This is a genomic window from Candidatus Desulfosporosinus nitrosoreducens, assembly GCF_030954495.1.
GTDB lineage: Bacteria > Bacillota > Desulfitobacteriia > Desulfitobacteriales > Desulfitobacteriaceae > Desulfosporosinus > Desulfosporosinus nitrosoreducens.
This window is the reverse complement of sequence record NZ_JAVHUW010000071.1, coordinates 1-56052: the sequence shown is the minus strand read 5'-3', so window position 1 is coordinate 56052 and position 56052 is coordinate 1. Positions and strand designations below refer to the sequence as shown.

At 44.6% G+C, this 56052-nt stretch carries 71 protein-coding genes and 1 pseudogene (1 of these 72 only partly in view); 63 read left to right on the top strand and 9 right to left on the bottom strand.

The window, feature by feature from the left end:
- Both REC12_RS20350 and splB read left to right on the top strand, forming a co-directional pair.
- Positions 1–929 carry the 3' portion of an ABC1 kinase family protein gene (locus REC12_RS20350; protein WP_308897623.1) on the top strand. 748 nt of this gene lie to the left of the window's left edge, so 929 of the gene's 1677 nt are visible here — the last part of the coding sequence; its start codon lies off the left edge, out of view; its stop codon occupies positions 927–929.
- 70 nt (positions 930–999) lie between these two features.
- Complete coding sequence (gene splB, locus REC12_RS20345) at positions 1000–2043, top strand: spore photoproduct lyase (protein WP_308897622.1); 1044 nt, start codon at positions 1000–1002, stop codon at positions 2041–2043.
- 70 nt (positions 2044–2113) lie between these two features.
- Here the strand turns inward: splB and REC12_RS20340 are convergent, their stop codons facing one another.
- From REC12_RS20340 to REC12_RS20325, 4 genes are all read right to left on the bottom strand, one after another.
- A complete protein-coding gene (locus tag REC12_RS20340) occupies positions 2114–2812 on the bottom strand; it encodes a LutC/YkgG family protein (RefSeq protein ID WP_308897621.1) in 699 nt (232 codons plus the stop codon).
- A gap of 15 nt (positions 2813–2827) precedes the next feature.
- Positions 2828–4270 carry a LutB/LldF family L-lactate oxidation iron-sulfur protein gene (locus tag REC12_RS20335; protein WP_308897620.1) on the bottom strand — a complete coding sequence of 481 codons (1443 nt, stop codon included), beginning with the start codon at positions 4268–4270 and terminating at the stop codon, positions 2828–2830.
- Positions 4270–4995, bottom strand: coding sequence for a (Fe-S)-binding protein (locus REC12_RS20330; RefSeq protein ID WP_308897619.1), 726 nt, complete (start codon positions 4993–4995; stop codon positions 4270–4272). Before REC12_RS20330 ends, REC12_RS20335 begins: the two co-directional genes overlap by 1 nt.
- A gap of 192 nt (positions 4996–5187) precedes the next feature.
- A complete protein-coding gene (locus REC12_RS20325; RefSeq protein ID WP_308897618.1) occupies positions 5188–5358 on the bottom strand; it encodes a hypothetical protein in 171 nt (56 codons plus the stop codon).
- Between the two features lie 281 nt (positions 5359–5639).
- Between REC12_RS20325 and fadR the strand changes: the two genes are divergently transcribed.
- The 8 genes from fadR to REC12_RS20285 all read left to right on the top strand — a co-directional run bounded on the left by fadR (position 5640) and on the right by REC12_RS20285 (position 14142).
- Positions 5640–6290 (top strand): fatty acid metabolism transcriptional regulator FadR, encoded by a 651-nt coding sequence (gene fadR / locus REC12_RS20320; RefSeq protein WP_308897627.1) that lies wholly within the window; start codon positions 5640–5642, stop codon positions 6288–6290.
- The gene (locus REC12_RS20315; RefSeq protein ID WP_308897617.1) at positions 6277–8664 is read left to right on the top strand and encodes a 3-hydroxyacyl-CoA dehydrogenase/enoyl-CoA hydratase family protein; all 2388 of its coding nucleotides are present in this window, start codon (positions 6277–6279) and stop codon (positions 8662–8664) included. Before fadR ends, REC12_RS20315 begins: the two co-directional genes overlap by 14 nt.
- A 12-nt stretch (positions 8665–8676) precedes the next feature.
- A complete protein-coding gene (locus tag REC12_RS20310; protein WP_308897616.1) occupies positions 8677–9837 on the top strand; it encodes a thiolase family protein in 1161 nt (386 codons plus the stop codon).
- Between the two features lie 7 nt (positions 9838–9844).
- Positions 9845–10012, top strand: coding sequence for a hypothetical protein (locus REC12_RS20305; protein WP_308897615.1), 168 nt, complete (start codon positions 9845–9847; stop codon positions 10010–10012).
- 51 nt (positions 10013–10063) lie between these two features.
- On the top strand, positions 10064–11839 hold the full coding sequence (locus REC12_RS20300; protein ID WP_308897614.1) for an acyl-CoA dehydrogenase FadE: 1776 nt from the start codon (positions 10064–10066) through the stop codon (positions 11837–11839).
- Positions 11840–12072: 233 nt separating this feature from the next.
- On the top strand, positions 12073–13368 hold the full coding sequence (locus REC12_RS20295) for a methyl-accepting chemotaxis protein (protein ID WP_308897613.1): 1296 nt from the start codon (positions 12073–12075) through the stop codon (positions 13366–13368).
- Between the two features lie 295 nt (positions 13369–13663).
- Positions 13664–13864: an SHOCT domain-containing protein gene (locus tag REC12_RS20290; protein ID WP_308897611.1), complete on the top strand. Its 201-nt coding sequence runs from the start codon at positions 13664–13666 to the stop codon at positions 13862–13864.
- On the top strand, positions 13861–14142 hold the full coding sequence (locus REC12_RS20285) for an SHOCT domain-containing protein (protein ID WP_308897610.1): 282 nt from the start codon (positions 13861–13863) through the stop codon (positions 14140–14142). The genes REC12_RS20290 and REC12_RS20285 overlap by 4 nt, the downstream gene beginning before the upstream one ends.
- A 189-nt stretch (positions 14143–14331) precedes the next feature.
- Here REC12_RS20285 and bcaP read toward each other — a convergent pair whose 3' ends face one another.
- On the bottom strand, positions 14332–15735 hold the full coding sequence (bcaP, locus tag REC12_RS20280; protein WP_308897626.1) for a branched-chain amino acid transporter BcaP: 1404 nt from the start codon (positions 15733–15735) through the stop codon (positions 14332–14334).
- A 363-nt stretch (positions 15736–16098) separates the two neighbouring features.
- Here bcaP and hutP point away from each other — a divergent pair, with 363 nt between their 5' ends.
- The 3 genes from hutP (at position 16099) to REC12_RS20265 (ending at position 18718) form a co-directional block, all read left to right on the top strand.
- Positions 16099–16539, top strand: a complete 441-nt coding sequence (gene hutP / locus REC12_RS20275; protein WP_510167181.1) for a histidine utilization transcription antiterminator HutP — start codon at positions 16099–16101, stop codon at positions 16537–16539.
- 152 nt (positions 16540–16691) lie between these two features.
- Positions 16692–18257: a histidine ammonia-lyase gene (gene hutH / locus REC12_RS20270; RefSeq protein ID WP_308897608.1), complete on the top strand. Its 1566-nt coding sequence runs from the start codon at positions 16692–16694 to the stop codon at positions 18255–18257.
- Between the two features lie 113 nt (positions 18258–18370).
- The gene (locus tag REC12_RS20265) at positions 18371–18718 is read left to right on the top strand and encodes a cupin domain-containing protein (protein ID WP_308897607.1); all 348 of its coding nucleotides are present in this window, start codon (positions 18371–18373) and stop codon (positions 18716–18718) included.
- 71 nt (positions 18719–18789) lie between these two features.
- Here REC12_RS20265 and REC12_RS20260 read toward each other — a convergent pair whose 3' ends face one another.
- Both REC12_RS20260 and REC12_RS20255 read right to left on the bottom strand, forming a co-directional pair.
- Positions 18790–20085, bottom strand: a complete 1296-nt coding sequence (locus REC12_RS20260) for a site-specific integrase (RefSeq protein ID WP_308897606.1) — start codon at positions 20083–20085, stop codon at positions 18790–18792.
- A gap of 21 nt (positions 20086–20106) precedes the next feature.
- Positions 20107–20451, bottom strand: a complete 345-nt coding sequence (locus REC12_RS20255) for a helix-turn-helix domain-containing protein (protein WP_308897605.1) — start codon at positions 20449–20451, stop codon at positions 20107–20109.
- A gap of 184 nt (positions 20452–20635) precedes the next feature.
- On the opposite strand from REC12_RS20255, the gene REC12_RS20250 reads away from it, so the two are divergent.
- From REC12_RS20250 to REC12_RS20130, 25 genes and pseudogenes are all read left to right on the top strand, one after another.
- On the top strand, positions 20636–20857 hold the full coding sequence (locus REC12_RS20250) for a helix-turn-helix domain-containing protein (protein ID WP_308897604.1): 222 nt from the start codon (positions 20636–20638) through the stop codon (positions 20855–20857).
- Positions 20858–20861: 4 nt separating this feature from the next.
- Positions 20862–21074, top strand: a complete 213-nt coding sequence (locus tag REC12_RS20245) for a helix-turn-helix domain-containing protein (RefSeq protein WP_308897603.1) — start codon at positions 20862–20864, stop codon at positions 21072–21074.
- Between the two features lie 132 nt (positions 21075–21206).
- Positions 21207–21365: a hypothetical protein gene (locus REC12_RS20240; protein ID WP_308897602.1), complete on the top strand. Its 159-nt coding sequence runs from the start codon at positions 21207–21209 to the stop codon at positions 21363–21365.
- A gap of 60 nt (positions 21366–21425) precedes the next feature.
- Complete coding sequence (locus REC12_RS20235) at positions 21426–21647, top strand: hypothetical protein (RefSeq protein WP_308897601.1); 222 nt, start codon at positions 21426–21428, stop codon at positions 21645–21647.
- A 7-nt stretch (positions 21648–21654) separates the two neighbouring features.
- Entirely contained in the window at positions 21655–21894 is a 240-nt protein-coding gene (locus REC12_RS20230; protein ID WP_308897600.1) for a hypothetical protein, read from the top strand.
- Entirely contained in the window at positions 21891–22094 is a 204-nt protein-coding gene (locus tag REC12_RS20225) for a hypothetical protein (RefSeq protein WP_308897599.1), read from the top strand. Before REC12_RS20230 ends, REC12_RS20225 begins: the two co-directional genes overlap by 4 nt.
- Positions 22087–22275 carry a hypothetical protein gene (locus REC12_RS20220; protein ID WP_308897598.1) on the top strand — a complete coding sequence of 63 codons (189 nt, stop codon included), beginning with the start codon at positions 22087–22089 and terminating at the stop codon, positions 22273–22275. The genes REC12_RS20225 and REC12_RS20220 overlap by 8 nt, the downstream gene beginning before the upstream one ends.
- Positions 22276–22286: 11 nt before the next feature.
- On the top strand, positions 22287–22514 hold the full coding sequence (locus REC12_RS20215; RefSeq protein ID WP_308897597.1) for a hypothetical protein: 228 nt from the start codon (positions 22287–22289) through the stop codon (positions 22512–22514).
- Positions 22511–22744 carry a hypothetical protein gene (locus REC12_RS20210; protein ID WP_308897596.1) on the top strand — a complete coding sequence of 78 codons (234 nt, stop codon included), beginning with the start codon at positions 22511–22513 and terminating at the stop codon, positions 22742–22744. Before REC12_RS20215 ends, REC12_RS20210 begins: the two co-directional genes overlap by 4 nt.
- Entirely contained in the window at positions 22741–23421 is a 681-nt protein-coding gene (locus tag REC12_RS20205) for a phiTE_072 family protein (protein ID WP_308897595.1), read from the top strand. Before REC12_RS20210 ends, REC12_RS20205 begins: the two co-directional genes overlap by 4 nt.
- On the top strand, positions 23418–25379 hold the full coding sequence (locus REC12_RS20200) for a hypothetical protein (protein ID WP_308897594.1): 1962 nt from the start codon (positions 23418–23420) through the stop codon (positions 25377–25379). Before REC12_RS20205 ends, REC12_RS20200 begins: the two co-directional genes overlap by 4 nt.
- Entirely contained in the window at positions 25379–25633 is a 255-nt protein-coding gene (locus REC12_RS20195) for a hypothetical protein (protein ID WP_308897592.1), read from the top strand. Before REC12_RS20200 ends, REC12_RS20195 begins: the two co-directional genes overlap by 1 nt.
- Before the next feature lie 3 nt (positions 25634–25636).
- Positions 25637–26362: a hypothetical protein gene (locus REC12_RS20190; RefSeq protein ID WP_308897591.1), complete on the top strand. Its 726-nt coding sequence runs from the start codon at positions 25637–25639 to the stop codon at positions 26360–26362.
- Positions 26363–26365: 3 nt separating this feature from the next.
- Complete coding sequence (locus REC12_RS20185) at positions 26366–27121, top strand: MBL fold metallo-hydrolase (protein ID WP_308897590.1); 756 nt, start codon at positions 26366–26368, stop codon at positions 27119–27121.
- 11 nt (positions 27122–27132) lie between these two features.
- Positions 27133–27645, top strand: a complete 513-nt coding sequence (locus REC12_RS20180) for a J domain-containing protein (protein ID WP_308897589.1) — start codon at positions 27133–27135, stop codon at positions 27643–27645.
- Complete coding sequence (locus REC12_RS20175; protein ID WP_308897588.1) at positions 27638–27784, top strand: FmdB family zinc ribbon protein; 147 nt, start codon at positions 27638–27640, stop codon at positions 27782–27784. The genes REC12_RS20180 and REC12_RS20175 overlap by 8 nt, the downstream gene beginning before the upstream one ends.
- Positions 27781–29028 carry a phosphoadenosine phosphosulfate reductase domain-containing protein gene (locus REC12_RS20170; protein WP_308897587.1) on the top strand — a complete coding sequence of 416 codons (1248 nt, stop codon included), beginning with the start codon at positions 27781–27783 and terminating at the stop codon, positions 29026–29028. The genes REC12_RS20175 and REC12_RS20170 overlap by 4 nt, the downstream gene beginning before the upstream one ends.
- 21 nt (positions 29029–29049) lie before the next feature.
- Positions 29050–29238 (top strand): hypothetical protein, encoded by a 189-nt coding sequence (locus REC12_RS20165; protein WP_308897586.1) that lies wholly within the window; start codon positions 29050–29052, stop codon positions 29236–29238.
- Between the two features lie 14 nt (positions 29239–29252).
- Positions 29253–30035, top strand: coding sequence for a hypothetical protein (locus tag REC12_RS20160; RefSeq protein WP_308897584.1), 783 nt, complete (start codon positions 29253–29255; stop codon positions 30033–30035).
- A pseudogene (locus REC12_RS20155) lies at positions 30007–30815 on the top strand (DNA adenine methylase). Before REC12_RS20160 ends, REC12_RS20155 begins: the two are co-directional and overlap by 29 nt.
- 16 nt (positions 30816–30831) lie before the next feature.
- Positions 30832–31779 carry a DnaD domain-containing protein gene (locus REC12_RS20150; RefSeq protein WP_308897582.1) on the top strand — a complete coding sequence of 316 codons (948 nt, stop codon included), beginning with the start codon at positions 30832–30834 and terminating at the stop codon, positions 31777–31779.
- A gap of 281 nt (positions 31780–32060) precedes the next feature.
- Positions 32061–32492 (top strand): putative metallopeptidase, encoded by a 432-nt coding sequence (locus REC12_RS20145; RefSeq protein WP_308897581.1) that lies wholly within the window; start codon positions 32061–32063, stop codon positions 32490–32492.
- Positions 32489–32836: a putative PDDEXK endonuclease gene (locus REC12_RS20140; RefSeq protein WP_308897579.1), complete on the top strand. Its 348-nt coding sequence runs from the start codon at positions 32489–32491 to the stop codon at positions 32834–32836. Before REC12_RS20145 ends, REC12_RS20140 begins: the two co-directional genes overlap by 4 nt.
- The gene (locus REC12_RS20135; RefSeq protein ID WP_308897578.1) at positions 32826–33095 is read left to right on the top strand and encodes a hypothetical protein; all 270 of its coding nucleotides are present in this window, start codon (positions 32826–32828) and stop codon (positions 33093–33095) included. The genes REC12_RS20140 and REC12_RS20135 overlap by 11 nt, the downstream gene beginning before the upstream one ends.
- Positions 33096–33272: 177 nt before the next feature.
- On the top strand, positions 33273–33794 hold the full coding sequence (locus tag REC12_RS20130; protein ID WP_308897577.1) for a sigma factor-like helix-turn-helix DNA-binding protein: 522 nt from the start codon (positions 33273–33275) through the stop codon (positions 33792–33794).
- Between the two features lie 362 nt (positions 33795–34156).
- Here the strand turns inward: REC12_RS20130 and REC12_RS20125 are convergent, their stop codons facing one another.
- Together REC12_RS20125 and REC12_RS20120 are read right to left on the bottom strand one after the other, a co-directional pair.
- Positions 34157–34564, bottom strand: a complete 408-nt coding sequence (locus REC12_RS20125) for a type II toxin-antitoxin system HicB family antitoxin (protein WP_308897576.1) — start codon at positions 34562–34564, stop codon at positions 34157–34159.
- Positions 34565–34620: 56 nt separating this feature from the next.
- Positions 34621–34806 carry a type II toxin-antitoxin system HicA family toxin gene (locus REC12_RS20120; protein WP_308897575.1) on the bottom strand — a complete coding sequence of 62 codons (186 nt, stop codon included), beginning with the start codon at positions 34804–34806 and terminating at the stop codon, positions 34621–34623.
- 354 nt (positions 34807–35160) lie between these two features.
- Between REC12_RS20120 and REC12_RS20115 the strand changes: the two genes are divergently transcribed.
- The 25 genes from REC12_RS20115 to REC12_RS19995 form a co-directional block, all read left to right on the top strand.
- Entirely contained in the window at positions 35161–35838 is a 678-nt protein-coding gene (locus REC12_RS20115) for a putative metallopeptidase (protein WP_308897574.1), read from the top strand.
- Positions 35741–36073 carry a phBC6A51 family helix-turn-helix protein gene (locus tag REC12_RS20110; RefSeq protein ID WP_308897572.1) on the top strand — a complete coding sequence of 111 codons (333 nt, stop codon included), beginning with the start codon at positions 35741–35743 and terminating at the stop codon, positions 36071–36073. Before REC12_RS20115 ends, REC12_RS20110 begins: the two co-directional genes overlap by 98 nt.
- 137 nt (positions 36074–36210) lie before the next feature.
- A complete protein-coding gene (locus tag REC12_RS20105; RefSeq protein ID WP_308897571.1) occupies positions 36211–36894 on the top strand; it encodes an HNH endonuclease in 684 nt (227 codons plus the stop codon).
- A gap of 153 nt (positions 36895–37047) precedes the next feature.
- The gene (locus tag REC12_RS20100) at positions 37048–37380 is read left to right on the top strand and encodes a hypothetical protein (RefSeq protein WP_308897570.1); all 333 of its coding nucleotides are present in this window, start codon (positions 37048–37050) and stop codon (positions 37378–37380) included.
- Between the two features lie 15 nt (positions 37381–37395).
- The gene (locus tag REC12_RS20095) at positions 37396–37554 is read left to right on the top strand and encodes a hypothetical protein (protein ID WP_308897569.1); all 159 of its coding nucleotides are present in this window, start codon (positions 37396–37398) and stop codon (positions 37552–37554) included.
- 12 nt (positions 37555–37566) lie between these two features.
- Entirely contained in the window at positions 37567–39291 is a 1725-nt protein-coding gene (locus REC12_RS20090; RefSeq protein ID WP_308897568.1) for a terminase large subunit, read from the top strand.
- A gap of 4 nt (positions 39292–39295) precedes the next feature.
- A complete protein-coding gene (locus tag REC12_RS20085; protein WP_308897567.1) occupies positions 39296–39472 on the top strand; it encodes a hypothetical protein in 177 nt (58 codons plus the stop codon).
- Positions 39472–40749 (top strand): phage portal protein, encoded by a 1278-nt coding sequence (locus REC12_RS20080; RefSeq protein ID WP_308897566.1) that lies wholly within the window; start codon positions 39472–39474, stop codon positions 40747–40749. Before REC12_RS20085 ends, REC12_RS20080 begins: the two co-directional genes overlap by 1 nt.
- Positions 40733–41407 carry an HK97 family phage prohead protease gene (locus tag REC12_RS20075; RefSeq protein ID WP_308897564.1) on the top strand — a complete coding sequence of 225 codons (675 nt, stop codon included), beginning with the start codon at positions 40733–40735 and terminating at the stop codon, positions 41405–41407. The genes REC12_RS20080 and REC12_RS20075 overlap by 17 nt, the downstream gene beginning before the upstream one ends.
- Positions 41408–41427: 20 nt before the next feature.
- Positions 41428–42771, top strand: coding sequence for a phage major capsid protein (locus REC12_RS20070; RefSeq protein ID WP_308897563.1), 1344 nt, complete (start codon positions 41428–41430; stop codon positions 42769–42771).
- 64 nt (positions 42772–42835) lie between these two features.
- Positions 42836–43447 carry a hypothetical protein gene (locus REC12_RS20065; RefSeq protein WP_308897562.1) on the top strand — a complete coding sequence of 204 codons (612 nt, stop codon included), beginning with the start codon at positions 42836–42838 and terminating at the stop codon, positions 43445–43447.
- 13 nt (positions 43448–43460) lie between these two features.
- Positions 43461–43763: a hypothetical protein gene (locus tag REC12_RS20060; RefSeq protein WP_308897561.1), complete on the top strand. Its 303-nt coding sequence runs from the start codon at positions 43461–43463 to the stop codon at positions 43761–43763.
- Positions 43753–44103 carry a phage head closure protein gene (locus tag REC12_RS20055; RefSeq protein ID WP_308897560.1) on the top strand — a complete coding sequence of 117 codons (351 nt, stop codon included), beginning with the start codon at positions 43753–43755 and terminating at the stop codon, positions 44101–44103. The genes REC12_RS20060 and REC12_RS20055 overlap by 11 nt, the downstream gene beginning before the upstream one ends.
- On the top strand, positions 44093–44524 hold the full coding sequence (locus REC12_RS20050) for an HK97-gp10 family putative phage morphogenesis protein (RefSeq protein WP_308897558.1): 432 nt from the start codon (positions 44093–44095) through the stop codon (positions 44522–44524). Before REC12_RS20055 ends, REC12_RS20050 begins: the two co-directional genes overlap by 11 nt.
- Positions 44521–44844, top strand: coding sequence for a hypothetical protein (locus REC12_RS20045; RefSeq protein WP_308897557.1), 324 nt, complete (start codon positions 44521–44523; stop codon positions 44842–44844). Before REC12_RS20050 ends, REC12_RS20045 begins: the two co-directional genes overlap by 4 nt.
- Positions 44845–44862: 18 nt before the next feature.
- Positions 44863–45774, top strand: coding sequence for a major tail protein (locus REC12_RS20040; RefSeq protein WP_308897556.1), 912 nt, complete (start codon positions 44863–44865; stop codon positions 45772–45774).
- A 38-nt stretch (positions 45775–45812) separates the two neighbouring features.
- Positions 45813–46112 carry a phage tail assembly chaperone G gene (gpG, locus tag REC12_RS20035; RefSeq protein WP_308897555.1) on the top strand — a complete coding sequence of 100 codons (300 nt, stop codon included), beginning with the start codon at positions 45813–45815 and terminating at the stop codon, positions 46110–46112.
- Between the two features lie 188 nt (positions 46113–46300).
- Entirely contained in the window at positions 46301–49612 is a 3312-nt protein-coding gene (locus REC12_RS20030) for a hypothetical protein (RefSeq protein ID WP_308897554.1), read from the top strand.
- A gap of 10 nt (positions 49613–49622) precedes the next feature.
- Positions 49623–50489 carry a phage tail family protein gene (locus REC12_RS20025; RefSeq protein WP_308897553.1) on the top strand — a complete coding sequence of 289 codons (867 nt, stop codon included), beginning with the start codon at positions 49623–49625 and terminating at the stop codon, positions 50487–50489.
- Between the two features lie 2 nt (positions 50490–50491).
- On the top strand, positions 50492–51583 hold the full coding sequence (locus REC12_RS20020) for a siphovirus ReqiPepy6 Gp37-like family protein (protein ID WP_308897552.1): 1092 nt from the start codon (positions 50492–50494) through the stop codon (positions 51581–51583).
- Positions 51584–51589: 6 nt separating this feature from the next.
- On the top strand, positions 51590–52867 hold the full coding sequence (locus REC12_RS20015; protein ID WP_308897551.1) for a hypothetical protein: 1278 nt from the start codon (positions 51590–51592) through the stop codon (positions 52865–52867).
- 1 nt (position 52868) lies between these two features.
- Entirely contained in the window at positions 52869–53147 is a 279-nt protein-coding gene (locus REC12_RS20010; RefSeq protein ID WP_308897550.1) for a hypothetical protein, read from the top strand.
- Positions 53147–54580 (top strand): right-handed parallel beta-helix repeat-containing protein, encoded by a 1434-nt coding sequence (locus REC12_RS20005; protein ID WP_308897549.1) that lies wholly within the window; start codon positions 53147–53149, stop codon positions 54578–54580. Before REC12_RS20010 ends, REC12_RS20005 begins: the two co-directional genes overlap by 1 nt.
- A 266-nt stretch (positions 54581–54846) precedes the next feature.
- The gene (locus REC12_RS20000) at positions 54847–55254 is read left to right on the top strand and encodes a phage holin family protein (RefSeq protein ID WP_308897548.1); all 408 of its coding nucleotides are present in this window, start codon (positions 54847–54849) and stop codon (positions 55252–55254) included.
- On the top strand, positions 55251–56052 hold an 802-nt coding region (locus REC12_RS19995), incomplete at its 3' end, for an N-acetylmuramoyl-L-alanine amidase family protein (protein WP_308897547.1). The genes REC12_RS20000 and REC12_RS19995, both read left to right, overlap by 4 nt.

Here is a 56052-nt window from a genome sequence, read left to right as displayed (position 1 = left end):
AACTCAATCGATTTGAAGAGATCGATAGAAACGGCTATAATCGCAAGGATATTGCCGAACATTTAGTGAAAGCGCTTTTTCACCAAGTGTTAATTGAAGGGTTTTTCCATGGGGACCCGCATCCGGGGAACATTTTTCTCTTGCCAGATGGGGTGCTCTCTTTTATCGATTTTGGTATGGTCGGCAGACTGACTCAGGAAATGAAATACAATTTTGCCTCTATGGTCATTGCTATGATGCGCCAGAATACCGAGAGCATGATCCAAGCTGTTTTGAAAATCGGAATTATGCCCGAGGATGTCAATTTATCGCTCCTGTCTAAGGAAGTAGACGAGCTGCGGGAAAAGTATATGGATGTTCCTATGAGCCGGATTAGCCTGGGCGGCGCTGTCGGAGATCTATTGGCAATTGCCTTTCGTCATCAGATTCGGATTCCCGCGGATTTTACCTTATTAGCAAAATCATTATTGCTTTTAGAAGGAATCGTAGAAAAGCTTGACCCTCAACTGAGCATTATGGATATGGCCAAACCCTTTGGACTTCGCTTGCTTAAAGAACGTTATCAGCCAAGCACGATTGCCGGTCGGGTGTGGCATAATATCATGGATTATAGTGAACTGTTGGTTGATCTTCCCAAACAAATGAAAGTCTTAATGCGTGATGTCCTGTGCGGCAAGATTCATTTAGACGTGGGTGTCCCCGAACTGGATGTTTTTCTGCGCAAATTAGACCGTATAGCGAATCAGATTTCCTTCAGTATTGTGCTGCTATCCTTTAGCATCGTTATGATGGGTTTGATTATCGCTTCGGCTTTAGGTCGTCAGCCCATCATGCTTTGGCAAATCCCAGCGATTGAAATAGGATTTGGCGCGGCGATTTTAATGTTGATCTGGCTCTTTGTTTCAATTTTTAAATCCGGCAAATTTTAAGGCGATAAATATAAAGCTTTAGGAGTTGATTTTCTATTACAAGGGCAGTCTAAGCTTGAGGTGAAGAATTGTGACAAAAGGCTTTGTGCCAAGTCGTGTTTTCTTTGAGCCGAAGGCTCTCGATTACCCACTGGGCAAGATGCTGGTCGAAGGTTTTCAAACAATGGGAGTTCCCACAACTCCCACGCCTTCGCATAACCGGGTGACAGGAATTCCCGGAGCAAATCCTGCCCAGGCTTATCGAGAGGCCAAGAGGACCTTAGTGATAGGCGTGCGGCGCAGTGAAAAATTTCAATCCTGCAAACCTTCCGCCCATTATCAACTGCCGCTGGTTACAAGCTGCCCCGGAATGTGCGAATATTGTTATTTGGCGACAACCCTGGGCAAGAAACCCTATATTCGTATCTACGTTAACCTTGATGAGATCTTGGCTATAGCCGCCAAGCTGATCCAGGAGCGTTCTCCTGAATTAACTTACTTTGAAGGGGCGGCAACATCAGATCCCCTGCCGACAGAACAGTATACAGGGGCCTTAAAGCAGACTATTGAATTTTTTGGGCACGAAGAACACGGACGGTTTCGCTTTGTGACCAAGTTTACGGAAGTGGATTCCTTGCTTTCCGCTCGTCATGAGGGACATACTCGGTTTCGCTTTAGCTTGAATTGCGCTACCGTTGTGCAAAGGTTCGAACATTTAACCCCTGCCCCTGAAGATAGGATTGTTGCGGCCGGTAAGGTACTTAAGGCGGGCTATCCTTTGGGTTTTATTATTGCGCCTGTTTTTAGGTTTCCGGGATGGCAGGAGGAATATCGCCGCTTATTGGAGAGAACGGCGGAGGAATTAGAGAAATTAGCTCCCGGAGGTTGGTCTCCTGAGCAACTGACGTTGGAGTTCATCTCCCATCGCTATACTCTGAAAGCCAAAGCAAGGATTCTGGAGGTGTTTCCGGCCTCGTCGCTGCCCATGGCGGAGGAAGAGAGAAAATTTAAATACGGTCAGTTTGGCTATGGAAAATATATTTATCCGCCGGAGACCTTGGCGGAGTTAAGAGAATTTTTCCAGGACCAAGTTAAACTTTATTTTCCCGCGGCTAAAGTGGAGTATTTTATTTAACAACTTCTTTAATTCTCTTGTACTAAAAAGTCTACCTTGTCTGGATCGACGAGGTAGACTTTTTACTTACTCACATTTCCGCTTCGCCGGAATCGTCGACAAGGAGGACGTAGACTTCAATCGGTCCGTGTACTCCGATGGAGAGATCCATTTCTATGTCTGAGGTTCGACTGGGACCCGTAATAAATTCCAAGGCCGCAGGCGGTGTTCCCGTAGCGGCAATTTCACTCAAGACTTCACTGAGGTTATTGCGCAGTTTTGAGGTCTCCAGGATGGCCAGATGGCGGGGAGGAAGCAGGCTGACGGCGCGGCCGCGCTGCGGATTGCTGCAAGTAACAACCGTGCCGGAAAGAGCAATCCCCCAGTCCGCCCCGGTCACACCAAGCTCCGCTTGAGCCGCCAATTCATGACGTTGGCCTGGCGTAAGGGCTACCTGGGGATAGGGAACAAGGGGCCAGTTTAACTTGGAAAAGGCGGACTCCGCGATGGCAGGGAGCAAATTCCAGCTCACGATGGCCTGTTCTTGGGGCTGATCCGGGAAAAGCTCGCCGAACCATGCTTGGAGACAGTCTGCGGCTTCCTGGGGGGACTTAATGATTTGGCCTTTCCCCCCCAGGGCCTGCCAATTGTTGAGAAACGTTGCGGCCCGCTCCTGATCGGAGACTTGATAAACGGGAACGTCAAAGTCCACCGGGGTTGGGGCGGAAGTGGGAGTGGAACGTCCAAGCTTGGACGCTAGAAGGCTGATGAAATCGTTGGTATTGGTCATTGCTCTCACCTCATTTTACTCTTTGGAGTTGGGGGTGGGGATTGTTCCTTGGCGTTTGGCTTCCTCCCACAGGTACATAAAGGATTTAGAGGCAACCATCGGCAAAGTCTTGCTTTTAGTCCAATTGGAGAGAGGCGGCGGGCCGCTGACGATGCGGTCATGCTGCACGAAGGGGAATTGGAACCGTGCCCCGAGGCGCAATGCACGGCGCAAGGTTTTTTCATGGGTGAACATGAAGCGATAGGCTTGGAAAATCCGTTTTTCAATCTGCGGAGTATGTCCTGTAAGAGTTTTGCGTGCTCTGAGTTTGACGAGGAGGTCGTGAAGAGGAATGCGAACCGGGCAGGCTTCGGAGCAGGCCCCGCAAAGAGAGGAAAAGTAGGGAAGGTGCCCCCATTTTTCCCAGTCTTTTTCTAACAAGGGCGTGATCACGGAGCCAATCGGGCCGGAATAGACCGATCCGTAAGCATGTCCGCCAATCTGACGGTAAACTGGGCAGACATTAAAACAGGCGCCGCAGCGAATACATTTCAGGGATTGACGGAAGGTAGGGTCACCGAGGATTTCGGAGCGGTTGTGATCGAGAATAACGAGATGGAATTCTTCGGGTCCGTCGGCATCCGTGGCATGCTTGGGGGGAGTGAGGATGGTGGTGTAGCTGGAAAGCCGCTGTCCCGTGGCACTCCGGGCGAGGAGATTGAGCAGGACGCTTAGTTCACGGAAGGAAGGGACGATGCGCTCCATCCCCATCAGGGTAATTTGAATCCGGGGCAGTGTGCTCACCATTCGCCCGTTTCCTTCGTTTGTCACCATGACGATGCTTCCGGTATCCGCGACGGCAAAATTGCATCCAGTGATGCCAATGTCACCCTGCAAAAACTTCTGACGCATTTGCTGGCGCACGAAACGAGTAAGGGTGGGAGTATCCGAGCTTAAGGTGTGACCGGCCAGAGGCTCGAAAATATCGGCGACCTGCTGCCGGGTTTTATGCATAGCGGGAACGATGATATGAGAGGGAACTTCCCCGGCTACTTGGAGTATGTATTCTCCGAGGTCTGTCTCCACGACACTGATCCCATCTTTTTCTAAAGCAGGATTGAGGTGGATCTCTTCCGAGACCATGGATTTGGATTTAATAATAGTTTTGGCGCCATGGTCCCGGGCAATCTGACGCACGATTTCCACGGCCTCGGAGGGAGTTTGCGCCAGGTGAACATGACCGCCGTTTTTTTCAACTTGAGCAATGAGCTGTTTAAGGTAGTAGTCCAGGTTAGCAATGACGTGGGTGCGGATAGTGTCTCCGGCCAGACGCCATTGTTCCCAATCCCCTAACTCTTCAGCGGCTTGATATTTATTGTGGCGCAAACGATCTGTGGCCCGCCGTGTGGCCTTGCGCAAAAAATCGTTGGTTAAGGCTAAATCCACCCTTTTTTCCACAATGGGCTTATATGTAGACATTATTGCATTCCCTCCCCGAGCAACTGAATGATGTGCATGGTTTTAATAGGCTTATTGATTTTCTCCAGATAACCGGAAATGTTCATTAAACAACCCATGTCCAGACCCAGCAGCAGGTTTGCTCCTGAGGCCAAGACGTGCTCAGCTTTTTCGGCAACCATGGCTTCGGAGATCTTGGGCATTTTGACAGAGAAGGTGCCGCCAAAGCCGCAGCATAATTGAGCCTCAGGTAAGGGGAGAAGTTCAAGGCCTTGAACATGTTCAATAAGGGTCAGGGGGGCATCTTTTATTCCCATGAGGCGGGTGGCATGACAGGAAGGGTGATAGGTTGCTTTAGCCTTATATTTAGCGCCTAAATCGGGTTTTTGCAGCACATCGACAAGAAACTGTGTAAATTCATAGCTTTTATGAATCAGGTCATTGGCTTTGGCCAGATAAACAGGATCATTCTCAAAAAGAAAAGGGTAATAATGGTGAATCATGGCAATACAGGAGCCGCTTGGCCCTACGACGACTTCGCTTCGCTCAAAAGCATCAATCAGGGTGCGGGCGACTTCCCGGGCGTCTGAGAAATAACCGGAGTTGAAAGCAATTTGTCCGCAACAGGCTTGTCCTTCGGGTACGTCGACAGTATGTCCCAAGTATGTGAGGATTTTTGCCATCGTCAGATCTATGTCCGGATATAGAGCATTCGCCAGACAAGTGGCAAAGAGGGAAATTTTCATAAACGACCATCCCTTCGTAATGACGTTTCAGTGCATAAGTTATAATGATAGTATTTCCTGGTTGCATGGGTTTTGATGCGGAAGAATGCTTTGCCGATTCTTAATAAAAGGGATAAAATTACAAAGAGAAGCTCTAGGCAGTTCAGTTGGCCTAGAGCTTCTCTTTACAGGCAGAAATAAACAAGATTGAGATTAGCCGAGGATAGGAACATCAGGCTCATTGTACCAAAGAGAAATAACCGTCGTGGCTCCGGTACTCTGCGTGATATTAAGTATTTGAAGCCAACCGTTTTCTTCCAGCCATCGATTGATCTCTTGGTCTAAAATTCGGGAGTCGGGAGAGCTGAAAATTTTAACTTTCATAATGCGCGACCTTGTCCTTTCAATCTTCAGTCTTTAGCTTTGATGTTAAACTCTAAAGTCAATCATACGTGAGTTCGGCAGATTGTCAAGATCAGGTGCCGGCAAGCATTTGAGGAAAACAGCTTAAATAAAAGGTTTTGCAATAGTCTAAAAAAATCATAATAGTTCTGAAAAATCTATTTATTTTTAAAATAAGCTATGATATTATAAAACCTAATGAATGAGTATTCATTCAAAGAATTAACCACAAGGCAACAATGACTAAGGGGAGTGTTGATTCCATGAGCCTGCAGCGCGAGGGGAAATTCGATCGGATCCTTGATGCTGCCATAGAAGCTATTGCAGAGTCGGGATTCCACCAATGTCAAGTTTCTAAAATTGCCCGTTTGGCAGGGGTTGCCGACGGCACGATTTACTTATATTTCAAAAGTAAGGAAGATATTCTTATACGGCTTTTTCAATCGCGCATGGGAGAATTTATCGCCAGTATTCGGAATGAATTAGAGCATTGCCAGACAACAGAGGCGCGTTTAAGGACGATTGTTCGAACTCACTTTTCCTATATGGAACATAATCGTTCTTTGGCTATCGTCACACAATTAGAGCTTAGACAACCTAATCTAAGTGTGCGTTTGGCCATTAACGGTCCTTTGTTAGATTATTTCAGGCTCATTGAGGAGGTGATCCAACAAGGTATAGAACGGGAAGAAGTTCCAAAAATCGATGTTTGGGTGGCTCGTCAGATGATCTTTGGATCGTTGGATGAAGCCACGACCGATTGGGTTCTGGCTCGCAGCCCACGGACGTTAGAAAGTGGCATTGAACCTATGTTAGCGTTGTTTGAAGGAGCGCTTCGGTTGAGAAAAGAGTACGAATATAACCGATTCACCCCGGAGGAGAAACGAGAGGAGGATGGAAATGCAAATTCGTAAAGTAGCGGTATTGGGATCCGGTGTGATGGGGAGCACCATCGCCGCCCATTTAGCCAATGCTGGAATCCCAAGTCTGTTGTTGGATATCGTCCCATCCAAATTGTCGGCTAAAGATGAAGCAGCCGGTCTAACCTTGGAGGACAAAAAGGTCCGCAACAGTATTGCGGAAACCAATAAAGCCAATTTAAAAAAGTTAAATCCTGCCCCCCTATTCGTTCCTGAGTTTGCAGATCGAATAGAAGTTGGGAACTTAAGCGACGACTTGGGCCGTTTAAGCGAAGTAGATTGGGTCATTGAAGTCGTCGTCGAACGCCTCGATATTAAGGTGGACCTTTTTAAGAAAGTGGCAGCTCATGTCCGCCCCGGTACTATCGTTAGTTCCAATACCTCAGGGATATCCTTGAAAGCTATGGTCGAAGGTCTCCCGGAGAGCTTTACCCGGTACTTCTTAGGCACTCACTTCTTTAATCCCCCTCGTTACATGAAACTATTGGAGATAATCCCCGGACCCAATACGGACCCGGAAATTGTCTCATACTTAGCGGAATTCGGAGAGAGGGTTTTGGGTAAAGGGGTTATTCTGGCCAAAGACACCCCGAATTTTATAGCCAACCGTATCGGTGTTTATGGTTTGGCCGTTACCCTCCAGGAAATGCTGCGTTCCGGGTTATCCGTTGACGAAGTTGACGCTTTAACCGGACCGGTTATGGGACGTCCTAAAAGCGCCTCTTTCCGTACGGTTGACCTTGTTGGTTTAGATACGTTTATGCATACGGCGAACACTGTTGCCGTAGGGGTCCCTGAAGAAAAAGAAAACTTCCAGCTGCCTGAGTTTTTGCAGGTCATGCTGCAAAATGGTTGGCTGGGAGACAAAGCAAAGCAAGGCTTTTACAAGAAGGTCAAAGGTCCCCAGGGCAAAGTGGTTGAAGTCCTTGATCCGCAAACAATGACCTACGTTGCCAAAAAGAATGTGAAATTTGCTTCTCTGGAAAAAGCCAAAGCAGCCGGAAGCCTCAAGGACAAAATTCGCACGCTGGTCAGCGGCCAGGATGCCGGAGCGGAATTTTCATGGAATGTTCTTAAACCCGTGTTGATTTATGCGGCGAATCGCCTTGGGGATATTGCCGACGATATCACCGCCATTGACGAAGGCATGCGCTGGGGTTTCAACTGGGAGATGGGCCCTTTCGAAATTTGGGATGCCCTCGGAGTTAAAGCAACGGCTGAGCGCATTATCGCCGAAGGAGGCAGCTTGCCGCCTGTCGTCCAGGAACTGCTTGCTAAAGGGCATGAAAGCTTCTATCGGAAAAATGAAGTCGGACAGACAGCATTCTTCAACGCTGGGGAGTATCAGCAAAAACCTGTCAGTCCCCATGCTTTTTCTCTTAAACAAGCCCATAAAGCGGGAAAAGTTATTCTCAGCAACCCCGGCGCCAGCCTGATTGACTTAGGAGATGGAGTAGCCTGCCTGGAATTCCACTCTCCCAACAATTCCATCGGAGCCGATATTGTCACCATGATTCAAAAGTCTCTTGCTGAAGTAGAGGAAAACTACCTTGGAATGGTCATCGGCAACCAAGGCAAGAACTTCTGTGTCGGCGCCAATCTCATGCTGATTCTCCTGGAAGCGGAAGAAGAAAACTGGGATGAAATTGATCTGATGATCCGTGCGTTGCAGAATGAGACGATGGCTATGAAATATGCCAAGAAACCTATTGTAGCAGCTCCTTTTGGCATGACCCTTGGCGGCGGAGCGGAAATATGCCTGCATTCCCATGCTATACAAGCCTCTGCGGAAACTTATATGGGCCTTGTAGAAGTGGGAGTAGGGCTTATCCCGGGTGGCGGCGGAACTAAAGAAATGGCCGTCCGAGCGATGGACGGGGTCCTGCCGGGAATTCAGGTTGCTCCGGATTATTTCTTTGGCAAACGTTTCGAAATCGTTGCCATGGCTCAGGTCTCCACAAGTGCGGAAAAAGCCCGTCAGCTTGGCTTCCTGCGCGAGCACGACCGTTACAGTATGAACCCGGATCATGTCATTATGGACGCTAAAGCGCGAGTTCTGGATTTAGCCAATAACTTCAGGCCGAACTTGCCTGCTAAAGTTAAAATAGGCGGGCCGGGAGTAAGAGCCACCCTGGAATTAGCTCTTTATGGTATGAGGCAAGGCAACTATATCTCGGACTACGATCAGCATCTCGGCAGGAAACTTGCTTATGCGATGACGGGAGGAGACCGCCCGGCAGGCATGCTTGTCGATGAACAATATCTTTTGGACTTAGAACGAGAGGCCTTTTTGAGCTTACTTGGCGAACCCAAAACCCAAGATCGGATTCGCTATATGCTCGCTAAAGGCAAGCCATTACGGAATTAGGGGGGAAAAAGCATGCAAGAAGCCTTTATTATCGAAGCTAAGCGAACTGCCGTCGGTAAATCATCCCGAGGCTCCTTGGCCCAAGTTCGACCCGACGATCTCGGAGCCTACGTCATCCAAGATGTCCTTAAACGAGTGCCTGCCTTACATCTCGAAGACATTGACGACTGTGTCATCGGCTGCTCCTTTCCTGAAGCGGAACAAGGCATGAACATGGCTAGAATTATGGTTTTGCGCGCGGGGCTGCCTATAGATGTTCCGGGTGTTACCATTAATCGCTTTTGCTCCTCAGGACTTCAAGCCATTTCCATGGCCGCTGACCGAATTCGTTTAGGCGAAGCTGATGTCATGCTGGGCGGCGGAACAGAAAGTATGTCTATGGTCCCTATGGGCGGGGGAAAACCTGCTCCGAGTCCCTATATGATCGTCAATGCTCCGGAAGTTTATCTCTCTATGGGAATTACCGCGGAAAATGTCGCTAAGAAATACGAAATCACCCGCGACCAACAAGACGCTTTCGCAGCCCTCAGCCATCAAAAAGCTTATGCCGCGCAAACAAGCGGACGCTTTGACGCTGAAATCGTGCCTGTTCCTCTCCCCACTTGGGGAAAACCCGGGGAGAAATGGTTCACGAAAGATGAAGGAATTCGTTCGGAAACGACACAAGAATCCTTAGCCAAACTTAAACCGGCGTTTATGAACGGAGGGACGGTCACGGCGGGGAATTCGTCCCAGACCAGTGACGGAGCGGCTATCACCCTTCTTACCTCTGAGCGCAAAGCCTTGGAATTGGGCGTAAAACCTAAAGCCGTGTGGCGCGGATTTGCTATGGCGGGGGTAGAGCCGGAGCTGATGGGTATCGGTCCGATTAAAGCTATTCCTAAAGTTCTCAAACAAGTCGGTCTTACTCTGGACCAAATCGATCTTTTTGAATTAAACGAAGCCTTCGCGTCCCAATCGCTGGCGGTCATTAAGACGCTGGACATGGACATGGCTAAAGTGAATGTCAATGGCGGAGCGATTGCTTTCGGGCATCCGCTTGGCTGCACAGGCGCTAAATTAACCGCCACTTTATTGCATGAACTTGAAAAACGCAAACTGAAATACGGCATGGTTACCATGTGTATTGGCGGCGGGATGGGCGCGGCCGGGGTGTACGAGTTACTGGATTAGTTTCCCTATGATGCAAGGAAGAATCGCACCTTTTGGCGATCTGAAGATCGTGCGGCCCAAAGTGTCCGAGGTATGGTGCCCTGAGTTTGGAGAGCTGGAACTTAGAAAGCCTTCGTCAACTTCGGATATTCAACTGTATGATCTCACAGAGAGCAGAAGGGCGGTTCTTCTTTGAAAAGCTATGGAAATAGGGAACCCGTCCCCTTAACACACATTAGAGGAGGATATGGCAATGGAGTTAGAATTGCGCGGCGGAGGATTTTTATTAGCGGAAGTTAAACCGGAACAGGTTTATGTCCGTGAGGAATTGAACGAAGATCACCTGCAGCTAAAACGGATGACGCACAATTTTATGGTCAAAGAGGTTGCGCCTAAGATCGAGGACATTGAGGAACAGGTTGAAGGAGTCGTTCGGGAATATATGCGCCAAGCCGGTGAACTGGGCCTGCTTGGACTGGAAGTGCCTGAGGAATTTAGCGGCCTGAGTCTGGATAAGGCTTCGACAGTCGTAGTAGGCGAAGAAGTTCCTCGCGGCGGTTCCTTTGCCGTTTCCTATGCGGCCCATACAGGAATTGGCACTTTGCCTATTGTTTATTTCGGAACTCCTGAGCAGAAAGCCAAGTACCTTCCGGGTTTGGCGACAGGACAAACGATTGCCGCTTACTGCTTAACGGAACCAGGTTCAGGGTCCGATGCGTTAGGGGCTAAAACCACGGCTGTACTCAATGCGGAAGGCACACATTATATTCTTAATGGCACAAAACAGTTCATTACCAATGCGGGTTTTGCCGATGTATTTCTGGTCTATGCCAAAGTTGAAGGCAAATTAACCAATTTTATTGTCGAGCGTACTTATCCCGGATTGTCCTTAGGACCCGAAGAGAAAAAAATGGGAATCAAAGGGTCATCCACTCGCCAGGTTATCTTGGAAGATGTTTTAGTTCCGGTGGAAAATGTGGTTGGCGAAGTCGGGCGTGGTCATGTTGTGGCCTTTAACATTTTAAATGTCGGCCGCTTTAAATTGGCGGCGGGAGCTATCGGAAGCGCCGCTCTGGTTTTGGAGACAGCTTTGAAATATGCCTCCGAACGCAAGCAATTTGGTGTTTCCCTTAATTCCTTTGGGGCGATTCAAAATAAGATTGCTGAAATTGCCACTAAGACTTACATGGCAGAAAGTGTTGTTTATCGGACTGCAGGACTTATGGAGAACGGGTTCCACGGACTCGATTTAACGGGAGACTGTCGCAAGGAAGCAGGTAAAATTTTAGAAGAGTACGCCATTGAATGCTCTCTCAATAAAGTTCTGGCCTCCGAAGTATTGGATTATGCCGTAGACGAGGGACTTCAAATTCACGGCGGGTATGGTTTTATTCAGGAATATCCCATCGAGCGTATGTACCGCGATTCCCGGATCAACCGTCTTTTTGAAGGAACCAATGAAATAAACCGTTTACTGGTTCCCGGAACCTTGCTGAAACGGGCAATGACGGGAGAACTTCCTTTACTCCAAGCCGCCAAATCGGTGAGTAAAGACCTTATGACGAGTGGATTGGGTAATGAAGCTGAAGGGCTCGAAGGACTTAATCAGTTAGTTCAAAAAGCCAAAAAATTGTGCTTGATGGCGGCGGGACTGGCAGCCCAAAATTTAGGGGTTAGCTTAAAGGACAATCAGTTCGTCTTAATGGGAATGGCGGAAATGGTACTTCAGGTGTATTCCATGGAGAGCGCCGTTTTACGGGCTCTCAAAGTTCAGGATATGGATGTCCCCGCTGCGCATAAAACCTTTGTTGAGAAGGCCGCGACTTTAGGAACTTTTGCAGCCTTCAATGTTCTGGAACAACAGGCCAAAGAAGTGCTTTGCGCCGTTGAAAAAGGAGATTCTCTCAGTACGGTTATGGCCGGTATGCGTAAACTCCTCCGCCGCCCAACCGTAGATATGATTGGACTGCGTCAGGAAATCGCTCGTTATGTCATAGACAAGGAGAGTTACCCGACTCTCTAATTGCAAGGTTAACGATAAGGTTTCTTTTTACTTGCAAGAGAATAGGCCACTGTCGCGTATGACATGGCCTATTCTTATACCTTTTGTCAGTCAGAGTAGAGATTTAGTACATACTCACCCTCACTAAACGAGAAAACAGGAGGAACTGCTCGCTAAAATTTTTTGAATAATCAAAAATATCTCATGTATTTTTCCCAAGCCTTGTTATGAGTAAGAGAAGGGAGAAAGGTGATATGGAAGGCCGTAAAAACGGTTCGAAACAGGGGGAAAACAACATCAGTTTGGGTAAATACTTACTTAAAACACAAATGATGGTTGTCCCTTTAGACTCCCTCATGGGAGTTGGAATTATATATCTCATAGGTCTAAATGGGGTAAAAGCGGCCACAATGTTTTCCTGTTTTTTAATTGCCGGGATTTTTATTGGAATTTTGGCTTCATTTAAAAATTATTATCATTTTTTAAAGCCGATCTATGTCATGGAAGAAGGAATAATCCAGGTAGCTAATGGTGATTTAACCAAGAGAATAGAAATTTCCTCCAATAGTGATGTCGCGGAATTGGGAGAATCCTTTAATCTTATGATGAAAAACTTCTCGGGAATTATTTTTAAAATACGAGAAATGGCTAACTCCTGGGTTATTTCTTCGGAGGAATTGTCCGCTAGTTCTGAAGAAGTTACAGCGACTAACAGTAACGTTGCCGATCATATGAGCCAGATGGCTTTGAAAGCCAGAAATCAAGCCCAGACTATGCTGCAGATGAAAACAATGGTAACAGATCTGGCAAACGCCGCTCAAACCATTGTTGAGCGATCTAAATCGGTTTCGAAAGAGGCTGTAAGCTCTGATAAGAATTCCCAAGAAGGTCTGAACAGACTTCACGTTATTGTGACATCTATGGAAGAGACTAATGATTCCGTCAATAAGTCGATGAAAAGAATAGAAGACTTGGCCGAGCAATCAAATCGGATCGGATCTATTGCTGAAACCATAGCACAGGTCGCCAGACAGACGAATCTCTTAGCTTTAAACGCTGCGATTGAAGCGGCTCGGGCGGGTGAACACGGCAAAGGTTTTGCCGTCGTTGCTGACGAAATCCGTAAACTAGCGGAGAATGTGGCCACTTCCACTCGTCAAGTCGCGGAAATAACCGCTTTGATCCAGCACAGTATCCACGATTCTGTCGAAGGCATGCTGCAAACGGACTTGAAGGTTAAAGAAAGTGTGGCTTCGATTAAAGAGGCCCAAGAAACTTTGGCAGTTATAACTCAGGCGACGCAAGCGGTTTCGGCGAATATTTCGGACATTGCCGCGTCAAGTGCTCAAACCCTGGGAAATATGGAAGAAATGATTCATTATGTTAATAAAGTTATTCAAACCTCGGAAGAAACAGCCGCAACCGCGGAAACGATGGAAGGCTCAACTCAGGAAGTCTCTTCGACGATGCAGATTGTAGCGGTGGCCGCTCAATCTTTGGCTCAAAACGCCAACCAACTTCGGCAGGAAGTTGAACGATTTAATGTTTAAAGCGGGGATTTAAAACGATTGCTAAAGTTCCCTGAGAGGCTATTTAAAAACAAAGCCTGAAATTTTTCAGGGGTTACAATAATTTAAAAAGCATCCTCCTTTCACAATCAAAGTGAGTGGGGATGCTTGCGTTTTGCTGCCGCTTCTTGAGGGCGAAGAAAAACTTATAAATCTTTAACGTTAAATTCACAATTAATACACCAATTGTTTCAGGAGATTTTGTATACTTACACTTACATAAGCTCAAATTTTGAACTTAAGCTTTATTAAATAAATGAGGAAGAGAGGTAGTTATATGTTAGGGTTACTGTTGATAGTGTTCTGTGTTGGTGCCTTTTTTCATTATCATAGAAATGGCTGCTATTTTCAGCAAACAGTTAACAATCATCAAGATGCTCTCGGCATTGTACGAGAACGCTACGCCCGCGGTGAGATAAATTCTGAAGAATTCAACGAACGAAGAAGGGCATTAGAGGAAGGAGCTATTAAGAAATGATGCACGGCGGCAATTTAATACGTGGGTATGGTCAGGGCCAGGGGATGGTGATGAATGCACATGGCTGGTGGTTTGGTTTAATCCCCTTGGCAGCTCATCTCATTTTCTTTATTATTCTGATTATCGTTGGGATTATTCTCTTACGCCGTCATAGCGCTAGAGTACGTCTTTATCGCAAACAAAACGATCCGGCGCTGAGAATTTTACGTGAGCGCTATGCCTTGGGAGAAATCGATACTGAAGAGTTTCAACGTCGGAATCAAGACCTTAGAAGCTAATCTCTTTCAAGTTGCTTAAAGGCGTAAAGGAGATCACGAAAGGTGCTGGTCAACTTATTTAAGGTTGTGCCAGCACCTTTTTAATATTTTCAGAAAGCCTTAATTTATTGGGTGAGGGAAACTTCTTTGAGTAGTTTTAACGCAGAAGTGCGGTTTGGCGCTTCGATCACAGATGGCGAGAAGTTCCTATTATTTGGAAAGATTTTTTTTGCCAAGCACACTGTGGTGAATGCCATAAAGGAAATAAATAAATAAACCAATGACTAACCAAACAACGAAGCGAATCCAGGTTATCAGGGGAAGTTGAAACATCAGGAATAAGCAGAAGAGTGCGGCCAAAATCGGAATTAAGGGAACCCAGGGAACCCGGAAAGAACGAGGAAGATCAGGCTGAGTTTTCCGCAAAATGATAACCCCGATAGAAACGAGCACAAAAGCAGAAAGAGTACCAATGTTAACGAGCTCCGCAACAGTGTTAATAGGTGTGATCCCCGCAATAATGGCAACGACAATTCCTGTTAACCAAGTACTGACAATAGGAGTTTTGTGCTTAGGGTGTACGTTGGAGAAAATCTTTGGCAGCAAGCCGTCCCGGCTCATGGCGAAAAAGACGCGTGTCTGGCCATAAAGCATGACAAGCAGGACCGTGGTAATTCCTCCTATGGCCCCTAAGGAAATGATGCCGGCGGCCCAGTCCTGATGAATAAAAGAAAGGGCAAAAGCCACGGGGGCAGCAACGTCTAGGAGTTTATAAGGAACAATACCCGTCAAGATGAGGGAGACGATAATGTATAAAACAGTACAGACGATTAAGGAAGAGATAATCCCGATCGGCATATCTCGCTTGGGATCTTTAACCTCCTCCGCGGCGGTGGAGACTGCATCAAAACCAATGTACGCGAAAAATACAACCGCTGCTCCGCTTAAAACGCCTTTCATACCAAAAGGAAGAAAGGGACTCCAGTTAGCAGGCTTAACGTACCAGACAGCAACGAGAATAAAGAGGATAACGGCGCCAAGTTTAACAAAAACGATGATATTGTTGAAGCGGGCTGCCTCTTTCACGCCTATTGATAATAAGAAAGTAATAATTAAGGCGATGGCAACTGCCGGTAAATTGAAAACTGCACCTGGCGCGGTGCCCAAGGCTCCTGTAGCCCATACCGGCAGGTGAATCCCGAAACCGTTAAGCAGCATCTGAAAATAGCCTGACCAACCGATAGAGACGGTGCTGGCCGCAAGTAAATACTCCAGCATTAAATCCCAGCCGATGATCCAGGCCATAAACTCTCCGAGAGAAACATAGCTGTAAGTGTAAGCACTGCCCGCAACCGGCACGGTCGAGGCAAATTCGGCATAGACCAAGGCGGCAAAAGCACAAGCTATACCGGAAATGACAAAGGAAAGAATAAGGCCTGGGCCGGCGTATTGAGCGGCGGCTACTCCGGTAAGTACGAAAATACCGGTACCGATAATGGCGCCGATTCCTAACATTGTGAGATCTAAGGCACCAAGAGTCTTTTTAAGTCCATCTTTACCTTGTGATTCAGATAAAAGCTCTGAAATGGACTTTTTGCGAGAGAGACTGTTAATAACTGATCACTCCATTCTGTATTAGTATTATAGGCCTATTTGAACCAGTATTAAACTATAATTCGACATGGTTCGCACAAATCCTTTTGAATTTTGAGAAAAAAGTTGAGTAAATACGAAAAGGAGCCTAGTGCTATAGAGCACTATATAGTACCATGTCCGAAAATCGCTATTCTATACTTTGTCCGAAGAGGTTAAACTTCACGCTAAAATTATTCGGATTTGATATTGTAGGAGACCTGTTTCTCAGCTATGATAAGAGGAGGGTTAGCTGTTGTTAGAAGTTAATTCTGATGACCAAAGCTAATAGAGCTGAAAGAAAAATAGATTTTAAGCAAGTTTGGAGAGCGTGTTAAGGTTATGATGGAACAATGCTCATCCCTGGGGAAAATAGCCCTCTTAGTAGCTATGGCTGAAGGTGGCCTCATTGAGGGATACGTTGAGAGTGCTCGGGAAAAAGGTTTTCGTGTAGCCACCGGTAAGGTTGGTTCTATGGACATGCAAAAAATCATCGCGGCAGTAGAGACTGCCGCGAAGCGTGAAGGCCTCGTCGATGAACGATATCGTTCTCAACATGCCCTCTACCATGCTATTCTAGAAGCCCTCCAAGGCTTAGGGAGGGGCCCAATGCAATTGGGCGATGTTTTGCGAACGGCAGGTCTTCGTTTTGCAATAGTTATAGGTCCGCGTATTCTTTCCGATAAGGATGATCTCTGGATTGCCGTCGGGATGTATGGAATGATTGGTGCTCCCATTAAAGGGCATGAACACGAGGTCTGCGGGCTGGGAATCAATCATTTGTAAAACTATAATACAGTGAATGATCGTATGAAATCGTAGAAATTGCAATAGAATAGGGTATGCTCAGAGATATTAGATGATAGAGGGCTAAGCTATAGACGAAGGTTTACAGCTTAATCCTCTTTTTCGTTGCTCTTAATTTAGGGGGAATAAAGATGACTGAGATCTTAGCAAAAGAATTATTGACAGAACAATCAGAGGTTGAATTAGACGGGGAATCTCTCACTTTGGAGCAAGTGATAGCCGTAGCGAGATATGGAGCCAAAGCGGTTTTAAAATCCAGTGCCCAAGAAAAAGTTAGAAAATCCAGAGAATTTGTTGATCAATTGATTAGAGACAACAAATCGGTTTATGGGATCACTACCGGTTTTGGGATGTTCAGTAATGTTGTGATATCTACAGATGATGCTAAAAAGCTCCAGCGGAACCTGATTATGAGTCATTCCGCCGGAGTGGGGGAACCTCTTCCGGCGGAAGTTGTACGGGGAATTCTGCTGCTGCGCGCCAACGCTTTGGCCAAAGGATTTTCAGGTATTCGTCTTTCCACCTTGGAAACACTGCTTAACGTACTAAATGCCGGAGTTATTCCGGTCATCCCGGAGAAAGGATCTCTGGGAGCAAGCGGGGACTTAGCCCCCTTGTCTCACATGGTTTTAGTTCTCTTAGGTGAGGGTGAGGCCTTTTATCGAGGTAAGCGCCTGAAAGGAAGCGAGGCTCTGGCTCTCGCCGGGATTGAGCCGGTGGCTTTAGAGGGGAAGGAAGGTTTGGCTTTAATTAACGGGACCCAAATCATGACGTCTATCGCCGCTCTGGCAGTATGGGATGCAGAAATACTCTGGAAATCTGCCAATATTACGGCGGCTTTGTCCATAGAGGCTTTGGAGGGAATCCTTGACGCCTTTGATCCGAAGATCCATGCTGTGCGTCCTCATCGCGGACAAATGGAGACGGCACAAGAAATTCGTCAACTGACTTCAGGGAGTACGTTTGTAGCCGGAGAACGACGTCCCCGCGTTCAGGATGCTTACGCTCTGCGCTGTGTGGCCCAAGTTCACGGCCCATCCAAAGATGCTCTGGAGTATGTTAAGAAAATTGTCCAGACGGAAATGAATTCGGCGACAGACAACCCTTTAATCTTTCCCGAAGAAGGGGAAGTGTTTTCCGGGGGGAATTTTCACGGACAACCCATTGCCTTAGCCATGGATTTTCTCGGAATTGCCGTAGCAGAACTGGCGAATATCGCCGAACGACGTTTGGAGCGTTTAGTAAATCCAAATTTAAGCGGCCTGCCGGCCTTTCTTACTCCAGACGGTGGTCTGAATTCCGGGTTTATGATTGTACAATATTCCGCCGCTTCTTTAGTTTCCGAAAACAAGATTTTAGCCCATCCGGCAAGTGTGGATTCAATACCTTCTTCAGCCAATCAGGAAGATCATGTCAGCATGGGGACGATTGCCGCTCGCAAAGCCCGCACTATTATTGACAATGCGGCGAATGTTTTGGCCATGGAACTCCTGGCGGCCTGCCAAGGTATTGATTTAAGAGAGAAATCCGGAGACCTTCACTTGGGTAAGGGCAGCGGGGATGCCTATCGGCTGGTTCGCTCCAAGGTAAGCATGCTCCGGGAGGACCGCATTATGTACCCGGATATTCAAGCGGCCAAGGAATTGGTCTCCTCCGGAAACTTAGTGGCCTCTGTTGAGCACTGTCTCCGGAAATAATCAGTTCGCTCAAAGATATTGCAGAAAATCACTGTTATTTTCCCAAGAAAAGAGGACTTTGAATTCATAAGTAGAATTGGATGATAAATAAGTAAATAAGGAGGGAATGGACCATGATTGTTGCCCAGGAGAAGGATGCCCTAAGGATTAAGCTTGAAGGGGATACAGTAAAAAATGTCTTCAAAAAAGTTCTGGTATCCCCTAAGGAAGGCTGGGAAGGGTATGTTATGCGGGTTTTTGATCTGGAGTCCGAGGGTTATACCCCAAGACACAGTCATCCTTGGCCCCATATTAACTATATTGTCAGAGGAAAAGGAATACTTCATCTCGACGGGGTAGATCATGAAGTGGAAGCAGGCTCTTACGCTTATGTGCCGGGGAATGCTCTGCACCAGTTTTCTAACAGAGGTGAGGAACTGTTTTCGATGATCTGTATTGTTCCTGAAGAAGGAGATAAGTAGCCAGTAAAATAAGGCTATTCGGCCTAGTTAAACACTTTTACGCCAACGATTTGCCAACATTCAGAAGTTTTTTATAAGAGGCTACCCATTAGTTTACCGAAAGCATGGGAGGCCTCTTTTCTCTTTGGTTTTGTGACATGCAAATATATTCTACGCGTTGTTTTTTCGTCTTCATGGCCAACTCTATCCATTATGTCTTGTAGGCTTACTCCGGCCTCGGCTAATAAAGATACATGAGTATGCCTTAGAACGTGAGGACTTAAGCTCGGATCTAGCCCGGCTATCTTTAATAATCTCTTCATCCTATACTGTATTTTTTGGTGATAAAGAGGGAAACCAGGAGCATCTTCTTCGGTAATTACAAATAAAAAATATTTACCTCGATCTTTATGGTATGTTTTTCGGTGCTTCATTTTAAGTATATTATTTTTAACTATTAATTTATTTAAAAGTTCTTTTATGTCATCTTCAATTGTTATATCCCTGATGGATTTTTTGGTTTTTGGCGTTGTTATCTCATATTTGAAACGATTTTCTGTCGGATTGTATAACGTCTTCGTGATCCTTATTAGTCCTTCATCACTCTTTAAGTCTTCTTCATACAATGCGCAAAGTTCTCCCGTCCTTAGTCCAAGATATGCCAAAGCCATAAATATCTCGAAGTCTTTTTCAAGGCCAAATTTTTCTGCCGCCTTGAGAAACTTGGCAAGTTGTTCTTTTTCTAAATATTTTGGTACATCTTCCTGGGTCTCTATCTGCTCAACAGTCAATTTATCTGCTGGAATTTTGGCGCCTTTTGTAGGATCGATCTTAATATATTCCCACGTAATTGCCAGATTAAATATTAGGCGGGCGACCTGATGCGTGGACGCTATTGTTTCATGGGCATATCCCTTATTCTTAAGGTCATTAAGCATTTCTTGATAATCTTTTTTGCTTATATCCTTCATTGGCCTATAGCCGAAATATTTAATAAGCCTTTTAGTTGTGAACTTTCTTGCCCTCAAGGTTGAATTTTTGACTCCAGTTACCGTTATGTAATTCGCTTCCCATTTGGGGACGAAATCCCCAAATGAAATGTCCGATTCAATAATAAATGTCTTGTTTAATATATCGTTTTGTGCAATTATACCGGCGTCTTCCGCTTCTTTTTTAGTGGCAAATCCACCCTTAGATGGCTGCCAACGCTTTCCTGTTTTCGGATTGATCCCAGCCTCTAATATGTATTCCCATTTTGCACCACAGGTACATTTGTTTATTTTTGACTTACTTGCGCCGCATGTGCAATTAGTTTTCTTAGTTGCGCCACAGGTGCATTTTTTTTGCCAGCAAGTACATCCGCGCCGGCGAGTAAATGGTACGGCCATTTTATAACACCTTCTTAGATTTTAGTTTAGTTTTATTTCAATCATTCCCATAATTTTAAGGCGATCAGCTTCGGATAGTTTTCTCCAAGATTCAATAAGATTTTGCTCAATAGTCGTTAATTCCATTGTCTTAACGTCTTTTTCCGCACAATGGGGAAACATCTCTTTGACAGGAATGTCAAGAACGGCACAAAGCAGTTCTATTGCTTCAACATCAGGACTATTTATTCCCTTTTCCCATCCAGTAATTGTATTATTGCTTTTACCAATCATGTCTCCTAATTGCCTTTGCGTAAGACCAGACTTGTTCCTTGCATCCCTTATCACTTTTCCAACTCTCAATCTAGCTTCATTTGTATCTGACATTTTAAAACCTCCTACATTTTACCCCCTAATATTTGTATAATAAACATTTTGTCCTAAAATGTAAAGACAAAAGCTCAGTATTTCTGAAATGTTTTTCGATATAACTGAGTTTTTTATCTTTACATTTCGATTATATCGAGATATACTCTATTTAAACTCGATAATATCGAGAGGAGGGGCAGAAATGGATAAACCTAAGATACCAAAAAGGATTCAAGACTACATCAAAAGCAAGGGCCTTAAACAAGGATTTATTGCACAGCAAGCTGGATACAAAAAAAACGAATTTAGCGCCATGATGAACGGCTACAAAAAGATTACCGTGGAAGATATGGAGCGTATTTGCCTTGCGCTTGAAGTGTCTCCGTCATTGTTCATCAAGCCAGAATCTTTGAAAGTAGGGTGAAAATATGGAAGAGGTTAAATTTGCATCATTAGATGAAATTCTAACCGCACAAGATATCGCTAATTATTTAAAAATTTCTCGCGGTACTGTGTACGGGTTTTTAAAGCGTAGGCCAGAACACGGGGGGATACCCAATATAGCCATAGGAATTACCAAGCGGGTTGAAAAGAAAGATTTCGCGAAGTGGCTCGAAGCGCAAAAAGGAAAGGCCTCTTAATATGCCAGATATTGTTTTTTATAAACGCTTGGACAAGCTTTGTGAAAACCTTGGCTTGAAAGGCAGGTGATCCAATGACCAAACTCATGCTTCACCCGAATTCAATCCCTTGGTATGGAGGGAGGTGAGACAATGGCAACATTTTACGGCTATACGGTTGTTTGCGATTGCGATTGCGGTTCTGAGAATACCGAATTTATACCCGATAGTGATGAATACAGTTCCTACGGCAATTCGGAAAGGTTCAAATGCATGGAGTGTGGCAATGAATTCAAAATCTATACGCCTTGAGCGTGATGCCAGCGTGCTGGCGAGATGCCCTGAAAGCAATTATGAAAGCGAGGCGAACCTATGAACGATAACAATCCTGACTCAATCAATTGCCAATTCACGGTTAAAGAACTTCTAAGCATTACAGATGCTTTAGTTACCGCTGCCGCCGATGCGCGAGAGAGCGCAAAAATATTTCTCGCTTTTGATGTACGTAGCGAATCTGCAAAAATCCTCACAGAGAAAGGAGAGCAATACAAGGCTTTGTGGGAAAAAATCAATTCGATACTTAAGGCGAGGTGAGGAAAAGATGAATACCCCAATAAATCAAGTCACTGAGGCCATTAAGAATCAAGGCACAACTGAAATCTTGACAGAAATCAAATATAGGGACTTAGCCGATTTGATTTTCATCCTTATGGATGAAGCGAAGGATTATCAAGGTTTGGATGACTGCGAGGAGTTAACAGTTTATCAGTTTACCGAATGGCTTTGCGAAATGAAGGGTTCCGTTCGGCTTATGTCAACTTCTTTTCAGAAAGGCAGGTGAGAGAGACGAAAGACGGATTGGCCCTCTTCTATGTCAAGGATGACAATATTCTTCCAGTGGCGCTCACGGCAGAGCAACAACAAGCGTTTGAGATCTTGATGAATGCCATACCCGGGACGATTAGGATTGTCGATGCTCCGCAAGGTAAGGCGATAAACCTAAAAGATCAATCAATAAAGCGAGGTGATTTCCATGCTTAAGAAAATCCTCGAATCAACCCTCGGCTCATTAACAAGCTCTGAGCTCAAGGAAATCCTCGACCTGGCCACGGCGGACATAAAGGTAAACCGCGTTGACTTTGGCAAGTGGACAAGCCTGAAGCAGGCGATAAATATCGCGGCCAGCTGCCATTCGGCACTTAAAAGAGGGAGAGTAGCATAGGGGGTGTCCTTATGGTAATCAAGCAAGCATCTCAAACCTGCGATTGCGGACTATCCATGGAATTTCCTGAGGCAGAGATTAAAACCAAATGCCTCTGCGGAGCCGCCTGGATACTAGGACCGGAAGGCCATTGGTACACATCGGGACCATCGGCGAAACCGGTCAAGACCAAGAAAAACCATTATGAACGCTACATGGCCCGAAGAAAACTCAAGAAGAGAAAGAAGAGGCGGAGATGATTAAAACAATCACAAGGTTCATCCGAAATTACCGCTTAAGCATGAAAAAAGCACGTCATCACAAGCGCTGGGCGCAAATTTTGCACAGCGGCCTCACAGTAAGGGACCACAAAACGCTCATTACCATTGGCGATGACGATGTAGTTGTGGACTATCTCGATGGCCGGAAGATAGGGCAGAAGTATGTAAGCCCGAGGATTATTAGGCCTTTCGGATTGGGGAGGGAGTGAAAATCGAAGATTACACTTATAAAAAGTCTGTATGTGAGAGATACGATTTACGTTGGAAACACAATGGATGGGCAACCTTCACGATTGATGAAAATGGCGGATTGTTTAATGCCCAGTCGGATTTCGGTAATTATAGCTATGCTTGGCCTAACCACGGCAGGAAATCGTTTAAGCATTTTATCGTTCAAGATTTAGCGCGTGATCCTGAGTATGTTCTTGGAAAGATTTCCAAGGAAGATTACTTTAACCTCGAAAAAGCTGAGAACGGATGGAAAGCAAGGATTATTGATATCAGGAAACAAGATGCATGCACAAAAAAGCAAGCTCGGGACGCATGGGAATTCATCAACGAATTGGATTTGTCTGGTTCTGTGGATTACATTCAGAACGAAATTTACAGCAGCAGCGAAATATCAGCCATATCTGAAGAGCCCTGGTATGATTTTGAAATTGAATTGGATTATCCCTATATGGCAGTCAGATTTGCCAATGAGGTTATGCCAATGCTTGCCGACATACTCAGAAAAGAAATCGAGGAAAAAGAAAAAGCTTCCGCGCCAACGGAAGCTGAAAAGAAAAAATCTCACTTTGATTGTACCATGAATGTTTCCAAAATAGAACCGTTTGTCGACCGCGTGATGGCGGAAGAAATCTTAAGAAATGAGGCAGAGCGATGATTCAAATAAAACTCTCCAAAATGGAGCTAAGAAATTTTAAAGGGATTAAGGAGTTTGTCCTGGATATAAGGAGCTGGAATGCTTCAATCTTCGGTGAGAACGGCAAAGGGAAGACAACCCTGTACGATGCGTTTTTGTGGGTCCTCTTTGGCAAAGACAGTGCTAATCGGGCTGACTTTGCAGTTAAACCTCAGGACCAATTCGGTAACGATGTTCATTACCTTGAAACGGATGTCATTCTTGAGTTTTTGATCAATGGCCAACCTAAAACTCTCCGGAAAATGCTCAAGGAAAAATGGACCAGGAAGCGGGGTACCGCAACAGAAGAATTCACCGGCCATGAAACGAGCTATTGGGTTGATGCTGTGCCGGTTAAGGCCAAGGAATATGCGGATGTTATTAACTCAATTATCAACGAGACGGCCTTTAAGCTTCTGACCAATCCGTTTTACTTCTGCGCTCAGTTATCTTGGCAGGACCGCCGCAAAACCCTTATGGAGATTTGCGGAGACGTTTCGGATGAGGAGGTAATAGCTTCTGATAAAAGCCTTTCTGAACTTGCGAACATCCTAAACGGCAAATCGATCAATGATCAAAGGAAGATCATTGCTGAAAAGATCAAAATGCTTAATTCCCAAATCGAAGAGATACCTATTAAGATCAACGAGCTTTCCAGGACGGTACTTGGTGAAGAAATTAATTATTCGGTAGTTGAAGCCGGGCTTCTTGAACATAAGGCTTCTCTTAGAAAAATCGAGCAAAGTATGATGGATGCCAGCCAATTAACCTCCGAATATCTCCGCAAACAGCAGGAAGCTTTTAGATTAAGCATTGTTCTTGGTGATCGGAAGAAGGAACTAGATTCTGCAGCTTATGCCGGTATCAAACAACTCTTAGACGAAAAGACAATGCTCGAAAATGAGAAATACCGGCTCGAAAATTCAAAACTATCTTTAGGCGAAAAAATTAAAAGCTGCTCAGCTGAAGTGACTAAATTAGCTGATTTCATGGCAGATTTAAGGACTAATTGGGGCGCAATAAATGCAACTACCTTCATTACTCCTGATCCTGACAACTTTATTTGTCCGACCTGTAAAAGAAGTCTTCCGGAACATGATATTAAGCATCAAGTCCAAGAAATGAAAGAATCCTTTGATCAAAATAAACAAAATGAATTAGCCAAGATTAATGCTGACGGCAAAGCCTTAAAAGAACGTAAAGAAAAGCTTGAATCTGACGCGACTAAATTTAACGAAGAGCTCTTCCAGTGTGAAGCAAAGATTCAGGAGATAAACGAACGCTTGGTTGAACTTGGCAAGGATATCGGTGTCGAACCAAAGGATTCAGTAGCTCCTAATTACGAAGCAGATGAAAAATATCGACAGCTTAAGTCTCAATATGACGCCTTGATGGACGAACTTAACAAGCCAGTTGGGGACACAGCCTCTGAGCTACTTCAGCAGAAAGTAAAAGAAACTGTTGAAATTGAGAACCTAAACAAATTACTTAGCGTTCGTGAAGTCGCCCAAAAAGCCAAGGCCCGGATCGAGGAACTTAAAGATGAAGAACGAACACTGGCTAACCAGCTGAGCGAGTTTGAAAAGCAACGCTATCTCATTGAGCAGTTTATCAAGGCCAAGGTTAATCTCCTCGAAGAAACAATAAATAACCAGTTCAAAATCGTTAAGTGGAAGCTCTTTGATGTTCAGATTAACGGCGGTATATCGGAATGCTGCGAGGCCATGATTGACGGCGTGACCTGGCCGAACGTGAACCATGCCGGGAGGGTTAATGCTGGGTTAGACATCATTAATGTCCTGGCGGATCATTACAGCTGCACGGCTCCTATCTGGATTGACTTCAGGGAATCTGTTTCACGGATTATAGATACTTCAAGTCAGGTTATCAACCTGATTAAGAGTGAGCCGGATAAGGTTCTCAGAGTGGAGGTTGCTTGATGGGTAAAGCTTCCATTACCAAAACAACAACCAAGACCTTTAACATTCTTCAAGTTGAATTAGACATGCTCACCTTTGATGAGTCCTTTAGGAGAATACGACAAAACTTTCGATATACAGGTTTTGAGTGCTATAAGTGCGGAAGGCACTTCCTAGATAACGAAAAGATAAGCCTCATTATCACCGACAAGGGAAATAAGGTTGTATGTCATGATTGCGGCTCAGAAATTAAACAGGAATTGGAGGAGGAATAAATCATGTCAAATGAATTAGCAGTAAATAATCAGGAAGTCGAAATTATGCCAGGATTTATGAGCTTAAAAAGCTTTGAATTTACTCAGAGAGCAGCCACATTATTAGCTAATTCTTCACTGGTTCCTAAAGAATATCAGAACAACATTCCAAACTGCGTGATTGCCCTAAACATGGCAAGCAGAATGGGCGCTGATCCGTTGATGGTTATGCAAAACCTTTATATTGTCTATGGCCGTCCGGGTTGGTCCAGCCAATTCTTAATTTCAACCTTCAATACATCAGGAAGATTCTCCGCTCTTCGCTATGAATGGATTGGACAAAAGGGAACAGATCAATACGGTTGCAAGGCCTGGGCTATTGAAAAAGCAACGGGCGAAAAGTTAGAAGGCTCAACTGTAACAATTGATATTGCAAAAAAGGAAGGTTGGTACACTAAGAACGGCAGTAAGTGGCAGACCATGTCTGATCAAATGTTAATGTATCGTGCGGCGAGTTGGTTTATTCGAGCCTATGCTCCGGAAATGGCCATGGGAATGCACACGACCGAAGAAATTATTGATATTGGCGGGAATGATCCTGAATTTGAAATTTCCCGGAAAGCAAATAGGGGACCAGTTGTTGATGTTAAACCAGAATCAGAACCGGAAATAATGACATCGCAAAATATTGAATCATCGCGTGAACCGGAACCGGAAATTAACACATCGCCCGCGGGACCGGACTTTTAAGCCATGAAACTAAAAGTAATTGGTTCAAGCTCAAGGGGTAATAGTTATATCCTTGAAGCCGATACCGGCAATTTAATCCTGGACGCCGGTGTCCGGTTTAAGGAGATTCAAAAGGCCCTGGATTTTGACTTATCAAGCGTTCGTGGGTGTTTGGTCACCCACGAACACAAAGACCATTCCAAAGCAATTGTGGACGTTATGAGGGCAGGAATAACCACATGGACAGGTGTTAAAACGGTCGAAAAGTTAGGAATCGAGCATTATGCAATAAACACCTACAGACTTTCGTTTGCAGAGAATGGCGAGCAGTTCGATATTGACGATTTTACAATACTGCCGTTTGAGACCGAGCATGATGCGGCTGAACCTCTCGGGTACCTAATCCAATACCGTCCAACCGGCGAGAAGTTGCTCTTTGCCACTGACACTTATTACATTCAATACCGATTTAATGGCTTAAATTACATCCTGGTCGAGTGTAACTATTGTCGAGATATCCTTGAAGAAAACATTGAGGCGGGGAGAATCCCGGAGAGCTTAAAGAATCGGTTGCTTGAGAGTCATTTCAGCTTAGAACACGTTAAAGATTTCCTTAAGGCCAATGATCTTACTCAAGTTAGGAAAATCGTGCTCATCCATCTCTCGGATGGGAATTCCGATGCTGCAAGAATGGTCCGAGAAATCGCTGAGCTAACTGGGAAAGATACGGAGATTGCAGAGCCCGGGAAGGTCGTTGATTTAGAAATGTGTCCGTTTTAAGGAGGGAGATCATGGGGACTAAAAAACAGTATGGGAACGCCGACAACTACGAACAAAAACTATCTCGGGTCATGGATCGGCTTGGAATTAAGAATTTTAGCTATAATTTTGATCGCTTTGGCTGCTGGGTTGAATTTAGATACCGGAACGATCTTTATCGTTTTGAGCACAGCCTGGAAAAGGCAAAAGCTAAAGGTATTAATCTTAGGTATGGATCGGACGCTTTCGCTCAGGTTGTGTTAGCCCTTGAAGACTTGGCCCGCATGGTTGAGCGCGGAATCTATGAATTGGGTACCTGGGTGGCCGGGATGAAGTTTCTTCCGCCTCCGATTGAGATGCCAAATTTCATTAAATTCCTTGGTTTTGAAAAAATGCCCTCAAGTAAAGAAGATATTAAAGAACGTTTTAGGCAATTGGCCAAAACGTTGCATCCGGATGCGGGCGGCACTGAAGAGGATTTCATGAGGCTGAAAGATGCCTCTGAACAAGCTATGAAGTGGTTTGAGGAGAGAAAACATGAGTAAATATTTTGTCTATCATTGCGACGAATGCAACGTTAAGTTTGCTGTTGATCAGGAATTCGAGGATCAAAAATTCGTAAGCTGCCCGTTATGTAACTCAGAAGAATATCTGAGGGAGGCGGGCGAGGCGGTGGATGTGTGAGCAAGAAAAAACAAAGCAAATACGAATACGCCCAGCTCCAAAAAATGTGGGATCTGCCCCTTGAATTTAAACTTAACGTCGCAAGAAAAATAATCCGCGACACATTTAAGCAGGGCAAAAAGGTTGCGCTAGCTTTTTCTGGCGGTAAAGACTCCACCGCCCTATGGCATTTAATCCGCGAAACTTGCCCGGAGCAAGCCAAAAACATGGTTGTAATTTTCGGCAATACTGGTGTCGAGTACCCGGAAAGCCTAAGTTTTGCCCGAAAACTCGGTAAGGAGTGGGGCGGCGAGAACTTTCACGAAACCAAACTTGACCGATTGAAGGTTCCGCGACTGAAATATGAAGCGCAAAAAGAAGTTTGGTCACTGATCGAAGAGAGCGGAGAAGTCAAAAGATATCTGAACAAGAAAGGTCGATTGCTTTCGACTGACAAATTAAACGAAGCCGTGACACCTGAGATGTGGGAAGATTTTCGGAGTCGAAAGCTCGTTTGGGAAGCCGGGACACTGGTTAGCTTTTGGTTCATCGCGGAGCAGTACGGATTTCCAATCTTGGGCAAAGATGCGACAAAACTTGATGCTCCCAGGATTAACATTAATGTGTTTCTTAAATACAGCCCGGAGCAGTCGAAGGGGAACGAGAGGTATTACGGAATTCTCAGGAAATTTCCCGATCTGCGTATATCTCATTCCTGCTGCAATTTTATCAAGGAACAACCATCGCAAAAGCTTCAAAAGAAACTTGGATGCGACACACTCTTCCGGGGACTGTTAGCGAGCGAATCCAGGCGCCGTACCTTTACCTTTCTAGACTATGGTTTTTTATACAAAACAGCCAACGGCTATCTGTATTCCAACCCGTTGTCAATTCTTACGGACGAAGATATATGGGAATATATTAGGACCCGGAACTGCCCATATGCTCCCTTATATGACCTGACGGACGCTGACGGTAATAAGCTCTTTGAGCGCAACGGTTGTTATGTCTGCGGCACGGGGCTTGCTTACGAGAGAAATAATATCGAAATCCTACGTAAGCACTATCCCGGCAAATGGCAGGCACTCATGAGATACGGCATGGCCAGGGAGATGAAAACGTTTGCCTGCGCTATCAGCGATGACATAAAGTTGAACGTCCTAGAACATGACTGGTTGCTTGATATGAGGCCCTGCGCATTCGATAGGTTAACACCGAGGAAAAACCTGCTCGAAGATCTGCAGTATGGAACATTATTGTTTTAAAAAGAATTAGAAGGTGTTTTTGTGAAAATCAAAGTTAGTTATTCCGAACTCGTCAGCGGCCCCGGCTTTAACAACCGGCGCGCAGAGGCTGAATTGGAAGTTACCGTCGAGAATAACCACAATCTTGATGCAGTATATCAAAAGGCTTGGGATCGGGTTAAGGGTGAAGTTAAAAGGCAATTAGGTGCAAACGAAGATATACCGTTTTGAGAGGAGGAAATCAAATGTCTTTTTCAGATGTCGATTGTGAGGCATGCGCAAATTACAAAGACGAATCCGTTTGCCTTGAATGCAATAACAATCCTTATTTTGAAAATTATTTTACCCCTATGAGTCTGGCGGATAAAGCCAAGCGCGAAGCTGACGAACGCAGGGAGATACTCAGCAAGATTCCTAAAATTGAGGCTTCCATTGATCTAAAACCTGAATTCATGTCAGACCTAAAAAGAGCTTGGTCTATTACTCAGAATCTCAAAAACGGAGACTATCGCTTATTTCTTGTATATTGCAGCGAAGGATTTATCATGGGGACAGATTCCTTCCGTTTAGTTAAAATTAAAACTCAAGTTACGAAAGAACTTGTCGGGAAATATGTAATTTTAGATCAGGATACAAATAAATTGTATGTTTATCTTTGTGATAATTCCGGTAAATTATGGAATTATCATGAATCGGCCCAAGGAATTTTAGGCAGTATTAAGGGGATCGAGTCTAAATTTTTCAAATCCAATTTGCCGGTTAAGGATGTTGCATTAAATCCCGCTATTTCTGATGCCCTTAGAAAACTCTATCCGAAGCTTATCGTGTTTAACGAGAATATTTTCTTAAATAAATCATTGCTCGATGGCTTACTTGAGATTTTCCCCGACGAAGAGATAACTGTCACTTACAAAGGACCGCTTGATCCCGTCAGATTTGCTACCGGCGATATTGAGGCTGTTATTTTACCCGTGAGAACGGAAAAGTGGGAGATTGAGCATGAAAACAGTTCTGAAATACCCGGGTAGCAAATGGTCTACGGCAGAATGGATCATCTCCAATTTCCCTCGGAATTACGAAAAAATGACCTATCTTGAGCCATATTTCGGATCGGGGGGGTGTTTTTCCGAAAGAAAAGATCAGTCATCGAGACGATCAATGATTTGGACGGGAATGTCGTAAATCTTTTCCGTGTAATTCGAGAACATCCCGAGAAACTGGCAAGATTGATCGAGTTCACTCCATGGAGTCGTCAGGAATATCGCATGAGCTATGAGCTGACCGGAAATTCCCTCGAGGATGCCAGAAGATTTTTGGTTAGGATGTGGCAGGGAATAGGATCTAAAACCAGCGACAAAACAGGGTGGAGAAATAACATTCAAGATTTGAATGGCAATGTTAATCAATGGTCCGTGAAGCTTCCTGCACGTATACTCAATGTCTCAGAAAGATTTAGGCACACAAAAGATGGCCTGGTACAAATAGAAAATCAGCCGGCAGTGAGGCTGATTGAGCGGCACCGAAGGGAAAACGTGCTGATATATGCGGACCCACCCTATGTTCTGAGTACTCGACATGGTCGGATTTACAAATACGAGATGGGCGACGCGGACCATATCGAACTTCTTGAGACGCTTATACAACATCCAGGGCCAGTAATAATTTCCGGGTACCAAAATGAGCTTTACTCGAGGATGTTAAAGGGATGGAGAACGGATACCAAATTAGCCCGCTGCGAAGGCGGACAGAAGCGAGAAGAGGTTATTTGGATGAATTACCGGCAGGATAGAGAGGCATCGTTGTTTTAAAGGGGGAAGCGGCCTAATGGCGTGGATACAATCGAACGAAGAACTTGCAACACATCCGAAAACCAAACGGGCCGCCAGAGCCCTTGGGGTTTCATTACCAACCTTAACCGGCCACTTGCACTTCCTATGGTGGTGGTGTTTGAAGTATGCCCAAGACGGAAATTTATCTCAGTTTGATTCCCAGGATATTGCGGATGCGGCGAGTTGGGAGGGTGATCCTAATCAGTTTGTAACGGCATTAGTTGAATGTGGTCCTGGAGGCTCCTTTGGCTTCTTGGAAAAATCAGCAGATGGCAGCCTATCAGTTCATGATTGGCTTGATTATGCAGGCCGTTTGGTTGAGAAACGAGAGGCCAATGCCGAAAGAATGAGAAAAAGCAGATCCCAAAAAGCACGTGCAAAGAACGTGCGAAACACAAGTGATGCACGTACAGGGGCTAGAGTAGAGAAGAGTAGAGTAGATGAGAGTATAGAACCTATTAACAACAACGCGCGCGAGGAAAACAAGGCAAGCGTCACCGAAACCAAAGAAACCGTATCCGAAACATTGCAAGACGTATCCGATTTAGGTGAAACCGTATCTAAAACTGAGGAAAGCGGTCCTATGGACCTCGGTACTCGGGCCTTCAATTGGGCGGAAAAGAATTGGGGCAGAACGATTCCACCAGGTGAGGCCAATAACATTCTCGCATGGTGTGATGAATTCTCAAGTCGGGGAAGCCCAGACCCTGACGCTTTGGTCATTGAAGCCCTTAAGCGCTGCCTAGATGCTGATGCCAGGAATGCGAATTATCTTAATGCCGTACTTAGAGACTGGGATGAGCATGGGGTTCTCACAGTCGGCCAGATCGAATCGCGCGAGGCTGAACGGAAAAGCCAAAAAAGTCACAAGAGAAATAAAGATCCGGGGGACAAGCCTCCGGAACCGCCAAAGTCGGGAAAGTACGATAACTTTTATCTGTGAGGTATACCATGCCAAGAGGAATCTATTTTTGATAGTCAGATTGACCTTTTATACAGCCAAGGCTTGTCAGACCAAGAAATAGCCGACAGCGCCGGCGCCCACAAAAAGAGCATTGCCCGCTGGAGACGTGCTCGAAATTTACTGTCAAACATTAAGCAGGGCCGGCCAAAAACGATTAGGAGGAAATGAGATGGGTTACGAAAAATCCCCACGAATTCGAGAAATAGCGGAGAGACTGATTGATAGCCATCACCCGCATTTGAAGGATGCTAAGGAGCTCATTGAATATTACACCCGCGATGACGGGGGGGGTTGATTGGGCCGGAAAATGCAAGAAATGTTCAAGCTTTGAGCGCTTCTTAACCGGCATGATGTTTCACATTTTTATTATCGATACTGCTTTTGAGAATTGGTCCATGGACAAGCTTGAGGCGCTAATTGATCACGAACTTTGCCATATTCAGCGTAAAACCGGAATGGAAGTTATAAATCCGGAAACCGGAAAGGTCATCCGGAGGGAATGGGCGAAGAAAAGCGATCCCGACAGCTGGTATCTACGCGATCATGATGTTGAGGAGTTTTCGGACGTGATTCATCGACACGGCCTTTGGGAGCACGGGGTCGAGAAGTTTGCAGAGGCCGTCAGGAACGCGGATTACCAAATGACCATCTACGATGCCAAGCATGAAAGCGAAATGAGGAAAGCGCAATGACGAACAGTCGCGCCAAAGGAGCAGAAGGCGAGCGCGAGTTTGCCCGCCTTTGCCGAGATCAAGGATATAACTGCCGGCGCGGTCAGCAATTCAGTGGACTTGAAGGGGAAGATGTCGTTGGCCTCCCGGGAATCCATATCGAGTGCAAAAGAGTGGAAGCGCTCAATATCGAAAAGGCGATGAGCCAAAGCCGCCGAGATGCCAAAGAAGGTGAAATACCGATTGTGGCATTTAGGCGGAACCGGGAACGGTGGAAAATCTGCATGGATGCCGAAGATTGGTTTAAAGTTTTTCGTGAGTGGGAAGCTGGGAGAGATTTAGCGGGGAGGGAAAATGATGATTGATTCGAGAGAAGAAGTTAAGTGGTTTGCGGGTGAGATGGAAAAAACGCTTCGAGAAAATGACCACAAAGGTGGATGGAATACCTGTAGTCAATGGCACCTAATTGGACGGTTACGCGAAGAGACGATTGAGCTAGAAGAGGTCTTGCACAGAGCTAGGTTTGACAAAACAAGACTCACTGAAATAATCAAAGAAGCCACAGATGTCGCTAATTTTGCAATGATGATCGCAGATAATGCCTTGAAAGAATTGGGGGATTGAAGATGTGTCAATGTCGTAAGTGTAAAGGCCAAATATCGAATTGCCAATGTAAAGATTGCCAAGAAAAGGACAAATGCGGATACGCCAAGATTGATGATTGCCGGTGGGAGAGAATTGGAGGCAAACATGCAAAAGTACAGGGATAAGGAAGTGAGTTAATTCGAAAGGGGTGGCCTTATGGAACAATTAATTAAAGAGTATAAAATTGCTCTTAGACGAGTTAATAAAGCAAGATCAGAGGCCACCAATGAAGAGGATAAATCACTACTTTCCAGTTGCGCCGACAGCTTAGGATTTTCAATTAAATATATGGAATTAGGGAAACACCCTGATAATAGGCGAGCAATCACAAGGCGAAGCAGTATTCAAAGGGAAATTCCGATGAACCCCAAGAACTTAGATTTCATTCGTGCCTTAGCGATGCAAAATCAACCTTCTGAGATTAGTGATAAAATGAAGAAGGCAATTGATGATCTTGGCATTGTTCTGAGAGTTATGACCACGAAAGAGCAGGAAGCTTATTCGTTAGTTCGCGCAAATGGTTATTCTTTTAGTGATGCCGCCACGATAATGCATATCCAGAAGGCTACGGTTCAGACGCTTGTCAAAAGGGCTGAGGATAAAATATATTTGTTGATTGAGGACTTAACCGATCACGGAATAACTTTTAAGCAAGATATTCAACTTGAAATGTTCTAATTTTGTCATACGATTGCCACCTATATATAGGAGTGCTTCTTCAAATTGGAGTCTTCGGACTCCTCTTTTTATTTGCCTTAGAAGGTGATTGCGATTGAATAATCCAAAGTGCAAGAACTATAAGTCGATAGATGAGACAGCAAATGCTGATTGTACTAACTGTAGGCGATGGGCAGGGGCTAGGTGCGTGGGGCATGAGACGCTGATCCAAGACAATGATGAGATTAAGAAGGCTGACAATATTGATCATATGATGAGAACTAACAAAGGTGTAATAGTCAAATGAAAAAAGAACCCCCTGAGAGTTCTTTTTTCATTATAAATTATTTATATTTACGTTTAATGCAATTCATTATATCTAATTAGTTGTCGGCAATATTAAGTTGGTCTTTTAAAGCATTTTGTAGAACTTGCGAGAAGTTCACATTATTCTCTTCTGCGATAGTATTTAACCATGCCGGGATCGTAAGGGTTTTCTTAACTGCCTTATTTCCGTGCTTTTGTGAATACTCATCCAGGTCAATACCGATAAGGCTAACAAAGCCATTTTCATATTCATCAGGGATAATATTTTTGATATCCGACACTTTGGGTAATTGCTTATTTTCCTCAACTTCATCAAGTAGCCAGCCGGAAGCTGCGTCAATTGCCATTTCCATAGCTTCGGCTAAAGTATCACCTTCAGTTACACAACCTGGTAAGTCAGGGAATACAACCGTAAAACCGCCCTCTTCGGAAGGGTAAAAGCAAGCTGGGTAAATCAATTTCATGTCGTGACCACCTTTCAATATATTATTTATACTGCCAAAGCCCTTGGACAAGGGGGCTATTTAAGCCCCGCTTGCTTTAGGATACTGTTTACTGTTTTGATTTTTAAGTCCTTATTTTCGTGGAATGGTATTGTAACTTTTCCGGGCTTAGATGGATGCTTGTAATGTTTGTGCGAACCTTTGGTATCTTTGTATTTCCATCCATCAGCTTTGACTATGCCTTCAAGTTCCCGGGGTTTCATTCGTTGTCCTCCTTTCTATGAATTAATTATAACACGTATAGCACGTATTGTAAAGCTAAATATAAACTTCCAACAAATAATCTGTATTTTTTCAATAAAAAAAGACCTTCTTTTTGGCCTTCGTTTTTGAGATTTATTATATTTAATTGCTTCATCCTTTTTTTATTTTTTTTGGGGCATTTAGAAATCGCTATAAAGAGGTAAATAATTGCCGTAATCAATGAAGTGATCGCAGTAATTAATACAATTATCTTGTTAAGATCTATCTCATTATAATTCATTTAAAAAATCACCATCCTATTCTCTAATATTTCCAAGAATGATTTAAGTATACCCTAAAAAGCAGGTGGAATCTTGGATGAGCCATTAATATGTAAAAAATGCATCATAAAATGCGGAGATTCTTGCGCAGCCCTCAATGAACTCATGCGGACATATGAGACCCTTAAAACCAAAGAAAGAATTGAAATTATAGGGGATCTCAGAAAAGAATTAGATATCATAGATTGCGAAACCGCCGACGACTTAAAAGAACTCGGCGAAAAAGTAATACAAGCTATGCCAGAGCTAAATATCATTAAGGATTATGGAGTAAGAATCGGTTATGTCCGCAGCTATGAGGCTAAGCGAGATAAGGGTCGGCAAATAAATGCAGATTGCAAGAAGGTAAATGGCACATATACCGCTTACCTTCCTTTTGATTTTATCGTGACCTTTTATGAACCGAATGTTTATTACATGACCGAAAATCAAATAAAGATCTTGATGCTGCATGAATTGCGACATATCGGGATTGGTGAGAGAGGCCTTAGGCTTGAGCCTCATGATGTAGAAGATTTCCAAAATATTCTAAGTAGATTCGGCATTGACTGGAACGAATTTGATCATGAGGTGCCAGACATCCTTGCAGAAGCCGAAGTTAAAGTGGGTGGTGATGGTGGCAGGAAGAAGGGAACAAAAGGAAACAAAATGGAGGCCAAACACAAAGCAGATAGCAATGGCCGATCTCCTTTTGAATCCAGAGGACCGTAGGACAAAGACGGATAAAATGATTGAGGTTGGTGTTTCCAGGAAAACGTTTTATCGCTGGATGAAAGATAGGCGATATGTGGATTATATTAACTCGCAGCTTGACCAATATACTGATGGCGAATTGTCCGAAGTATGGAAGGCTTTAATCAATCAGTGTAAGCGCGGAAATATACAGGCCATCAAGCTGTTTTTTGAGATGAAAGAAATGCACCCAAGCGTAAAAGATAATTGGTAGAAACGAGGTTAAGTATGATATGCAGACATATGGTTGTCTAAATTGTAACCATGAATTCCAAGCCAATCCAAACAAGGCCGATGGAACTCGTTGTCCGAAATGTGATGGAGGACCAATAGTCCCGAAGATATCACAACATGGCTAAGTATAATATTCTCAAGTCGTTCTATGGATCTGAAAAGTGGCAGAACTTTAGGGCAATGATTATTGCGGAACGTGGGCCTGTATGCGAGACATGCGGTAAGGTTATTGCCAATCCCAAAGAATGCGAGATTGACCATTATCCCATTGAGCTTACTCCGGAAAATGTGAACGACGCGAATATCTCCCTGAATCCGGAGAATGTAAAGGTTCGTGATCATGATTGCCACAATAAAAGGCACAATCGCTTTAGCCGCAAATCCGGTCGGAATATTTATATTGTCTATGGTCCACCATTAGCCGGCAAGCATACCTTTGTCCATGAGAACATCCAGCGCGGTGATATCGTGGTTGACATGGACAGTCTTTATTCCGCGGTATCTTTATTGCCAGCATTCGATAAACCCGACAATCTTCTTAACAATGTCCGCGGCATCCATGATCTTCTTTTGGACAACATCAAGACTAGATATGGCAAGTGGAATGATGCCTGGGTGATCGGCGGCTATGCCGATAAGTATAAGCGCGAGAAACTTGCCGATGAGCTGGGGGCAGAGCTTGTCTTTTGCGATGTAAGCAAAGATGAGTGCCTAAATCGCTTAGAGATGGACATTGATCGCAGGTACCGAAAAGATGAATGGCGGAGTTTTATCAAAAAATGGTTTGAACAATACACATAGCCCCCCCATTACTCAAAGTCAGAGTATGTCAAATGACCGATATTACCCCATAGGTTTGATACATGCCATAAATTTTGAAATTCGGCCCAATTATTCGCTATTACCAAAAGATCAAGCGAATATGGAAAAGATTTACTCAAAAAGGTGAAGATAATGCCCCTAAATAAAGAAAATGTTTACAGAAAAGAACTTGCTAAATTAAGCGAGATTTTTAAGGACGTTGAGGAACCGAAGCGGCAGCTGGTGGAAGGATTAATCCAGGATGCTGCCTTTTTGTTAGCCGAAAATACAGCCTTGAAAGAGTTGTTGTCCCAGACCGGCATGGTCAAGATACATCCCAAGAACCCCGAAATGCAAAAGCCGGTCGAAGCATCGAAGCAATATCTTAAGAATGTTAACAGTTATGCCGTGATCATTAAAACATTGAATGGCGTGCTAATGAAGGGCGTCATCGAGGTTGATGACGATTTGGATGAGTTTGAATAAGGAGGTATCTAGGCAATGGATTACAAAGATATTTTGGAAAAACAGATAATATTGCTTGAAGGGGTTCAGGAGGGCTTAAATACACGCGGAGAGCCCCAGGAGGTTCTAATCATTGAAATATCAAGGCAAATACAATCCTTAACCGAAACGTTAATCAATAAGTATTTTCACTAAGATAATAAGGTTATGTTTAATGCCCTGAGCGATACATTTAATGGGGTTCATTCGTGGCTGCTTGAATACATTTGCAAATGCAAAAATGGTGAGATTATTGTCGGTCATGAGCTCATGCAGATGCTCGACATTCTCCTTTCTCACTTTAAGGATGAAAGCATCAAGGTCGATTTCGCGGATGCTCATAAGCGGATCAAATTTATTGAAACCAAATGCAAACACTCTGAGGCTCCTTCCGCTGGCAAGCCGTTCATTCTGGAATTATTCCAAAAGGCCTTTATTGAGGCCTTTTATAGTTTCAAGATTTATGATGACGAGCTAGGGCGATGGGTAAGGAAATATCAGGATTTTCTGCTTGTAATCGGACGCAAAAACGGTAAGACACCCCTTGTCTCGGCTATTGATCTGGCCGAGTTTTTTTGCGGCCCGATGGGCACCAAAATATTGTGCTCAAGCAATGACTACGACCAGGCGGATTTAATGTTCCAGGCCATTGACGCCATGCGAGAACAAAGCCCCTCTTTGAGCAAGGTCACTCGCAAAAATATTAAGGGCATCTTTTTTGGCAATCCTAAAAAACCCAAACATACCGGCAAATTCTCCTATAAAAATAAAGGCTGCATTAAAAAAATATCGGCCAAGACCGGCGCAAAGGAAGGCAAGAACATTGCGGTCGGCTCTGTCGATGAAACGCATGAACTTAAAGATAATAGCTCGATCATGCCTATTCGGCAGGCTCTTTCCACCCAGGATGAGCCGATCTACGGCGAGATGACTACTGAAGGGTTTACCAATGATGGCTACCTTGATCAAAGAATGATCGATGCGAGAAAGGTTTTGAATGGCCAGCTTGAGCGGCCGCGCTGGCTTATTTGGATTTACACGCAGGATAGCGAGGCCGAGATTTGGCAGGATGAAAAGACCTGGGTAAAATCGAACCCGGGGCTGGGCGTCATTAAAAAATGGAGTTACCTCAGGGGTATGGTCGAAGAAGCAAAAACTTCGAAATCAACCCGCGCCTATGTTTTGGCTAAGGACTTTAATATCAAGCAAAATAATGCGGCAGCTTGGCTGACAAAAAATGAGCTGGCTAATGAGGCGACATTTGATCCGGAAATTCTGCGCGGTTGCGTTGGAATTGGAGCCGTGGATCTGGCGGAAACAACCGACTTGGTATCAGCGAGGATGACCGTCATGCGGCCAGGAGACAGAACAAAATATACCATTCAGAAATATTTCATTCCAGAATCAAAACTGGAGAAATCTCCGGACGATGTGGATTATCTGGAATGGGCCAGGCAGGGCCTGATTGAGATCTCCCCGGGCAACGACAATGACTTTAGCTTAATTACTCAGTGGTTTGTGAAAACCGTCAAGCAATATGGTATTCGGCCTTATAAAATAGGCTACGATAATGCTCTGGCCAAATATTGGGTGAAGGACATGGAGACGACGGGCTTTGACATGGAGCGCATCCCACAGAAACGAGAGGTGATGTCTACGCCCATGAAACTGCTCGAAGCGGACTTACAAAGTAAGCTATTTAATTATAACTACAATCCGATTGATAAGTGGTGCCTGGAAAATACGGCCATGGATATCGATAAGCTGGGCCAGATTATGCCGGTCAAAGTTCAGGGCAACCAGATCAAGCGCATTGATGGAACGGTCACCATGATTATCACAAACGCCGTCTTGGTGCAATACCGGTCCGAATACATGAAATTGGTGGGGTGATTATTTGAAACGCCTAATTAACTTTGTGGATGATATTTTCTTCTTTCTGGGCATGATCTTCCTCACCATTGGAGGATTCAAGCTGTATCCTCCGGTAGGATTTTTCGTCTTAGGGGCATGCTGCCTGGCTTATTCCTTTGTCTTTGCCCGGTCGGCCATGACTAAGCGGGGTGGGGGATAATGCTCATCCAAAATCTAATCAACAACAGCAAGCAATCCTCTGGCTTGAAGTCCGCAAGGTTTCTCGACAGCACAACCCCCTTATTCAGCCAATTTGGCAGAAATATCTACGCATCCGATGTTGTGCAAACCTGTATTGACCGGATTGCGACGGAATGCAGCAAGCTGCAGCCCCGCCATATCCGCAAAGACAATGCGGGTAAGATCATCAATCTTTCCGGAGATAACTTGAACCGGATTTTCAAATTTGCCCCTAATGAATTAATGTCAACCCGTGATTTCATTGAGAAAGTTATCTGGCTGCTCTATCTAAACTATAACGCTTTTATTTATCCGACCTATGAGATTTACTATGACGCCAGAGGAAACCAGCAGACCAACTATACAGGCTTCTATCCCTTAAATCCAACGCAGGTAGAGTTCCTACAGGATCAAGCTAATAAATTGTTTGCGCGCATGACCTTCGGTTCCGGCCAGCAATACACGCTCGCCTATTCCGACCTTATCCACCTGCGCAAGAAATTTAGTGTGAATGATGTCATGGGGGGCGGACTGAACGGTCAGCCGGATAATTCAGCCCTCCTGAAGACGTTGGAAATTAACGACACCATGCTCCAGGGGATTGGCAAAGCGATTAAGGCCAGCTTCTCCATTCGCGGGATTATAAAAATTGCTACCCTTATGGATGATGATAAGCAGAAAGCAGAACGGGCAGCGTTTGAGCAAAAGATGGCCGACAATGAGTCGGGAATTTTACCCGTTGATCTCAAAGGCGATTTCACGCCGATTACCATCGACCCCAAGTTGATTGACAGTACGACCCTGGAATTCGTTGAGAAGAAGATTTTGCGCTGGTATGGGGTATCGCTGCCCATCCTCAACAATGATTTTTCCGACGATCAATACCAGGCATTTTATAACTCGACTTTAGAGCCCATCGTGATTGGCCTGGGGCAGTCTTTTTCGGGCTGCCTGTTTACACCTACAGAGCAAAGCTATAATAATGAGATTGTTTTTTACAACCGGCGCCTTGAGCTGATGGATGTTAAAAACAAGTTGGCGATTTTGGACGGCTTAGGCAATAGGGGAGCGCTGACCAACAATGAACTGCTGGCCTTGTTTGGCATCGAACCTTATGAGGGAGGCGACAGACGCTTTGTCAGCCTGAATTATATTGATGCCGACATAGCCAATGAATATCAGCTGGCCCGGGCGGGAATCGACTCGCAGACGCCAAACGGAACAGGAGGTAATAACGGAAATGGGCAAAAAAAATAAATTTACCGGTAAGCATATTGAAGAGCGTGCCTTCGCTATGCCGGACCTGACAACTGCCGAAGAAGGAAATGTTATCCAAGGTCACGCTGCTGTTTTTGGCCAAACCACAAATATGTATGGTTGCTGGAATGAAACAATTGCCCGCGGGTCTTTTGATAATACCGATTTTACCGATGTGCTCTTTAGTATCAATCATGATCTTTCCAAGATTCCTCTGGCCAGGAGTCGAAACAACAATGCCAATTCTACCCTGCAACTGCAGGTAGATGACCAAGGCCTAAGCACCAGGGCGGCGCTTGATACCGAAAATAATAGTGAGGCTAAAGCCCTGCATAGTGCGGTAGAACGTGGAGACATCAATGGGATGTCTTTTATTTTTTCCGTTCGAAATGATGAATGGACGGGTTTGGATACCGATATGCCATCACGAACCATCACAGATATCGCCAAAGTCTATGAAGTCTCTGCCGTATCGTTCCCGGCCTACACCGGAACTGATATATCCGCCCGTGACGCAACGGCACTGGAGAGTGCTAAAAAGGTATTGGAGAATGCCCGCGCCAAAGAACTGGAGAGTTCGGCAAGCGGAAAAACAACCGAGGAGAGAAGTGACCTTGAGCTGGAACGCTTCAAGGCCGAATTGCTCCTGAAGCTTTAAATTGAGAGGGGAAAACAGGAATGAATAAGAAACAGTTACTCGAACTTATCGCCAGAAAAGAAGCCAGGAAGACCGAAATTGGGAATCTGATCAAAGAAGCCAAAACGGTCGAAGAACTCCGGTCGCTGCAAACGGAACTCAATCAACTTAATGACGACATCGTAAATTTTCGGTCTATCGCAGACATTTTTCCGGATGATTCCAACTCCGAGCCCACTGATCCGGCCGCAAGAGGAGCGGGTCCCGGCAAAACCGACCCGACAGATCCGACGAAGTCTCCGGCAAGAGAACCGGAAGCAAGGGGGGCAAATCCTCAAGGCCTACTTAATCCCTTGGGCACTTATAGCATGGGAGGAGATCCAACCAAACAAAACGAAGAACGCGAAGCCCAAAGGCAAAAGATGGAACAGCGTGGCGCCAATTTAAAAGCCGGTAAAGCCGTGACCTTTGGCTTGAGCGAAATACCTCTCGTCCGTTCCATTACGATCGATACGGTAGGATTAGTTATTCCCGATCAATATAGCAACAATCTCAATCCGACATTTAACGAAGTTTCTTCTATTGTTGATCTCGTCAACGCAATAACTATGCCGAACGGCGAAACCTATACTCAAGGATTTGAAAAACCATCCTCTGATTCAGGAGATTATACGGCTGACGGCTCGGATTATCACGATGCTGATCCTGTCTATGACTATGTAACGATTGCCAAGACCTCGGTGACTGCTTACACTGAAATATCCAAGCAGGCCAGTAAGCTGCCAAACGTAAACTATCAAGCAAGATGTTCGACAAGTGTGCGCAAATCGCTCCGTAAGAAATTAGCCCGTGAAATAATGATTGGTGACGGTGGAGCTGGTCATTTTACCGGAATATTTAACGCTCCAGCTAATGTGATTCCAGCAAGTAGTGATCTCGCAATTGCGGAAATCGATGCTGATACTCTAGATAATATTGTGTTTAAGTTTGGCGGCGACGAGGATGTTGAAGATCCGGCATATCTGATTCTAAATAAGCTCGATCTCGCTGCCTTTGCGGCTATTCGTTCAGCAGATGGCAAAAAGTTATATAAGATCGTTACCAAAGGCAATACCGGTACTATTTCAAGCGATGATAGCTTTAGCGTAAACTATATTCTTAACAGCGTTTGCCCGGCCCTGTCGGCCACAGCCACTACATCGGAAACTTATTGCATGGCTTATGGTATCCTCCAAAACTATGAAATGCCGATATTCTCCGATATCGACATCCAGATGTCCACTGACTATAAATTTAAACAGGGGATGACGGCTTATGCCGGAGAGGTTTATGCAGGCGGCAACGTTGCGGCCTATAAAGGCTTCATTCGCATCAAAAAGGAATAAATAGCGAGCATAGGGCGGGGCCTTTAACCTTGCCCTATTGTTTATATTGTTAGGAGGCTGAATAATGGAACTTTATCCATATAACCCCAAGGATCAAAGACTTAAGTCTGATGTAAAAGGACTCGGCATCGGTCGCGCTTTTTTGGCTCATTTTCAGGTTGCTGCAGCGTTGGCGACGGCAGCCAACATAACCGGGATTCATGCGCCAGTCGCTTGCAGCGCAACTCAGACGACCGTCGTGAATATCGCAATCACTAATCCATCTGTACCGCGTAATATTACCGCGACTGCAGGCGGGACAGCGGCAGATATTAAGGCCGTTCAGGTGACAATCACAGGTACAAATTATGCCGATGAAGTTATCAGCGAAACGCTCCCGGCCTTTACCATTGATACGGCGGGGACTGTAGCCGGAAATAAAGCTTTTAGGACTGTGACAAATGTCTCTATTCCGGCAATGGACGGGGCTGGAGCAACGGTCTCCATCGGTTTTGGAGAAAAGCTTGGCTTACCTTTTAAGATTGCCCACAATACTGTTTTGACGGCATATTTGGATAATGTAAAAGAGGCAACGGCTCCTGCGGTCACGACCAGCACCGTGGACATCGATGAAAATACCATTGACCTGAACTCTCCTCTCAACAGCAAGCTTGTCGATGCCTATTTATTGATCTAGTGAGGTGATATCAATGAGCATACTCACCCTGCAGGAAGCGGCTAATATGCTCCGTTTGCCTGCCGATCCAAGCGATTACCCACAATTAGACATCCTCCTGCCCTTTGTGGATGACTTTATTAGAACGTCAACTGGACATGATTGGGCGTCAGATGACGCGATTGATCCAACTGCCAAAATGCTTGCCTCAGCTTTAATTTCCCGTTGGTTTGATGATCCGGGACAGATGGGTAGTATTTCCGACAATGATTTGGGCGTGAAAAGCCTTATTGGCCAGCTCCACGGCAAAGCGCTGGTGATGATTGATGGCTGTTAAAGCGGGGGAATTAAGGCATTGCATAACCATTCAATACAACGCTGCATTAGGGCAAACCGATGAAAACAGTTTTTCGGCGGAAGATTGGCGGCCTCTTTGTTCAAAATCTCTTTACGCTAAGAAAGATGGACTGAAAGGGCGTTTGTTTTACCAAGCGGCTGCCGCGCAAGCTGAAGATGATATCATGTTTACGATACGGTATCTCGAAGGCATAAAGGCTGGCATGCGGGTGATTGAAGGATCGGAAACATTCGAAGTCAAGGTTTCCCCGATAGATGTTGACGGACTAAGGCAATGGCTTGAAGTCCACACAAGGCAGGTGCTACAGAATGGCGGCTGAGATTGAACTTCGTGGAATGGATGATTTACTTGCAAGGATTGAAGCAATGGGCCGTCAGGGATCATCGATCGGAAATGCTGCCTTAAAAGCAGCTGCACAGCCAGTACAACAAGATGCCAGTGCCCGGGCGCCGCGAAGTTCAAGCCCGCGTTTGCCCGGGGGAAAAAGCCAGCAATGGAGGACAGGTCAACATCTTGCAGACAATATACGCATCTCGGGCGTCAAGACGAAAGACGGCATAAAATACGTCCTGGTTGGCATCGAAAAAACGGATAACTCTCCATATTTCTACGGAAAATTTCTTGAGTGGGGCACATCAAAGCTGGCGGCCCGTCCTTTCTTGGGCCCAGCCTATGAGCGCAACAAAGAGCAGGTCGTTGAAATTATAAAACAGCAACTCAGGGAGGCGTTAGGGTTATGAATTATAAAAAGCTTATTAAGGATGCTTTAACGCCTCTCGGTATACCTGTTGAATTCCAAAAATACAGCGGAACCTCAAGCGTCTATATCACATTTTTTTGTTATAACGAGCAAGGAGAGGCTTGGGCTGAGAACGATGAAATAGCCACTGGCTATTATGTCCAGGTGGATATTTGGTCGAAGTCTGACTACTCCACGCTTGAGGAGCAAGTATTAGGCGCTATGCAAGACGCTGGATTTTATCGAAAAACCTCTCAAGACTTTTACGAAGAAGATACAAAAATCTATCACAAGGCCATGCGCTTTGTCTACGTAGTCTAAAACGAAAGGAATGATACCATGCCAGTATGCGGTATTGAAAAGCTTTATGTGGCCAAGCAACTGAATGATACATCAGCGGGTATGACGTTTGACACGCCACAGTATTACAAGAATGTTCAGGAACTTGATATTAAACCTAAGATTAATACAGACAAAGCCTACGGCGAAAACCGCCTGATTGACCAGGCGGTTGCCTTTGACAGCGCAGATATCTCCTTAAATCTTTACGATTTAACGAGCGCCCAGCGAGGATATCTCCTTGGGCAAACAACGCCGACAGGCGGGGGAACCATAGCGGCATCCGGAGATACCCCGCCATTTATTGCAGTTTTGTATAAAGCCCCTTTAAGAGGTGGGGATTATCGTTATGGGGTGATCTACAAAACATTATTCCAGCCCCCTGACGATACCATGAAGGGCCTAGAGGGTAAGCCTGACTTGTCGCAAGTTCCAAAATTAACAGGCACGGCGCAGCCGACTGAATGGGGATTTGTGGACGGCAATAAAACGAAGCATCCCTGGGAGTACCACATTGATACGACAGACCCGAATTGCCCCGCTGATATTGACTCTACTTGGTTTAATGCCGTAACAGTACCCGGGGCAGATGCAACACCACCAACAGTAACGGTAACCCCTGCTAATGCAGAAACCGGAATAGCCGCAACATCCAATATAGTTTGGACTTTTAACGAAGCCATCGACTCAACCAAAGTAAATGCTGCCAATTTCTTCTTGATGAAGGGCGATGGGACTCTTGTTCCCGGTTTGCTGGTGATTGATGGCACGAATAAGATTGTTACCCTTAATCCAACGTCCAATCTATTGGCATCGACGGCTTATATTGCAGTTTGTACTGCGAACGTGACGGATGTTGCGGGCAATCCCTTGTCGAATATGAGTATAACTAACTTCACAACAGCAGCATAACGAGGCCTTCGGGCCTCTTTAATAGGAGGGAGACTACAATGGAAATCGCTTTAAACGGTAAAATATTTATAGCTCCAGCGCCTAAAGCCAGGATGGTGCGCAAGGCTATCGAGATGACTGAACAGACCAATTTCAACGCTATGAAATCAACAGATCTTGATGGCTTAGTTGGCTATGTCGCGGATCTCTTCGGAGGACAGTTTACAATTGATGACGTTTATGATGGCTTGGACGCTGATAGATTACTACCAACCTTAATGGACTGTATCAATACCGTAGTCGGGACCATGGGGGCAAAGGTGGAGCGGATCTCAAAAAACGGTCAAGCGGGGATGTAGGCAACGAAACTATATCCCTGTCTGACTTCATGAAAGAAATCTATCTCGCGTTATTCCGAGAGGGGTGGACCCTTTTGGGTATTGATGAGATGGATTTCTTTTATTATTTGGACCTATTAATTTACAAATCAAACAAAAAAGATCCGGTAATTACGATTGACCAAGTGTTCTAAAGGCAGGTGAAACCATTGGCTGATCAAGAAGTTGGAAGTTTAGCGGTAAAAATAAGTATGGATTCGACTGGATTCCAGAACGGGGTTAGTGGCATTAATCAACAATTAAAAGTTGTACAGTCCGAATTTAAAGCCGCCAGCGCCGAACTGGGCGGCTTTGGCAATAGTTCTGATCAGCTCAGCCTTAAATCAGAAAGCCTAAATCAGCAGATTGAATTGCAGAAGCAGAAAGTTCAGGCCCTCGAACAAGCATTCCAGACCTCAGCGGATAAGAAGGGCCTTGACTCAAAGGCGACGCAGGACCTACAGATCAAGCTGAACAATGCCAAAGCGGCCTTAGCCAATATGGAAACTGAGCTAGATAGTACGAATCAACTGTTAAGTGAGCAGACCCAGAAACAGAGTCTGCTTAGTCAAGCAGCAGAAAAAACAGGTATAAATCTCGGGAGCCTAAAAACTGCATTTGGGACGGTCGGCCTTGCAGCTGGGGCATACCTAGTGAGTGCGGTAGGATCTGCGGAAAAAGCCCAAGCAAGCACCGAACGATTAACTAATTTACTTGAAAATCAGGGCGAATCTGCTACAGAAGCAAGTCAAAATATTAAGGGTTTTACCTCAGCAATTACAAATATGTCTACTTTTTCAGGCGGAGAGGCCAAGGAGGCCCTGCAAGTACTAACCGAAAAGGGCATAAGCGTAGGTAATGCGCTAAAAATGACAGGAACCCTTGCCGATGTGGCTGCCGGTCAAAATATATCATTAAGCGCAGCGGCAGATATGGTCGCAAATGCTTATAACGGTAAAACTAAAGCATTAACAGCATTAGGAATCTTGAGTAAGGAAGAAGTTAAACAATTAGGGGACTCAGAGGACGCAACAATATCAATGGCCGATGTTCAGCAGCGCTTAAATGATCGCTTCGGAGGATCAGCCCAAGCTCAATTAGGTACTTATAGCGGACAAATAAAGATGATGGAAAATCAAATGAGTTCGGCCAAAACAGCAATAGGTACTGCATTATTACCGATATTAGCCGATCTAGCTAAATCAATCGCCGATATCATTGTGCCAATGGCTAATTTTGTCAAAGAAAATCCTGGCTTTATGGCTGCAATATTGGGAATAACAGCCGCACTCGGAACTTTAATTGGAGGAGCAAGTGCTTTTAATACCTTAAAATTAGCATTTGCTCCTTTAATGCCAGTTATAAGCGGCCTTGGGATTTCTCTTGGCAGTTTAGTCGCGCCGGTGCTTGCCGTTGTGGCAGGGATTACCTTACTCAGTACGGCTTATCATACGAATTTTCTGGGCATGAAAACAGCGGTAGACGAATTCATAAACAGTAGTTTAAAAATACTTACACAAGCCTTCAACGACGTAAAGGATTGGGTTATCGCTAATTGGCCCTTGATAAAAGCAACTATATTAGATGTATTTCAACGCATCATGGATGCTTACAATACTTACGTTAAACCTGTAGTTGATTTTATTATCCAAGAATTTAGGGTAGTAGTGGACTGGGTTATCGCTAATTGGCCTTTGATTAAAGACACCATAGTTATCGTATTTAGTACTATCGTAGCTGTTGTTACCGCGCCGCTTCGAGCCGTTTGGGATATTATAAGTTCTATAGTATCTGCTATAGTTGATTTTTGGAAAGCTCACTGGGATGTTATTAAAGTAGTTTTATTGACTATTTGGGATATTATTAAAACCGAGATAGATACCGCTATTCACGTTATCTTAGACATCATAACTGCGGTCATGGATATCATTAACGGTCACTGGGGAGACGCTTGGAACAAAATCGTTGATGCTTTTAAAACAATTCTTAACGGTATGTTGCATATACTAAGCGATATTTTTTCTGGTCTGTTAAGCGCTCTTATGGATGTTTGCGCCTCTATCGGCGATTTCTTTAAAAATTTCTGGGAAGGAATTAAAACTTTTTTCTCGGATTTATGGACAGACATTAAGACCTCTTTATCTAATGCTTTAACGGACATTCAAACGTTTTTCATTGATATTTGGACAGATATCGGAACTTTCTTTACGGATACTTGGAATGGAATTAAAACTTTTATATCCGATACTTGGCAGGGTATAAAAGATCTGTTTACCTCGGCCATAGACTTTATTTTGGATTTTGTAAATACCAACTTCGCTCAGCAAAAAGCAGACATACAAGAAATATTCAAGAGTATCCAATATATATTCCAAGATGTGTGGGATGCTATCAAAAATATTTTCTTGGGTGCCCTTTTGCTAATCATTGACCTAGTTACGGGTAATTTTACACAGCTTAAACAAGACGCTAATAACATATTCAACAACCTCAAGAATGATTTCTCAAATATTTGGGAAAACATCAAAGCTATTTTTCAAAATGCTGTGGATGCTATCAAAGCTACATTGTTATTAATTTGGAATTCAATAGTGATAGACGCCAAAAACCTATGGAACGATTTTAAGAACTTCTTGTCTAACCTCTGGAACGATATCAAAAATGCAGCCTCTACTGCTTGGACAGATTTAAAGACTGCTGTGTCAAGCATAGCCAACGATCTAGTTACGGGTGCCAAGAATCTTTGGAATGACTTTAAATTATTCCTCGCTACTTTATGGGATGACCTTAAGACTGGTGCTTCCGATGCTTGGACAGATTTAAAAACAATAGTAATTGATTTATGTAATGATCTAGTCACTGGAGCAAAAGATCTCTGGAACGGGCTTATGACGTGGTTCGAAGAGTTACCGGGCAGGTTACAAACTATAGGCTCAGATATGTTTACGTCCATGAAAAGTGGAGTATCTTCTACCATAACTACCGTTAAAGACGCTATTGTTAACGGCATAACCGAAGCCATAGATTGGATCAAGGCACTTCCTGGCCAAGCCCTGCAGTGGGGCTCAGATTTTGTTACAGGTTTTAAAAATGGGATCATGAATGCTATGACTAATTTGCTCATAACCGTTGAAAATATGGCAGCACAAATCAGAAGTTATCTGCATTTTAGCCGTCCCGATCAAGGTCCTCTTGCAGATTATGAAACATGGATGCCGGACTTTATGTCTGGACTCGCTTCAGGAATTGAAGCCAATAAATACAAGGTCACAAATGCTATAAAAGGACTTTCCATGGATATGAATATTGGGGTTAATTCTGGCCAAGCGCAGTATAGTCAATCCGTAAACTCTCAAGGCCAGATCATTTCAGGGAAGCCGGATATTAATGTTGTCCAGCATATCTATACACCAGTTCCCAAACCCTCTGAGATTGCTCGGCAGACTAAAAACGGATTACGTCTATTAGCTCTAGGCTTGTAGGGAGGGCAAAATGCAGCAAATTGTTTATACGAATTCTTCCGGCGAGAGCGTGACATTGATGCCTTCACGCCCGCTAATCCTGCAAAGCATCGAGGGAACGGGAAGCGTAAAGAATAACATTCATACTTCAAAAAGCCCCGATCAAGATGGAAATACGGTAATAGGCAAAGACCTTGATTCCCGGGAATTGGTTATTAATGGTTCGATTGGGGCCAATACCGACACAGATATCATGAATTACAGGCGCCAACTTGTGAAAGCCTTCAACCCCAAAGAAAAAGGAGTGCTCACATATTCCTACGATGGAGGCGAAAAAGCCATTAACTGTGAGGTCGAGGATGCCCCGGTGTTTCCTAAACGGGATGGTTTCTATCAAACGTTTTCCATCACACTTCTTTGTCCCAATCCATTCTGGCAGGATTTAGAGCTCCTAAAAGCTGAAATTGCCGCTTGGATTGGTGATTTCAGCTTTCCTTTGGAAATAACCGAAATAGGAATTGAAATGGGGCACAGGGAACCTAGCCTAATCGTAAATACGCTAAATAGCGGGGATGTCGAATGTGGCATGAGGGTGGAATTTAAGGCTCTAGCTACCCTTACAAACCCTTCTATCTTAAATGTTAATACTCAGGAATTCATAAAAATCAATAAAACCATGGTTGCCGGAGAAGTCCTTACAATTACAACCCATTTTGGCGCAAAGAGAGTTGAAAGCGTGTTAAATGGCGTTACAACCAATGCCTTTAACTACATTGACCTTGACAGCACATTCTTACAATTGGATGTCGGGGATAACCTCTTCCGGTATGATGCCGACATAAACTTAGACAATCTCGAAGTCTCTATCTATTACACGCCGCAGTATCTGGGGGTGTGAGGATGGAGCTTTATATTTTTAACCGGAATTTAGAATTTATCGGCTTATTGGACGCTTTTACCTCGCTTCAGTGGACACGACGGTATGCCAAAGCTGGAGATTTTGAGCTGCATTGCGCCTTAACTCGGGATGCACTTTCTTTGTTGACAAGAGAGAATATCCTTTGGAAGAAGGGCGATCCTGAAGCCGGTTACATCGAATACAGAAACCTGGACCAAGATGCTGATGGAAATGAAACCTTGGTCATAAAAGGTAAATTTCTAAGTGCATATCTTAACCGGAGGATTATTTGGGGCCAAGAAGTGTTACAAGATACTGCCGAGAATGCCATGAGAACGCTTGTGACGAAGAATGCCATTACACCGACAGATAGTAGTAGAATCATACCCAATCTCATTTTGGGGGGCGTACAAGGCTATCCTCAAGCCGTTAATTACCAAACGAGTTATTCGAATTTGGAAGATGAAATTGAAAACCTATGCAGTTTATCTGAGCTTGGCTATCGAGTCCGCTTTGACATAGCCAATAAAAAGCTTGTCTTTAATGTTTATCAAGGCTTTGATCGCTCTGTCAATCAAAGTGTAAATCCGAGATGTATTTTCGCGAAAGAGTTTGAAAACATCCTGAAGCAAAGCTACACCGATAGTCTTAACAATTACCGGAATACAGTTCTAGTCGGCGGAATGGGCGAGGATGTAAATAGAAAGCTCGTTTCAATCGGGACGGCTTCCGACCTTGACAGATTTGAAATGTTTGACGATGCTAAGGACCTTACAAATGTGGTCAACAATGTGACCCTATCTGATGCGGACTATACCAATACCCTGATTGATAGAGGGAATTCCAAGCTTGCTGATACTCAGGAAGTTCAAACTTTCGACAGCACGATCAACCTTGATTCCAACTTGACCTACAAAACGGACTTTGACCTTGGGGACATTGTTACCTGCGTATCGAAGAAATGGGGGATAACGATAGACGCCCGAATAACTGAGGTCCAAGAAGTCTATGAGGAGGCCGGTTTAAGTATCAGTGTTACCTTTGGTAACAACGTTCCAACGCTCCTGGATAAAATCAAGCAGAAAATGAGGTGATAACTTTTGGCTGAGAAATCAAGTTTTTTTAATTCCGTGAATGGAGATAGAAAATACCAGGCTTCAGATTTTGCGGAATTCTTCAATTCCCTTGTGACGAATGGCATATTCCCCAATCCTTCTACAAACCTTCAGGTTCTGGCTAACAACGATATGACGGTTACGGTTAAAGCGGGTCCGGCATGGATTAAAGGATATCATTACCTCAATGACTCCGACTTAGTTCTCACTATTGACGTGGCTGACGGAGTTCTCAACCGGATAGACAGAATTGCGTTAAGAATGGATACCGTAGGGCGGGCAATAAATGCTGTCGTGAAAAAAGGGACCTTTGCGAGTTCTCCGGTAGCTCCGGCTTTGCAGAGAGATGCCGATGCCTATGAGCTTGGAATCGCAGATATTTACGTCGGTAAAGGAGTAATCAGCATCGTGCAGGCCAACATTACCGACCTGAGGATGAATACAACTTATTGTGGTTGGGTAAACAGTTTGATACAGGCGGATACGACGGCGATCTTTAACCAGTATCAAAATTGGCTGAATGCTAAAATAGCTGCCTATGATACAGACTTTACAAATTGGACAAACGCTGAAAAATCTGATTATGACACTTGGACAGCAGATAAGAAAGCGGCGTATGATACCTGGTATGCCGCCGCAACGAATGCGGCGGAAGCAGATGTTGCAGCCTTTGAAGCTCAGTTTCAAGCGGATTTTAATGCCTGGTTTAATACCATTCAGGGTCAATTGAGTGGAGATGTTGCCGCGAATTTGGCAAATCAAATAAATAGCCTGGCGGGAACTGGGCGAACAACCGAAACTGTTAAAGCCAATGCTGATGCTATAACCAATTTAGCGGGAACGGGGCGCACTACTCAAACAGTAAAAGGCAACGCGGATGCAATAGCCGCAACTAACACAGCTTTTGCTACGCATCAAGCTGACTATGTACGTCAACCCGGTTATGCACCAAACACGGGCGCGGCTAATCACATAGTAATGACCTTAAGCCCTGCGCCTACAAGTTATGTAGACGGCATGGGGGTTACCATTAAGCCATCTAATGCCAGCACAGCAGCAACAGACATAAATGTTAATGGATTAGGAGTTAAAAATATTGTGGATTCCTTTGGTAATCCAGTGACAAATTTTAAAGCAAATACGATTTACAGCCTAAAGTATGAGGCCATTTCCGGAAATTTTATTGTACAGGGTAATGGGGGTGGTAGTATCGCGGAGGATTTCGAATACGGACTAAATCCAGTAACAGGAGGCTTGTATTGATATGACGAAGCAAGATTGGCTAGATAACAAACAAAGCTGCATAAGTAACGCAGCTCAGGTGATTAACTATAACGCTAGATTGCAGGATGCTAATGGAGTTCAATTCGTGCCTTCCAATACGCAATACATTCCTCCTGCACCATCAGCTTACATCTATGTAATTGAGTACGAAGTTGTTGGCGGCACAGCAGACTGGAGAGTTAATTCTACGTCGGAATACCTTTTATCCGGCGAGACAAGAATCTATCAGACAGACTGTACTGATGAGGTGAGCCAATAATGGCGATTTATTATGTGAGGCCGGACGGGTCAAATACCAATACCGGGACTGGATATTTAGCTGCACAGGCTTGGGCCACGATAAGCAAAGCCGCCTCAGTTATGGTTGCCGGTGATACTTGTTATATTGCGCCGGGTACGTACCGGGAGACTGTGACCGTAGCGAATAGTGGTTCGAGTGGGTCCTACATCACCTTTTGGGGAGATAGGAAATGTCAATATTTTTTAGATATGTCTCCGGGTGATGTAATTATTAGTGGATTGAATGCTGAGACTGATACAGTAATTACGAGGGGTCAGGCGATAAATGCGTCATCCAAAAACTATATAAACTTGACGAATATAGACATAGAAAATCAAAAAGATGGTAATTATGTTATCCAATTGGGTTCAAATTGTAATATTTCTAATTGCAATTTAATCAAGGGTATTTCTGCTACCAGCGGCGGAGCAATATATATACTTGCTAATTGCTCCGTAATGAATTCAAAAATCTGCTCGTTAGGTTATATTTTCTATTTTTCCGGATTAGGTAATATTGTAACAAATTGCATTCTAAAATCCAAAGGGTCAAGCGCTTTGTTTTCTGCACCTACTACTAGTAGTATAGAATTTGACCATTGCATAATTGATTCTTCCTATACATCTTCATCAGCAGGCATAGCATTAAAACTTTATGGTTGCATATGGAATTTGAATCCTGGTTATGCAGGTTCTGTCGGATGTTCCCTATACTCTAATTCGGCTAGTTTTACAATAGACTCTAGAGGCACTATTTTTATAGGGAACAGTAGTGCTATCAACTTAAGTTGTACCACTAGTTTCCTCGGCACTTTGGTTAAGGATATTTATAATTTTTCCGCTGGAATGGCAGCAGTCAATGCCACTTTTTCTTACTCTCAGTTTGAAAATTGTCAAAACCCGTTTTATTCCACCGTATCAGGAATGACACTGTCTAACTGCTATTTTAAAAATAATGATCTTCCAATAGCTGGTGGAGGTGGGGGAAGCACAGCAGTAAACTGTAGGTTTTATGGGAATGCACAAGTGCCTGGCGGGATTATTTTAACGTCCCCAGTCTATGGCGAAACCGACGTAGTGGCCGGTATAGCGACAAGTAATGTCAACCCCATAAGTGGCTCCAAATCCCTCAAAATAGCTGGTTACGATTACGGTGCTGTATTCGTCCAATGGATTAAGTGCAAGGCAGGAGTACCTAAAACAGTCACATTCAAGAAAAGGCAAAACACCGCAACTGCCGGGAGCTACGTGAGGTTTGGGGACCAAGTGGTCAACTTCACTAATGACATTAATATTGACACGGTAAGCATAACCTACACCCACCATAAAACAGAGCTAGTACCGATGTTTATCTGCTCACGTGTAAATTCAAGCGGCGGTGATTTCGTCCAATATGACGATATCGTTGCGTAGTAGTCAACATTAAAGGGCAAAGCAAGGACTAACGATAGTCTTTTTTTCTTTGCCCTTAAACAAAAAAATGAACCCCAGTTTTACTGAGGCTTTTTCAGAATTTCTATAAATTTACTGGCAGCGGCTGCAATTATTAAAGACCCAAGCACTATATACCACCAGGGAGCGTGTACCAGTTCCATCTGTTTTCGCCTCCTTAATAAAGCCATTATAACATATCTATATGATCGGTAAACGATGGATTATACAAGGAAGGATGTGAAAATGTGAATATAAAAGAATTTAGTCTTAGCGCAGTCATTGCAGCAATGGGGACAATCATCAGCGCGATGCTGGGGGGGTGGGATGCTGCGCTGAAGGTCTTGGTCGGCCTTATGATCATAGACTATCTAACGGGCTTCCTGGGGGCATTTAAGCGACACGAAATAAACAGTGAGATTATGTATTGGGGCGGAATACGCAAGATAATAGTTCTTGTGATTGTCGCTATATCAGTTTTACTAGATTCTATGGTTGGTAACCAGAACCCAGTTTTTCGCACACTGACAATCTATTTTTATGTATCCAGGGAAGGGGTATCGGTGACCGAGAACTTGGGGATTCTGGGCGTGCCTTTGCCGCCGAGCATAACCCAGGCACTTACTCAATTGCAGGAGAAAGGAGATTCCAAATGAAACTATGCTTAGATCCAGGCCACGGTGGATATGATCCCGGGGCCTGCGGCAACGGCCTACGGGAAAAAGATATTACACTAGATATCTGCCTCAGGCTCAAACCGTTGCTTGAATTTAACGGCGTATCCGTATGCCTGACTCGTGATGGGGACTATGCTCCTGGACATTTAGAGAATCAGTTGAACGCTGAATTAAACTATCGCTCGGCGATTTCCAATAATTTTGGCGCCGACCTCTTTGTCTCGGTTCATGTGAATTCCGGAGGCGGGACCGGCCAAGAGATCCTTGTGGCTGGGATGGGCGGAAAAGCTGAAGCTGCAGCCGGGAAATGTCTTTATTACATCCAGCAAGTAAGCAGGTGGCCCAACAGGGGAGTAAAGGCTCAAAACGTGTCGGTGCTTGGAAGTAAGACGAATGCGCCGGCATACCTCACGGAAAATGGATTTATTGATTCGGTGACAGATACGGCGAAGCTTAAGGATCCGAATTTCCGCCAGAGCCTGGCGGTTGCCCATGCCAAAGGAATCTGTGACTATTTTGGAGTTCAATATCGAGAAGGAGGAACGGATATGTTAGAAGTTGCTGTTTTACTTTACACCAAAGAGGATTATTGGGCCGGTACCGATGTGTCCGCCAAAAACGGCAATTGCGCCTTGTTCATCCGGCCGGACGATCATTCTGTACCCAAGGATGCTATGAGCGCCAAAACTTTATATATCGTAGGTGGAGGCAGTGTAGGCCATTCCAATGAAGTGTTGCTTTCAGGAAATAGCAAATATGATACGGCCGCAGCAGTGG

Coding starts and splice junctions, on each gene's coding strand:
- gpG (WP_308897555.1), top strand. CDS start 45,813: ATGGAAATCGCTTTAAACGGTAAAATATTTATAGCTCCAGCGCCTAAA.
- REC12_RS20325 (WP_308897618.1), bottom strand. CDS start 5,358: ATGAAAGTTAAAATTTTCAGCTCTCCCGACTCCCGAATTTTAGACCAA.
- REC12_RS20040 (WP_308897556.1), top strand. CDS start 44,863: ATGCCAGTATGCGGTATTGAAAAGCTTTATGTGGCCAAGCAACTGAAT.
- REC12_RS20265 (WP_308897607.1), top strand. CDS start 18,371: ATGATTGTTGCCCAGGAGAAGGATGCCCTAAGGATTAAGCTTGAAGGG.
- REC12_RS20050 (WP_308897558.1), top strand. CDS start 44,093: ATGGCGGCTGAGATTGAACTTCGTGGAATGGATGATTTACTTGCAAGG.
- REC12_RS20230 (WP_308897600.1), top strand. CDS start 21,655: ATGAATACCCCAATAAATCAAGTCACTGAGGCCATTAAGAATCAAGGC.
- REC12_RS20020 (WP_308897552.1), top strand. CDS start 50,492: ATGGAGCTTTATATTTTTAACCGGAATTTAGAATTTATCGGCTTATTG.
- REC12_RS20260 (WP_308897606.1), bottom strand. CDS start 20,085: ATGGCCGTACCATTTACTCGCCGGCGCGGATGTACTTGCTGGCAAAAA.
- REC12_RS20070 (WP_308897563.1), top strand. CDS start 41,428: ATGAATAAGAAACAGTTACTCGAACTTATCGCCAGAAAAGAAGCCAGG.
- REC12_RS20180 (WP_308897589.1), top strand. CDS start 27,133: ATGGGGACTAAAAAACAGTATGGGAACGCCGACAACTACGAACAAAAA.
- REC12_RS20295 (WP_308897613.1), top strand. CDS start 12,073: ATGGAAGGCCGTAAAAACGGTTCGAAACAGGGGGAAAACAACATCAGT.
- REC12_RS20055 (WP_308897560.1), top strand. CDS start 43,753: ATGGCTGTTAAAGCGGGGGAATTAAGGCATTGCATAACCATTCAATAC.
- REC12_RS20305 (WP_308897615.1), top strand. CDS start 9,845: ATGATGCAAGGAAGAATCGCACCTTTTGGCGATCTGAAGATCGTGCGG.
- REC12_RS20105 (WP_308897571.1), top strand. CDS start 36,211: ATGGCTAAGTATAATATTCTCAAGTCGTTCTATGGATCTGAAAAGTGG.
- REC12_RS20210 (WP_308897596.1), top strand. CDS start 22,511: ATGATTAAAACAATCACAAGGTTCATCCGAAATTACCGCTTAAGCATG.
- REC12_RS20120 (WP_308897575.1), bottom strand. CDS start 34,806: ATGAAACCCCGGGAACTTGAAGGCATAGTCAAAGCTGATGGATGGAAA.
- REC12_RS20125 (WP_308897576.1), bottom strand. CDS start 34,564: ATGAAATTGATTTACCCAGCTTGCTTTTACCCTTCCGAAGAGGGCGGT.
- REC12_RS20025 (WP_308897553.1), top strand. CDS start 49,623: ATGCAGCAAATTGTTTATACGAATTCTTCCGGCGAGAGCGTGACATTG.
- REC12_RS20130 (WP_308897577.1), top strand. CDS start 33,273: ATGGAACAATTAATTAAAGAGTATAAAATTGCTCTTAGACGAGTTAAT.
- REC12_RS20135 (WP_308897578.1), top strand. CDS start 32,826: ATGATGATTGATTCGAGAGAAGAAGTTAAGTGGTTTGCGGGTGAGATG.
- fadR (WP_308897627.1), top strand. CDS start 5,640: ATGAGCCTGCAGCGCGAGGGGAAATTCGATCGGATCCTTGATGCTGCC.
- REC12_RS20045 (WP_308897557.1), top strand. CDS start 44,521: ATGAATTATAAAAAGCTTATTAAGGATGCTTTAACGCCTCTCGGTATA.
- REC12_RS20315 (WP_308897617.1), top strand. CDS start 6,277: ATGCAAATTCGTAAAGTAGCGGTATTGGGATCCGGTGTGATGGGGAGC.
- REC12_RS20250 (WP_308897604.1), top strand. CDS start 20,636: ATGGATAAACCTAAGATACCAAAAAGGATTCAAGACTACATCAAAAGC.
- REC12_RS20335 (WP_308897620.1), bottom strand. CDS start 4,270: ATGTCTACATATAAGCCCATTGTGGAAAAAAGGGTGGATTTAGCCTTA.
- REC12_RS20110 (WP_308897572.1), top strand. CDS start 35,741: ATGGTGGCAGGAAGAAGGGAACAAAAGGAAACAAAATGGAGGCCAAAC.
- REC12_RS20285 (WP_308897610.1), top strand. CDS start 13,861: ATGATGCACGGCGGCAATTTAATACGTGGGTATGGTCAGGGCCAGGGG.
- REC12_RS20240 (WP_308897602.1), top strand. CDS start 21,207: ATGGCAACATTTTACGGCTATACGGTTGTTTGCGATTGCGATTGCGGT.
- REC12_RS20330 (WP_308897619.1), bottom strand. CDS start 4,995: ATGAAAATTTCCCTCTTTGCCACTTGTCTGGCGAATGCTCTATATCCG.
- REC12_RS20160 (WP_308897584.1), top strand. CDS start 29,253: ATGTCTTTTTCAGATGTCGATTGTGAGGCATGCGCAAATTACAAAGAC.
- REC12_RS20255 (WP_308897605.1), bottom strand. CDS start 20,451: ATGTCAGATACAAATGAAGCTAGATTGAGAGTTGGAAAAGTGATAAGG.
- REC12_RS20100 (WP_308897570.1), top strand. CDS start 37,048: ATGCCCCTAAATAAAGAAAATGTTTACAGAAAAGAACTTGCTAAATTA.
- REC12_RS20235 (WP_308897601.1), top strand. CDS start 21,426: ATGAACGATAACAATCCTGACTCAATCAATTGCCAATTCACGGTTAAA.
- REC12_RS20175 (WP_308897588.1), top strand. CDS start 27,638: ATGAGTAAATATTTTGTCTATCATTGCGACGAATGCAACGTTAAGTTT.
- REC12_RS20245 (WP_308897603.1), top strand. CDS start 20,862: ATGGAAGAGGTTAAATTTGCATCATTAGATGAAATTCTAACCGCACAA.
- REC12_RS20290 (WP_308897611.1), top strand. CDS start 13,664: ATGTTAGGGTTACTGTTGATAGTGTTCTGTGTTGGTGCCTTTTTTCAT.
- REC12_RS20080 (WP_308897566.1), top strand. CDS start 39,472: ATGCTCATCCAAAATCTAATCAACAACAGCAAGCAATCCTCTGGCTTG.
- REC12_RS20185 (WP_308897590.1), top strand. CDS start 26,366: ATGAAACTAAAAGTAATTGGTTCAAGCTCAAGGGGTAATAGTTATATC.
- REC12_RS20075 (WP_308897564.1), top strand. CDS start 40,733: ATGGGCAAAAAAAATAAATTTACCGGTAAGCATATTGAAGAGCGTGCC.
- REC12_RS20090 (WP_308897568.1), top strand. CDS start 37,567: ATGTTTAATGCCCTGAGCGATACATTTAATGGGGTTCATTCGTGGCTG.
- REC12_RS20005 (WP_308897549.1), top strand. CDS start 53,147: ATGGCGATTTATTATGTGAGGCCGGACGGGTCAAATACCAATACCGGG.
- REC12_RS20140 (WP_308897579.1), top strand. CDS start 32,489: ATGACGAACAGTCGCGCCAAAGGAGCAGAAGGCGAGCGCGAGTTTGCC.
- REC12_RS20195 (WP_308897592.1), top strand. CDS start 25,379: ATGGGTAAAGCTTCCATTACCAAAACAACAACCAAGACCTTTAACATT.
- hutH (WP_308897608.1), top strand. CDS start 16,692: ATGACTGAGATCTTAGCAAAAGAATTATTGACAGAACAATCAGAGGTT.
- REC12_RS20095 (WP_308897569.1), top strand. CDS start 37,396: ATGGATTACAAAGATATTTTGGAAAAACAGATAATATTGCTTGAAGGG.
- REC12_RS20340 (WP_308897621.1), bottom strand. CDS start 2,812: ATGACCAATACCAACGATTTCATCAGCCTTCTAGCGTCCAAGCTTGGA.
- REC12_RS20010 (WP_308897550.1), top strand. CDS start 52,869: ATGACGAAGCAAGATTGGCTAGATAACAAACAAAGCTGCATAAGTAAC.
- REC12_RS20150 (WP_308897582.1), top strand. CDS start 30,832: ATGGCGTGGATACAATCGAACGAAGAACTTGCAACACATCCGAAAACC.
- REC12_RS20060 (WP_308897561.1), top strand. CDS start 43,461: ATGAGCATACTCACCCTGCAGGAAGCGGCTAATATGCTCCGTTTGCCT.
- REC12_RS20200 (WP_308897594.1), top strand. CDS start 23,418: ATGATTCAAATAAAACTCTCCAAAATGGAGCTAAGAAATTTTAAAGGG.
- hutP (WP_510167181.1), top strand. CDS start 16,099: ATGGAACAATGCTCATCCCTGGGGAAAATAGCCCTCTTAGTAGCTATG.
- REC12_RS20220 (WP_308897598.1), top strand. CDS start 22,087: ATGCTTAAGAAAATCCTCGAATCAACCCTCGGCTCATTAACAAGCTCT.
- REC12_RS20310 (WP_308897616.1), top strand. CDS start 8,677: ATGCAAGAAGCCTTTATTATCGAAGCTAAGCGAACTGCCGTCGGTAAA.
- REC12_RS20190 (WP_308897591.1), top strand. CDS start 25,637: ATGTCAAATGAATTAGCAGTAAATAATCAGGAAGTCGAAATTATGCCA.
- REC12_RS20215 (WP_308897597.1), top strand. CDS start 22,287: ATGGTAATCAAGCAAGCATCTCAAACCTGCGATTGCGGACTATCCATG.
- REC12_RS20300 (WP_308897614.1), top strand. CDS start 10,064: ATGGCAATGGAGTTAGAATTGCGCGGCGGAGGATTTTTATTAGCGGAA.
- REC12_RS20065 (WP_308897562.1), top strand. CDS start 42,836: ATGGAACTTTATCCATATAACCCCAAGGATCAAAGACTTAAGTCTGAT.